The organism is Streptomyces sp. P6-2-1, from assembly GCF_050613165.1.
Taxonomy (GTDB): domain Bacteria; phylum Actinomycetota; class Actinomycetes; order Streptomycetales; family Streptomycetaceae; genus Streptomyces.
The window spans coordinates 6,531,565-6,588,934 of the sequence record NZ_CP192513.1 but is presented as its reverse complement, the minus strand read 5'-3'; the positions used below and the strand labels follow the sequence as shown (position 1 = coordinate 6,588,934).

Genomic DNA, 57,370 nt, shown 5'->3' with positions numbered 1-57,370 from the left:
TGAGCCTGGACGAGGGCGCGCGTGTGGTGGCGGCCCGCAGCCGGGCCCTGGCCTCGCTGCCCACAGGCGGGATGGTGTCGGTCGCGCAGTCGGCCGAGCGGACCGCCGAGCGCCTCGAACGCTGGGCCGGGCTGCTGGACATCGCGGTGGTCAACGCCCCGTCGTCCGTGGTGGTCTCCGGGGACGCGCGGGCCTGCGCCGAGCTGCTCGACGAGTGCGCGCGCGAAGGAATTCGTGCCAAGCGGCTGCCGGCCGCGCAGGCGGGCCACTCGCCCCACGTGGAGGCGGTGGGGCCGCGACTGGCGGCGGACCTGGCGGGCCTCGCGCCGAAGCCGTCGGCGATCCCGTTCTACTCCTCCGTGGAGGGCGCGGTGGTGGCCACCGAACACCTCGACGGCGCCTACTGGTTCCGCAACCTCCGGCACACCGTGCGCTTCGACCGGGCCGTGACGGCTCTCGCCGACGACGGGCTCAGGACCTTCTGCGAGGTGAGCCCGCACCCCGTGCTGACCTTCGCCGTCGCCGAGGTCCTGGAGACCACGGGCACCGCCCTCACCCTGCCCAGCCTGCGCCGCGGCGAGGGCGGACCGGCGCGGTTCGGGGCCGCGCTCGCCCGGGCGCACGTGCACGGAGTGGCCGTGGACTGGTCCCCGCTGCTGCCCGCGGCGGGCCCCTTGGCCGAGCTGCCGACCTACGCCTTCCAGCGGCGGCGCTACTGGGCCGAGCCGCGAGCCGCCGCGCCCGCCACGGAGGAGTCCGCGTTCTGGGCAGCCGTGGAGAGTCCGGACCCCGGGGCTCTGGCCCGGCTCACCGGGCTCGGTGAGGACGACGTCCCCGAGGCGCTGCGCAGGGCGCTGGCCCGGTGGCGGCGCGAGGGGAAGCAGGCCGTGCCCGGTGGGCCGCGGGTCCACCGGGTGCGGTGGCAGCCCGTCGAGCCGCCCGAGAGCGTCGCGCCCGGCGGCACCTGGCTGCTCCTGGTCCCGGCCGCGGAGGAGCCGGCGAGCGACACGCACGACGCCATGACGCTCGGCTCCCTCGCCTCCGCGCTGACGCGCGCGCTTGAGGACGAGGGGAGCCACGTCGTACGGATCACGACCGGTCTGACGCACGACCCGGACGACTGGCGCGGGCACCTGTCCGGCCTGCTGCGGCACGAGGCGGGGCACGCCAGGGACACGCCCGTGGGAGTGCTCTCGCTGCTGCCGCTCGCCGGCCGCCGCGGCGACGGCGCGTCCCCTTCCCGTGGCGCCGCCGCCACCGCGGCGCTCCTCGGCGCCATGACCGACGTCGGCGCGCAGGTCCCGCTCTGGTCCCTCACGTGCGGCGCGGTCACCGTGGCGGACACCGACGCACCGGCGGACCCCTGGCAGGCGGCGGTGTGGGGGCTCGGGGCGGCAGCGGCCGCGGAGAGCCCGAAGACATGGGGCGGTCTGGTTGACCTGCCCTCCCGGCCCGACGCCCGCGCGGTCACCAGGGCCGTGCGCGCGTGCACGGCGCGCGGGCCCGAGGACCGGTTCGCCGTACGGGCCTCCGGGCTCCATGTGCCGCGCCTCGTGACCGGCACGCAGGAACCGGCGGGAACACCGGCCTGGGTGACGAAGCCGGGGACCGTGCTCGTCACCGGAGGGGTGTCGGGGCAGGGTGCCGCCACCGCCCGGTGGCTCGCCTCCGCCGGGGCCAGGAGCCTCCTGCTCACCCGCGACGCCGGGGAACGGGGCGGGCACCACGGCGGGCAGGGCGCACAGCGCGAACAGGAGGGCCGGGCGGCCTCGGTCAAGCGACTGTCCTCATTGGTCAAGGAGTTGGAGGCATCGGGAGCCACGGTCACCGTGGCCGACTGCGACCCAGGCGACGCCGGTGCCCTGGCCGCGCTCCTGGAGCGCCTGCCCGACGGTCTCCGCGCCGTCTTCCACGCGAGCGCCTTCCTCGCCGACGTGTCCCCCGGCCCCGGCTCCGCGCGGCCGGGCCCTCCGCGGGCGGCCCGGCTTCAGGGCGCCCTGACGGAAGCGGTACGCGCGGCCGAGAACCTGCACCGGCTGACGCGTCCCTTCGCGCCCGACGCCTTCGTGCTGTACTCCTCGCTCGCCGGCACGCTGGGCACCGGCCCCGCCTCCGCGCCCCACGGCGCCGTCGGCGCCGCCTTCGACGCGCTCGCCGGGCAGTGGCGCCGGTCGGGGCTGCGCGCCACCTCCGTGGCCTGGGGCCCCTGGACGGGCGACGACCCCGCCCGGCACGCACTGCTCGCCGCGCGCGGTCTGCCGCCGATGACCCCGGACACGGCGCTGCGGGCCCTGCCCGCCGCCCTGGCACGCGAGGAGGACGTCGCGCTGCTCGCCACCGTCGACTGGGAGCGCTACGCGCGCCACGTCGACGGGGTGCGCCGCGATCCGCTGCTCGGGGCCCTGCCCCAGGTCGCGCGCGTACGGGACCGGGCGGAGCCCTCCGGCGCCCCGGCCTCCCCCGAGCGCCTCGCCGCCCTCTCGCCCGAGGAGCGGCTCGCCGCCCTGCACGACCTCGTCCGCGCGGAGGTCGCCGCCGTCCTGGGACACCCCGACGGCAGCTCCGTCGACCCCCTGCGCCCGTTCATGGAGGCGGGCCTCGACTCGCTCACCACGGTCGAACTGCGCGGTCGGCTCGCCGAGGCGACAGGACTGCCCTTGCGGGCCCGCGCGGTGCTCGACTGCCGCACGCCGCGTGCCCTGGCCGACCACCTCGACCGGCAGTTCGCGAGGGACACGCCCGAGCGCGCGCCCGAGCCCTCCTTCGCCCTGCGCGAGGAACTGCGCGCGGCGTTGGAGGTCCCGCGCGACACCGACGCGTTCACCGAGCGGCTCGCCGCGCTCGCGAAGGACCGGGACGCCTTCACCCTGCCCCTCCCCGACGAGCTGCCGGAACCGGTACGGCTCGCGAACGGTGACGGCGCGCGCACGGCGCTGTTCTGCCTGCCGACCGTGCTCGCCTCCACGGGCCCGCACCAGTACGCCCGCTTCGCCGCGCCCTTCCGCGGCGAACGGCCCGTCCACGCCGTGCCGTTGCGCGGGTACGACGACGGCGAGCGGCTTCCCGCGACGCTGGACGCCCTCGTGGCGGCGCTCGCCGAGACCGTACGGCGCGCGGCCGCGGGGGCGCCGTACGCCCTCGTGGGCTATTCGTCGGGCGGGCTGCTCGCCCACCTCGTGGCGCACCACCTGGAGAGCCAGGGGGAGCGGGTGGGCGGTGTCGTCCTGCTGGACACCTCCGCCCCGAGGACGGGGCAGGCCGTACGGGTGACCCCGGCCGTCCTCGCGGGCATGGCGCAGCGGGCGGGCGAACTCACGCCGCTCGACGACACGCGGCTGACCGCGATGGGCCAGCATCTCGCCCTGCTGCGCGACTGGGCCTACGTACCTGTCCAGGCGCCCACGCTGCTCGTCCGCGCCGGGACACCGGTGCCGGGAGCGGCGGGGGACGACGACGGCTGGCGGGCGGTCTGGGAGCGGCCCCACGAGGCGGCCGAGATCCGTGCGGACCACTTCACCCTGATCGAGCAGCATGCGGAGGCTGCCGCCCGCGCTGTGCGGGACTGGCTCGGCCACCGTGGTGCGGACCCGGCGAAGGAGCATGAGGAATGAGTGCCAGAAGTGCGGTGCTGATTGTCGGAGCGGGACCCTGCGGTCTCGCCGCGGCCGTCGCGCTGCGGAAGCGCGGGGTCGGCGTCAGGATCATCGACGCCGCGGACACCCCGGTGACCGGCTCGCGGGCTTTGCAGTTGTGGCCGGGAGCCCTGGACGTGCTGCGCGAACTCGACGTACTCGACGAGGCGGAACGCCGGGGTACCCGGGTCACGGAGATGGTGTACCACTTGGCGGGCAGCACCGCCTTGCGGGTCCGCCTCGGTGGCGTCAACGAACCCCTGCTGCTGCCCCAGGAGCAGACCAACGAGATCCTGGAGGCCCGCCTCGAAAGTCTGGGCGTCCGCGTGGAACGGGCCCTGAAGGTCACCGATGTCGCCCGGACCGACGGCGGCGTCAGCGTCAAGGCCGAGCGGCCCGACGGCACGTCCGAACTACTCGACGCCGAGTGGCTGATCGGCGCGGACGGGGTGCGCAGCACGGTGCGGGAGGCGCTCGGCATCGGCTTTCCCGGGGAAGCCGTGCCCAGCCCGTTCCTCATCGCCGAGGGACGCTTCGACGACAGCCACGCGCCCGGTGGTGTCCACTACTACTTCGGCCGCACCGGCTCCCTGGTGTTCGCGCCGATGCACCACGGTGTCGCCCGTGCGGGCTTCCCCGTTCCCGAGGACTTCGAGCCGAGCGCCGAAGCGGTGCGGCGCCTCCTGGCCGAACGAGGGGCGACCGGCATGCGGCTGACCGAGCTGACGGCGCTCTCGAAGTTCGCGAGCCACGAGCGGATCGCCGAACACTTCGTCAAGGGCCGCTGTCTCCTGGTCGGCGACGCCGCCCACACCCACGCGGCGGTCGGCGGCCAGGGCCTCAACCTCGGGCTCCAGGACGTGCGCAACCTCGCCTGGCGCCTCGCGGGCGTGCTGGCCGGGCGGCTCGATCCCGCCGTCTTCAGCGCGTACGACACCGAGCGGCGCCACGCGGCGGCGCAGACCGTGCGCAACACGCGGCAATTCGTGCGGCTGTTCACCGTGCCGTCCTGGGCGACGGGCGTCCGCGACGGGCTGTGGCGGGCCCTGGAGTCGGCAGGGGTACTGCGCCGGTGGTTCGCCCCGTTGATCGCGGGCCGACGCATCCACTACCCGCGGCAGGCAGGCGCGCGGGGGCCGCTGCGCGGCACGACCCGGGCGCTGGCGCTGCGCGCCGCCCGCCTGGCCCGCGCGGGGGAACGCACCCCGCCCGGCCTGGAGGCGGGGGCAGCCGAGGCGGGTGACGCGCTGCGGCTGTGCGTCGCGGGGAGCGGACACGGACGGCTCGCGGAGCGCGCCCGGGAGTTCGCCGGGGAATACCCGGACCTGGTCACGTACCGCCCACTGCCGGGTCCCGCCCGGGGCTTCGTGCTGCTGCGCCCGGACGGGTACGTCGCGGCCAGCGGTACGACGCCGGGCGAACTCGCCGCCGCGCGAGGCGTCCTGGCCGCACTGGCGAAGCCCCGTACGCCGACCGGCTGACCACGGGGACGGGCGGGGCGTACCGGCTGCCACCGGTGCGCCCCGCCCGTCGCTGTCCTGACCCGTACGGCCGAGGGCCCGCACGGCCGAGAGCCCGCACCGCCGAGAACCCGCACCGCCGAGGCGCTTCGCGTGCGCCGGGCGCACGAAGCCGGCCCCGGCCCGCTGTGGCGGTGCCGGGGCCGTTCGGCCGCGGGGAGGTCCGGGGCGGCGTGGGTCACACCTCCGAGGTCGCTGCGTCCCGCTCCCCCGCGGGAACCTCGTCCCCGCCCTCGGCGGCCTCGGGCTTCTTGAGCGCCAGGGCGATCACGGCGGCGACGACGAGCGCCGCGCCACCCACGAGACCCGCGATCCGCAGGCCGTCGCTGAGGGATTCCGCCGTGGCCGTGCCGTTGTTCAGCTCCAGGCCCGCGTTGGCGATGGCGACGATCGCCGCCAGACCGACGGCGCCACCGACCTGCTGGGCCGTCGTGGCCAGACCGGAGGCGACACCCTGCTCCTCGGGGGCGATACCGGCGCCCACGGCGGCGAACATCGCAGGGAAGCCGTACCCCGCGAGCCCCCAGATGATCGTGCCCGGCATCAGGGCCCAGAAGTTGCCGTCGGCCGAGTAGGCGAGGGCGAGCAGCATCTGGCCGACACCGATGAAGAACATGCCGCTGGCCAGCGTGGCGCGCAGTCCCCACTTGGCGAGGGCCATCGGAGCCAGCTTGCCCGCCGCCACCATCGAGATCAGCGTGAGCGGCAGGAACGCCAGTCCGGCCTGGAGCGCGTCGTACCCGAGCACCGTCTGGAGGTAGGTGGTGAAGAGGTAGTAGGCGCCGCTGAGCGAGCCGAGGAAGATGAACATCACGGCCATCGCCGTGGCCAGGCTGCGGTGACGCAGCAGCCGCAGCGGGACGAGCGGGCTGCCGGAGCGGGACTCCACCAGCAGGAACACGGCGAGCAGCACCAGGCCGCCGGCGATCGCCCCCGCGCCGCGCAGCGAACCCCAGCCCGCTTCGGGACCGCTGACGAGGCCGAAGACGAGGACGGAGGAGCCCGCGGTGGCGAGGAGTCCGCCCGGCAGGTCGAAGGCACCCCGGTCGGAGGCCGTGCGGTCGGGGGCGAGCAGCCGCGGCGCCGCGAGCACCGCGAGCGCGGCGAGCGGCACGTTGACGAAGAACACCGCTTCCCAGCCGAGGTAGTTGGTGAGCAGACCGCCGAGAAGCGCGCCGGCGGCGAGGCCGGAGCTGCCGGCCGCTCCCCAGACGCCGAGCGCCTTGTTGCGCTCGGGGCCCTCGGCGAACGAGGTCATGATCAGGGCGAGGATCGCCGGGGTCAGGAGAGCGCCGCCGATGCCTTGAACGGCGCGGGACGCCACCAGCATCCACGGCTCGGAGGCGAAGCCGCCCACCAGGGAGGAGATCCCGTACAGGGAGAGCCCTGCCATGAAGATGCGCCGCTGACCGAAGCGGTCCACCACCCGGCCGCCCAGCAGCAGGAAGCCGCCGAAGCCGAGGAGGTAGGCACTCACGACCCACTGGAGGGACTGGGCGGAGAAGTCCAGGTCCTTGCCGATGTCGGGCAGCGCTACGTAAACGATGTTGTAGTCGATCGTGATGATGAACTGGGCGAAAGCCAGGAGCACGAGCGCAAGCCCGGTCCGCGGCTTGGCACCGGAATCAGTGGAGGCCACTACCTGAGTCCTTCTCAGTGGGGAGAGGGCAGATTCGTACCCTTGGGGCACAACTTGTTACCCGCAATAGGATCTGTGAGGATGACGTTCAGCGGAAGGAGGCACTTTTATGTCCCGAGGGAACACCGGTGTTACCGACCCGGAAATCCACGCTCTCGCCTGCCCGGTTCGAGAGGTGATTGACCGTGTGGGCGGCAAGTGGAGCGTGCAGATCATCCTGGCGGTGACCAACGGCCCCGTCCGGTTCACCGAACTGGAGCGCCGGATCGACGGGATCAGCCGACGCATGCTGTCCCTCACCCTGCGCAACCTGGAGCGCGACGGCCTGGTCCAGCGAACGGTGTACCCCACCGTGCCGGCACGCGTCGAGTACACGGCAACCGATCTGGCCCGCGAACTGCACGCGCCACTCGAAGGATTGGCCGAATGGGCACTGCGGAATCTGGACAACATCGCGGCGGCGCAAGCGGCCTACGACAGCGACCGGAGCAGCCTCCCCACCTGATCGCCCGGCGCTGAGGGGATCATCCTCCACCGCCCTCCCCCTACTCCGCCGCGCGGTCGTGGTGCGGCTCAGTAGGGGTGGGGGCGGGTGGGACAGGGGTTGCTCTTTAGGGGTTCCACCGCTTTAGCGTGGTGCCGGAATTCACCAACATTCCGGCGACGTGAGGGGTGGAAAGCCGTGACCTCCCGGCCTTCTGGACCAGAGCAGCGAGCAGTGGCGCCGAGTATCCTGACCGCCTTCGCCTCGGGGAATTTCGATCCCGGCATCTTCGATCCCTTCCCGGAGCAGGAAGAATCGGACAGAAAAGCAGGCGCGGTCCACATCGATGAACTCGGACAACTGCTCGAAGAGCAGCTCGACGCCGAGGAGGTCGACCAGGGCCGGGCATTCCCCGGCGGTTTTCTGGACGAATTGCGGGCGCGCGGCCTCCTGCGCCTCCAGAACGACACCGGCGTCGGCGGGCTCGCGCTCTCCACGTTCAACGTCTTCCGGCTCGTCGAGCACGCCTGTCGTACGAGCGTCCCTGTCGGCCAGTTCCTCTCCGTCCAGGCCGGCGTCGGCGTGGCGGCGCTGCTGCCCGGCCTGCCCCCGGGGCCGCTCCGCGACCACGTGCGTGAGCGGGTCGCGGCCGGGGTGACCTCGGCGTTCGCCGTCACGGAGCCCGGAGGCCGCAACAACATCTGGCCGACCACGACGCTTTCCCCGTCCGCGGACGGCAGTCACTACGTACTGAACGGTCAGAAGCTCTTCACCGGTGGTGGTCCGGTGGCCGAGTTCCTCGCCGTGTCCGCCGTCCTCGGCGAGGGGGCCGCCCGCAGGCTCTGCGTCTGCTTCGTGGCAGCCGACTGCGAGGGCTACGAGGTCACCTCGGAATCCGAGTTCACCGGCAGCAAGGGATTGCCCAACGGAGCGCTGCGCCTGACGAACGTACGGGTCCTTCCGGAACACGTATTGATCGGCGAGCCGGGCGCTGCCGGGTTCCCCGCCGCGACGCCTCTCATGGGGCCCACGGTTCTGCTCGGCCAGCTCTTCTTCAATTCCGGCCCCGCTCTGGCCCTCGCCAAGAACTCCGTCGAATGGATGCGCCACTTCGTCGCCCGGCGCTCCGTCAATGGCAGGCCCCTGGAGTCCTACGAACAGATCCAGCGCCTCCTGGCCCAGTCCCTGAGCGAGGTGTACGCGCTGGAGAGCGTCGTGCGCTGGTGCCTGCTCGACTCCGGGCCCACCGACCGCTGGCTCGAACGGACCCTCGTCAAGAACGTCTCGGTGCGCACCGCCTGGCGTCTGGTCGACAGGGCCGTGTCGGTACTCGGGGGCGAAGGCATCGAGACCGTACGCAGCAAGACCCTCCGCGGTGCGCCCGGGCTGCCCGTGGAACGGGCCTTCCGGGACGCTCGCGGGCTGCGGGTCGCGGGGAACGTCGACTTCCAGCTGGACTGGACCGGGATGTGCCAGCTGCTCTCCTGGTACTACGACACGGACGAGGCCGACGCGACGGCCGCGCCCGGTTCCCCGTCCCCCGCCGCCTGGCCCCGGGCCCTGAGCGCGGCGAACGCCGCTCATCTCCGCTCCGCGGAGCAGCACATGGCACGGTTCCACGCGATCTGCCGCGGCCTCGTCGCCACCCACGACGATCGCGCCCAGCTCTTCGAGCGGCAACGCCTGGTGGCACTCCTGGGCAGGCTGGCCGGAGAGCTGTTCACCGTGTTCACCGTCCTCGCGCGCAGCGCGGCCGCACCGGCCGACGGCGCTTCGGGGACAGCGGACGCCCAGGCACTCGCCGGGCTGTACTGCGCGGACGCCGAGCACAGGATCGCGGACCTGTGGCGCCGGTTCTCCGCCGTGTCCGACGAAGAACAGGGCGCGACGGACCACGCGGCGCTGAGCGCCCGTTGGCAAGGCGGCGCGGACCTCGACGACCTCATCGGCGCCTGAGCCGCCCCGGCCGCCCCGGCCCTTGTCCTCCCCTTTCTCCCGCCTCTAAGCCCCTCCGCTCCTCCCCCACCTCCTCCCCCACCCGCTCCTCCCCCTCCACTCCCGCACGACGTCAGAGGAGAACACTCGTCATGACCACGGACATGCCCGCATTCGATGTCGATGTCGTCAAGCAACTCCTCCCCTTCGATCCCTTCGACCCGGGTTTCCAGCTCGACCCCTACCCGGTCTACCGCCGCATCAGGGAGGAGTCGGGGCAGATATTCCGGATGCCCGCGGGAACGACCGTGGTGCTCAGCCACCAGCTGACCTCGGAGATATTCAAGAGCCCGGTCTTCGGCTGGGGCGACAACCCCATGATCGCCGACCAGTTCTACCCGAACCCCGACGGGCCGCCCGCCCGTCCGCTGATGTTCATGGACCCGCCGGACCACACCCGCATCCGCTCCCTCGTCACCAAGGCGTTCACGCCCCGCACCGTGGAACGGCTGCGGGACAAGGCCGCGGCGTACGTGAAGCAGCTCCTGGTCACCGCGGTCGAGGAAAGCTCCGACGGCACCGTCGACCTCATGCGTACCGTCCTGCGGCCCCTGTCCGGCCTGGTCATCGGTGACCTCCTGGACGTACCGCAGCGCTACCACCAGGACTTCTTCGACTTCTCCAAGGAGAGCGGCCGGGGGCTCGACCCCGCCTTCACGCTCACGCCCGAACAGCGCACGGCCCGCGACGCGGCCAGGGACGGCTTCGTCGCGGCGGGCGCCGAGATGGTGGCCGAGCGGCGGCGCAAGCCCGGCGACGACCTCGTCAGCGACCTCGTCGCCGTGGAGGCGGAGGGAGGCGACAGGCTCACCGAGCTGGAACTGTCGATGACCATCATGAACCTCCTCGCCGCCGGGTTCAGCGCGACAGCGGCCCTGATGGGCAACTGCACCCTCGGCCTGCTGCGCGAGCCCGCGCAGCGCGACTGGTTCCGGGACCACACGGACAAGGCGGCGAGCGTCGTCGAGGAACTCCTGCGCATGGACCCGCCGTTGCAGCTGCTCACCCGCACCGCCCTCGCGGACACCGAGGTGGGCGGCATCACGCTCGCCAAGGGCGAGTACGCCATCCTCCTGCTGGGCGCGGCCAACCACGACCCCGAGGCGTACGAGAATCCGGACGCGCTCGACCTGACCCGCCCCGCCAACCGCAACCTCGGGTTCGGGCACGGCATCCACTTCTGCGTCGCCGCCCCCATCGCCAGGATGACCGCGCAGGTCGCCCTCGCCGAGCTGGCCGGGCACGACATCGAGCTGGTCACCGAGCACCCCGCGCACTACCCGGGCATGAGCCTGCGCACCCTCGGGGAGCTTCCCGTCCGCGTGCGCCTGACTTCCTGAACACACCGACAGCGAACCGTACTTGTGGAGGACACATGCGCTGGAACGAGGTCTACGTAGGCGCCTCGGCAGCACACCTGGGAGTGACCACCGACCTGAGGCAGGTGGTGGCCGAGGGCCGGTACGACGCCGACGAATTCCGCGACGACGACTACGAGAGTGTGCGGGTGGCCTCCTCGGGGCCCGCCGTCGGCCTGGCCGTGGAAGCGGCCCGGCTGGCGCTGGAACGGGCGGGCGAGGAGCTGCCGGACGTCGCCCTGCTCGCGCACGCGAGCTGCGCCTACCAGGGGCTCGACCACTTCGCGCCCGCCTCGTACATCCAGCACCACACGGTGGGCGGCACCGGCACGGCCCTGGAGATCAAGCAGTTCTCCAACGGCGGCCTCGCGGCCCTCGGGCTCGCCGCCGGGTACCTCACCCATACGCCGGGCCCGTCGGCGGCGCTGCTGACCACGTCGGACGTCTTCGCCGAGCCGGACTACGACCGCTACCGCTCGGACAAGTCCATCGTGCTCGCCGACGGAGGCACCGCCCTCGTCCTCACGCACGGCGGCCGCCCCGGCGTGGCCCGGCTGCTGTCCACCTCGCTCCTGGCCGACGCCGCGGCGGAGGGCTTCTACCACGGCGCCCACGAGTGGAACGCGGCGAGCGGCGAGGGCGGCAGGCCGCTCGACCTGCGGGCCCGTCGTACGGGGTACCTGGCGCAGGGCGACAGCGACATCGCGGCGATCGTGCAGGCGGCCACGGTGCGCCAGCAGCAGGTCGTCGACGAGGCTCTGGCGGACGCCGACACCGACGGCAAGGATGTCGCCTGCTTCGTGTTCCCCAACGTCGGCCGCACGGTCGTCGACTGGGAGTTCCGCAAGCGGGCCGGCATCGAGGAGGCCAGGACCGCGTGGCAGTGGGGACGCACCGTCGGCCACCTGGGCGCGGGCGACCAGTTCGCCGGCCTGACGCACCTCCTGGAGAGCGGCCAGGTGCACCCGGGTGACAAGGTCGCGCTCGCCGGAATCGGCATGGGCTTCACCTTCGGGTGCGCCGTGTTCGAGATCCTGGAGCAGCCCGAGTGGTCGACGAGCGCGCGATGAGCGGACCCGGCACCGAACCGCTGGAGCGCCTGCGCGCACTGGCCGCACGCGACGAACCTGGACGGGCCTTCGGCGAGGCCCCTGCGCTGCTCGGCCCCCTCGCGTCCGGCGCGGCATGGACGGGCGACCTGACCAGGGCGGGGCAGATCCTGCTCCGTCTCGACCCCGGCCGCGCGCTCAAGGAGGCGGCCGCCGAAGGCACCCGTCTGGAGGGCATCACGGTCGCCGTGACCGGGCACTCCACACTCGGCGCCGTGGTCCCCCCGCTCACCGCCGAGCTGGCCAGGCACGGCCTCGTCCTCACACCGGCCGTGAGCGACTTCGACTCCTACGTCCGCGATCTCCAGGAGCCGGACAGCGACCTGTACCAGGCCGACGCGGAGCTGGCCCTGTGCGTGCTCGACCCGCAGGTCGTCTTCGACGAAGTCCCCCAGCCCTGGCGCGTGGAGGACGTGGAACGCGTCACCACCGCCAAACTCGCCCAGCTCGACGGCCTCGCCGCCTCCTACGCCCGGCACGGGGGCGGGACGCTCGTACTGAACACGGTGCCCTTGTGGCCCGTCCACGCGCGCCAGCTCATCGACCTGTCCTCGCGCGCGCGGCTCGGAATCGTCTGGCGCGAGTTCAATGCCGGACTGCTGCGGCTCGCCGAGCGGCACGCCCGGCTCGCCGTCATCGACATGGAGCCGCTCGCGGCCGCCGGAGGGGCCGCGTACGAGCCGCGTATGTCGGCCTACGCCAAGGCCCACCTGGGTCCTGAGCTTTTGAGCCGCTACGCGCGGGAGGCCGCGCACCTGGCCAGGGCCCTGCGCGGGCGGGCCAAGAAGGTGCTCGTACTCGACCTCGACAACACGCTCTGGGACGGCGTGCTGGGCGACGACGGGGCCGAGGGCATCGCCGCGGCGGCGACCTTCAGGGGCGAGGCGTTCGGCAGGTTCCAGCAGGTCGTCAGACAGCTCGCCGCGCAGGGCGTCGTGCTCGCCGTGTCCAGCAAGAACGACGACGCGCCGGTGCGCGAGGTGCTCAGGGGCCACCCCGACATGGTGCTGCGCGAGGGCGACTTCGCGCAGATCAATGCCAACTGGCTGCCCAAGGACGGCAATATCCGGCAGATCGCCGAGCGGCTGAACCTGGCGACCGACAGCTTCGTCTTCGCCGACGACTCCGCGTTCGAGACCGGCCTGGTCGCCGATTCGCTCCCGGAGGTCGCCGTCGTCCGTCTCGACGACGAGCCCGCGCTGCATCCCGAGAAGCTGCTGGCCGACGGCTGGTTCGACGTGCCGCGGCTGACGGAGGAGGACCGGGCGCGCGGTGGTCGCTACCGTACCGAGTCCGCACGGCAGGACCTCCTCGACACCTCCGCGTCCTACGGCGACTACCTGGACCGGCTCGGGCTCACGGTCACGGTGCGCAGGGCGGCCGGTCGCGATCTCCCGCGTGTCTCCCAACTGACGCTGCGGACCAATCAGTTCAACCTCACCACCGTGCGTATGCGGCAGGAGGACGTGGAGCGGTGGGCCGGGGACCCCGACCGGCTGGTCCTCGCGGTGGAGTCCGCCGACCGCTTCGGTGACAACGGGCTCGTGGGGGCCGTGTTCGCGCACCGGACCGCCGGCGGTCTCCACATCGACAACATGGTGCTGAGCTGCCGGGTCTTCGCGCGCGGCATCGAGCAGGCGGTGCTCGGTGATGTGCTCGCCCACGCCGCCGCCACCGGAGCAGGCGAGGTGACGGCGGTCTTCCGTCCGAGCCGCAAGAACGGCAAGTTCCGGGACTTCTACCCCTCCGTGGGCTTCACGCCCGCGCAGGACGACGGGCCGGAGTCGCGCTTCCGGCACGACCTCGCCGAACTCCCCGCCGTTCCCGGCCACCTACGACTTGACTCCGAACTCTCCGAAGGACGCGCCCATGCTCAGCCAGAGTGACTTCATCCGGATCGTCCGGGACGAGCTGGCCCTCCCGCTGGTGGACACGGACCTCGAATCGGACCTCGATCAGGTGGTCGACTGGGACTCCCTCCACGTGCTCCAGCTCGTGGTCGCCCTGGAGAACGAGACCGGGCGCCGCGTCCCCGTCGCGCAACTGCTCCAGGCGCGCACCCTGAGCGGGATCTACGAGCAGGCCGCGGCCGCCTGACCATGCCCCGGAGGAGTCCGCCCCCGTACCGGCCGGTGCGGGGGCGGACTCCTCCGGTCGTGGCGCGGGGCGTGGCGGGGCGGGGCGCGGGGCATGGCGCGCGGACGCCTCACAGGCGGATCAGCCGGTCAGTGGTGCGGCCGCGCGGCCACGGGGGCGCTGTCGCGCGGCCGCACCGTCGTTCACCGGGAAGCGGCGGTGAACGCGAGCGGTACGTCGAGCAGCACCGTGTGCTTGTTGTTGGCGCCCCATACGACCTCGCCGGCAGGCTCGATGTGCGCGGCCCGCTCCAGAAGCTCCTCCAGCACGAGCCGGATCTGGAGCCGCGCCGTCTCGTCGCCGAGGCAGTAGTGCGTGCCGTGGCCGAAGGAGACGTGGGGGTTGGGGTCGCGGCGGATGTCGAAGCGGTCGGGGTCGGGGAACACCGACGGGTCGCGGTTGGCCGCCGGCCACCAGAAGGTGACCTTGTCACCGGCCTTGATGGTGCGCCCGTGCAGCTCCATGTCCCGCGTCGCGGTGCGGCGGTTGTAGGGGTTCGGCGGGTTCCAGCGCAGTACCTCCTCGATGGCGGTGGGCATCAGCGAACGGTCGGCCCGCAGCGCCTGCCACTGTTCGGGATGCTCGGCGAACGCCAGCACCGCACCAGCGATCGTGTTGCGCGGCTGTTCGAGTCCGGTGACCATCAGCACCGTGAGATTCACGGCTCGCTCGGCCGCCGACAAGGGCGGCTCGGCACCGCCCTCGTGGGCGATGTCACCGGTCGCGAGCACCGTCGCGATGTCGTGGCCCGGGCGGGCGCGCTTGGCCTCCAGGAGCCCCGTGAAGTACCCCTGCATGGCCTCGAAGGTGGCGACGGACCGCTCGTCCGGCAGGCCGGTGCGGCGGTTGAGGAACCCCAGGCAGGATCGTCCCCAGTCCAGGAGCTGGGCCCAGTCCTCCTTGGGCACGCCGAGGAGCAGCGCCATCGACAGGATGGCGAACTCCTCCGCCACCTCGGCCATGAAGTCGGCCCTTTTCCTCGCCACCGCCGTCGCTGTCAGCTCCGCGGCCAGCTCCCGCAGGCCCTTCTCCCGGCCGAGCGCCTCCTGTCCCGTCACCCAGGGCAGGAGCAGGGCCCTCACGAGCGCGTGGCGCGGATCGTCCATCATGCCGAAGAGCACACCGGGCAGACCGCCCGCCTCCAGGTCGTCGAGGTGCGAGCCGCCGCCCTGACGGCCGCCACCGCCCTGTGCGGAGTACGCGGGATCGGCGGCGGCCGCCGTGATGTCGGCGTGACGGGTCAGCACCCAGAAGGGCTCACCGTCCACGCTCTGCCCCGGCGGGTGCAGGAACAGCGGGGCCTCGCTGCGGAGGCGCGCGAAGAGTGCGTAGGGAATCCCCCGGGTGAACGCCTGCTGATCGGTCAGGTCGAACCCCCGCAGGATGGCGGGGAGTCGTGTCTCTGTTCCGCCCTGCTCGCTGTCCATGTCTCTCCTCCTGGTCCAGTGATGCGCCCGGTGATGCGTCCGGTGATGCGTCGGTGGTGCATGGGGTGATGCGTCGGTGGTACGCCCGAGGGTCAAGCGGCTTCGGGGGTCGCGAGCGTGAGGGCATGACAGCCGCTCGCGTCGGTCCAGGTGCGGGTCGGTGCCAGCCAGGCCCCCGCCAGCACGTCGCTCAGCTGGGGAGGGCGCAGCCTCGCCGCGATATCGGTGAGGACGTCCTCGCCGGGGGCGAACCGCACCGTCAGACCTGCCTTCGGGATACGCACCGCCACCGGGTGCCGCGCCCGAAGGCGCAGTTCGGTCCTGAGCAGTCGCGGGTTCCAGGACACGGCATGCGTGAAGGCGTCCGGGGCGAAATCGGCGTCGAGCTTCCGGTTCAGGAGTGCCAGCAGTTCCCCGTGGAGCGCCGCGGCGGCGCGCGGCTCGTCTCCTGGCGGCTCCGCCCGCCCCGCTCCCTCCCGTACCAGTTCCGTGCCCAGCAGCACCGCGTCCTGGGGGCCCAGCAGCGTGCGCAGGGCGATCAGGAACGCCGCGCGCTCGGCCGGCCACAGGCTCCCGACGGTGCTGCCCGGCACCACGAAGAGCCGTGGCGCCGGTGCCGGCAGCGGTCCCAGGCCGTGCAGGGGGTCCCTCAGGACCGCCCGCACCCGCAGCCAGGGGCGTTCCCCCGCCAGGGCGCGGGCGGTGCTTGTCAGCGCCGCTTCGGCAGCGGCGACCGGCACGTACGTCGACGCCGTGCCCAGGGCGTCGAGCAGCCTCCGGGTGCGCGCCGGGCGGCCCGGCGCGAGGTCGATCACGGTCCTGGGCGCGAGCCGACCGGCGACCTCGTCGAGGTGCGCGGCGAGCAGCGCATCCGCGGCGTGGGGCTCCCTGCGCCCGGAGAGACGGGCCAGACGCCCTGGTAACCGTCGGGGTGTCAGGGAGAGCCCCCGCAGTACTTCGGCGACGAGGCAGTCCACGCCGTCGCCCTCCTCGGCCCGGGTAAGGGTGAACCCGGCGGACGGCGGGGCGCTCACGCGTGGCTCTCCTTCCACTGGTCGAGCACGTCGTCCGCCGGGCAGCGCCCCCGGGCCACGTACCGCTCGGCGAACGCGGCGACCGCACCCTGGACGGTTTCCCCCACGCCGCGCCGGGGCAGGGCCTCCAGAGCCGCGGCGAAGCAGAGCACGGCGGCCTCACGCAGCTCCGGGTGGCTCAGTCCGTCACGTATCGCCGTACGCCACAGCGGATTGCGCGGTGCGCGCAGCACACCCGCGCGGTCGGCGAGGGGTTTCACGGCGCGGTAGGCGGTCTCCGCCGCGACCGGGTCGTCGAACAGCGTGGAGGCGACAGCGAGCGGGACGAGCCAGCCGGTGGGGCCGGGCTGGGCGTCGATCATGCGAAGCTCCAGGCCGCGGCGCGGCCGTACCGGCGGGAAGAGCGTGCCGATGTGCCCGTCGAGGTCGTCGAGTGTGGGACGCAGACCACGCACCTTGCCCCGGACCCAGTCCCTGAAGGTCAGCCCGCGCGGGGTGAACCACGGTGCCCGGTGCGTCCTCACGAACATCACGGGCGCGTCCAGGACGTGTGCCGACCAGGCGGCGGCGGGTGCCTCCTCGGTCCGGGCGGGTGCCAGTCCCGCCTCCAGCGATGTCCACAGCGCCAGCCGCGTCGAGCGGAGGCCGGTGGGCGCCCCCAGGCGCAGCGGTGAGTTGGCGAAGGCGGCCGCGAGCACCGCGCCGAGCAGGTGCGCCATGCGCCAGCGTCGTCCCTGCCCGAGCGGGCCCGGCCCGCGTTCGCCGCTGTCCACGAGAATCCGGGTGGCCGCGCTCCTGGTCATCAGGAACCGCCCGGCGGGGCCGAACCTGTCGAAGTGCGCCTCCAGGGCCGCGTAGCGCGGGGAGTCCACCACCCGGCGCGGCGGCAGCCAGGGGTGCAGACCGAGACCGACAGGCTCCAGGCCCAGATCGCGCAGGCGCTCGCGGATCAGGCCCAGATCCGCGTCGATCGCGCGCAGGCAGCGCGTCAGCGAGGCCGCGGGACGCGCGTTGAGCTTCAGCTGCCCGCCCGCCTCCACGGTGGCCAGGGAGTGCAGCGGCAGCCGTCGCACGGCGTCAGCGGCCCCGCTCAGCACCTGCGGCGGCACCTGACGGGCCGGGTCGGCCCGGTGGACGAGCAGCCACTCCAGGCCCACGCCCGTCCGGTGCGGCGGACCGGGGGCGAAGGCCGCCTTCCGTATGTGCAGTTCGGCAGCCGACTCCGTCAGCTGCTTCTGATCCGGTGGACGCGGGCCGAGGGACACAGCAGGACCTCCGGTACGGGGCGTGTCGTCAGGCGGGGTCCACCTAAGTCGGCCCGTCCGGGCGGAACAAGAACAACTGGGGCGCGCGGAAGGAGAATAGGGGTGCGATCGGGGGTCGTAGGGGTACGGGGGCCGCCGCTGAGGGGCCGCGGCCGGGACCGGCCGTCGGGTGCCCCTCAGTCGCGGGCGCCCCTACGAGGAGCCGGCCGTGTCGACCGGCAGCAATTGAGCCAGCTCCGTGCGGCGCTTCACCTGGAGTTTGCGGTACACCCGCGTGAGGTGCTGCTCCACGGTGCTGATCGTCACGAAGAGCCGCCCCGCGATCTGCCGGTTGCTGTAGCCGCGGGCGGCCAGTTCGGCGACGCGCAGCTCCGCCTGGCTGAGCGTGGTGCCGTCCTGCTGCTCCTCGTCCGCCGCGATCGTCCGCTGGCCGCCGCTCGCCTCGGGAGGTGCGGGTCGCTTGTGGACGGGGCGGGCGGCCCCTGCGGCGCGGGCGCGGGACGGATCGCTCCGTAGAGGGGGTGGGGAAGCTGCCGGGGATCTCCGGCGCTCCGGAGGGCGGTCAGCGCTTGTTCGAGAAGCCGCGGCCGCTCCAGGGGCGGCGACGCCATCGCGAGGACGCGCAATGTCTGTGCGCGTACGCGGGGCTGTCCCGGTGCGCAGCGGGCGAGCTGGGCAGCTGCCAGCTCGCGTGCCTCGGCGACCTGGCCCAGGCTGAGCAGGGCGCGTGCGGCGTCGCCCCGCCAGGGCAGGAGTGCCGGGATGTCGATGCCCGCCTGCACGGCCATCTGGCCCACGGTCCTGAAGCCGTCGAGCGCGACGTTCTGGTGCCCCGCCATGAGGTGGGCGCGTGCCCGTGCGTACAGGACGAGCAGCCCGGCGGGGGTCTGGCAGATCGTGTCCGGCCACGGGCCCTTGAGGCATTCCGCGAGGATCTCCTCGTGATCGGTGCCCAGGGCGGCGTGTGCCTGGATAAGGGTGCTCAGCGGCAGCCCCACGACCACGCCCCAGCTGTCGTAGGGGATGATGGTCAGGGCCCGCCGTGCCTGCTGGACGGCACTCGGCAGCTGGTTCCTGCGCAGCGAGATCTCCGCCCGCAGGGCCGTCAACTGCGCCAGCCATGTCGGGGAGTTGGCGGCCTCGATCTCGGGCCCCAGCTCGGCGGTCCAGCGCTCGGCGTCGAGCAGGCGGTCGCACAGGACCAAGGTGGTCAGACCCGCCAGGACGATCCCGAAGTTGCCCTCCGAGAACCGGTACCTGAGAAGGAGGCTCTCGGCCAGTTCGACGAGCCGGGGGCCGGGGCCCTCGCGCAGCGCGCTGGTCAGCAGGGCGGCAGCGTGCAGGTGTCCGCTGGCCGACGTGCCGTACCCCGGGCAGTCCTCGCCGCCCGCCGGGCGGGCGGTGGCTTCGCGGGTCTCCGGGTAGCAGATCTCCAGCCACATCCGGCTCGCGGCGATCTGGGCGGCCGTGTTGGGGGCGTGCGGGGTCCCCGCGGCCTCCAGGGCTTCGAGCGCTTCCGTGGCGGCGGAGGCTTTGCCGAACCAGAGCAGCGTCCGCATCGTGTACGCGTTCTGGTGCGCCGCCGTTCCTCCGCGCGCGTCCGGGCTGGTCGTGGGCACCCGGCGCAGCGCCACCGCCGGGTCCGTACGCCACTCGGCCCGCGCGAGCAGGGAGGAGGTCAGGGCGTCCTGCCGCCTGCCGGTCTCCGTGCGCAGCGCGAGCCGCAGGCAGTCCAGGGCGAGGGAGACCCGGTGCTCGGCCAGTGCCATTTCGGCCGCCTGCTGCAACACGGGCACGCCGAACCGGGGGGCGGGTCGCTCGGCCGCCAGCAGGTGGTGCGCCACCGACATGATCGGCGCGCCCATGCGGAAGAGGAGATCCGCGGCCCGGCTGTGCAGATGGGCGCAGTTGACGCTGCTCAGCCCGAGGAGGGCGGCGGCGCGGGCCTGGGGATGGCGGAAGTCGCCGTCCACGAGGATGCCGGACGACTCCAGCAACGTGACGGCACGGCGGGCGGCGCGCGAGCCCACTCCCGTCAGCGCGCCGGGCCGCAGGTGGTCGGCGCTGCTGCCGAGGAGGGCGACTTCCCGTGCGATCGCGAGGGTTTCCTCACCGCCGTGGTGCAGGCAGCTGAGCACCGCCTGCCGGTACCCGGTCCCGACGGCCGGCCGCGCGGGCCCGTTCTCGTCCGCGCCCCGGTTGTCCTCGGCGAGGCCGTTCAGGAGGCAGGGGTTGCCGCCGCTCAGTTCGTGGCACTCCGGTGCCAGCCGCCGTGCCGCCTCCGGGCCGAGCTGCTGCGCCAGGAAGGATTCCGTGTCCTGGAGGGCCAGCGGCGGGAGATGAACGCGGTGCTGGAACGAGCCGCTGGGCATCTTCTCGGCCAGGAGCGATTCGGCGGCCGCGTGGTCGCCGGACGCGGAGAGCACGATGAACAGGCGTCCTCCGTGCATCCGCCGCGCCAGCAGGGACAGGCAGCGGATGGATTCGGCGTCGGCGAAGTCGGCGTCGTCGACCGACACGATCAGGCCGTTCTCCGCGCCCTCCACCAGTTCGCCCAGGGCCAGACAGGTGCGGTGCAGCACACGGGCGACGTCGGAATGGACGGGGTCGCCGGACAGCAGGTGCGTGTTCCGCAACAGGTCGTCGAACGGCTCCGGGTCCACGCCGGAGCGGATTCCGCTGCGTATGAGCTGTTCCAGTATGCCGAGGGGCAGTCGGCGCTCGGAGTGGGAGCCGGTGGCCTCGACGTGCAGGGCACCGGTCGCCGCGGCCTGGGCGGCGAAGGCGCGCAGCAGTTCGGTCTTGCCGCTGCCGAGCGGCCCGCTGACGAAGCAGATCCGGCTGTGCCCGGCCATTGAGTCGGCGAACAGATCATGCAGGGTGTTGAGTTGGGTACGTCGTTCATGAGAAAGGTAGGGCGGCCCGGCCGATGGCACGCTCGAACGCAAAGGCGCTACCTTCGTCGTCGTCATTGAACATCCCCCTGAGACAATGCCGCGAGTGGAAAGCGTGAGAGTTGCGGGTGAAACCTGCGCAGACGTCGAATACGAGGTCAGACGCTTCGGTCGATGCGCCTTGGCCTCCCAGGATTAAAGTGTCGCGCTGACCACAGCGTCAATCGTTCATGATCTTGTTTAAACCCGGACACCCGGCTCACGAGGCGCCCCCTCAGGCGGTGCGTGACCTGCGCCTTCCTCAGCCGAAATCAAGGACTCCGAGCCCGAACACCTCTCATATTTGTGACGTGAATCACACGCACAGCCCATTGTGGCCTGATGCTTTTGGTGAGAATGGCGTCATGTGGCCGTTTGAAAGCGGAACTTGTGGGCCGACCGAGCCTGCGCAGGGAACCGGCACGTGTGGGGTGCACACGATAGGGGTCGGTTAGGGGTTCCCCGTGCGCGCCGTGTGCAGCATCCTCACCCCCGGGCCGGAGCAATGCAAAAGCCCCGGCCGCCGTTCGGTGAACGGCGGCCGGGGCCCGGGGGGAGGGAAATATGGATCAGAAAGGGACGGTCACACTTTCACCCCGTCGACGATGTATTCCGCGACAGTCGTGTAGAAGCAGAGATATCCTTTGATGGCCGCGCTCTCCCCGGTCGGGTCCTCGTAGCTCCAGGCGACATCGGTCCTGGGCTCCCCGCCCCCTTCCGGGTTGAACGTCCAGTAGGAGGCGAAGCCCTTGTAGGGGCACCCTGTTCGGGAGTCCGTGGGCGTGAACAGCTCCATTCGGACGTCCTCGGGGGGCAGGTAGAAGCACGTCGCGTGCCCGGTCTCGAAGAGCACCACGGGGCGGTTCGACTCGGCCACGACGGTTCCGTCGATCCGCACCACCACATCGCGGGAACTGCGCAGCGCGTCGACCCGGTGCTGCGGGTCGCGAGGGGTGACGAAGATTTCCTCGTCCTCCTCGTACCAGTGGTCCAGCACCCCGTCGCGCAGGAACCAGTCGAAGGCGATGTGCTCCTCCAGCTCGCTCTCGGGATAGGACCAGGCCGCGTGCGGAACGACGACACCGTCGATGTGCAGGTCGTAGAACTGCTTGCCGGGGTCGGTGGCTCCGTCCGGGGGCGCGGCACCCGGCTTGAGCAGATCCGTCCGCACGTCCTCCTTCGGGAAGGCGTACAGCGGGGCGTACTTGTCGGGGTCCCGCACGAGCACCGGGTGCTTGCTGTCCACAACCGTGACGGACCCCCTGACCCCGCGCACCCAGCGCTCGCTGGGTTCCCAGCTGAGTGACGTGAACTTCGGCATGGTGCCTGGCCTCTCATGGTGGTGACGGGTGGGCTGTCGCTCGTCGCTCGTCGCTCGTCGGGACCGTGCGGCTGCTTCCGCGCTGCCCGTGTCGCCGTGACCGTACGACAGCCGTACAGCTCCGCCGCGGAAGTTCCGCTTCCCGCCCGACGGCGGCCGATCGCGGCCCGTGCGGCGGATTCACATGCTTCCAGTTCCTCCCGCACCGACGCTAGAGGGCACTTTTCTGTGCCTGAGGGAGGAAAAGGTAACCGGGGACCACATCCAGGACGACGTGACCGGCAGGCCGCGGGTCGCGGAGTTCATGCCCGTCCGCTCCTCGCCCCCGCCCCGCCCTCGTCCTTCGGCGCTACGGAGCGGCACGCCGGCGGCGGCGCGAACACCTGCCCCCACCGGACCCCGGTACGGGACGGAGGAAGCTTTCGGCGGGTACGGGCAACGGCCGCGCTCCTTGGCCGCCCGGCAGGCCGTCAGGGCCGCCGCGCGGCCGGGCGGGCGGGCGCGCGGGCGCGGGTCCCGAGGGCTCACAGCTCCCGGAGGATGCCGTCGACCCCTTCCTTCGCGTCCCCGAAGAGCATGGCCGTGTTCTCACGGAAGAAGAGCGGATTCTGCACGCCCGCGTAGCCGGAGGCCATCGACCGTTTGAAGACGATGACCTGCCCGGCCTCCCACACGCGCAGGACGGGCATGCCGGCGAGCGGGCTGTCGGGTTCGTCGGCGGCCGGGTTGACCGTGTCGTTCGCGCCGATGACGAGGACGACGGAGGTCTCGGCGAAGTCGGGGTTGATCTCGTCGAGGTCGAGGACGACGTCATAGGGCACCTTGGCCTCGGCGAGGAGCACGTTCATGTGCCCCGGCAGGCGGCCCGCCACGGGGTGCACCCCGTACCGGACGCGGACACCGCGCTCGCGCAGCCGCTCGGTCAGCGCGGCCACGCCGTACTGCGCCTGCGCGACGGCCATGCCGTAGCCGGGCGTGATGATCACGGACTCCGCGGCGCGCAGGAGCGCGGCCGCGTCGGCTGCCCGGATCTCGCGGTGCTCGCCGTGCTCCGCCGGCGCGCCGCCCACCGCGGGTGCCCCGAAGCCGCCCGCGATGACGGAGAGGAAGGAGCGGTTCATGGCCTTGCACATGACGTACGAGAGGTAGGCGCCCGAGGAGCCGACGAGGGCGCCCGTGATGATGAGGAGGTCGTTCTCCAGGAGGAAGCCGGAGGCGGCCGCTGCCCAGCCCGAGTAGCTGTTGAGCATGGAGACGACGACGGGCATGTCCCCGCCGCCGATCGAGGCGACGAGGTGCCAGCCGAGCAGCAGGGCGAGCGCGGTCGCCGCGATCAGGACGGCGAGGCGGGGATCGGCCACGTACCAGGCGATGAGACCGAGCAGGACGAGCAGGGAACCGAGGTTGTACGCGTTCTTGCCGGGCAGCGCGAGGGGCGCCGAGGCGATACGGGCCGAGAGCTTCAGGAAGGCGACGAGGGACCCCGTGACGGTCACGGCCCCGACACTCACGCCGATGAGCACCTCGGCGTGGTGGATGCCGAGCGTCCCGAGCGCGCTCAGGGCCCGCGCCTCGGCCCCGCCCGGGTGCGCCTCGACCTGGAGGTGCCCGTTCCAGCCCACGAGGACGGCGGCGAGACCGACGAAACTGTGCAGCAGCGCGATGAGTTCGGGCATGGCCGTCATCCCGACCGCGCGCGCCTTGCGCAGCCCGAAAAGCGCACCGAGCGCGGCGGCGGCCACGAGGAGCCCCGTACCACTCGCCTCGATGTCGCGGTCCACGGCCAGCGCCACGGTGGCGAGGAGGGCCAGCGCCATGCCCGCCATGCCGAACCCGTTCCCGGCACGGGCCGTCTCGTGCTTCGAGAGCCCGGCGAGGGCGAGGACGAAGAGGAGCGCGGCGACGATGTAGGCGCCCTGCGCGGCGGTCGCGACGGTCATGACCCGCTCCCGAAGAACATGGCCAGCATCCGGCGGGTGACGGCGAAGCCACCGAAGATGTTGACGCAGGCGAGCAGGATCGCGAGGGCCGAGAGCACCGTGACGGCGGTGTCTCCGTGCCCGATCTGGAGCACCGCGCCCACGACGACGATCCCCGATATCGCGTTGGTGACCGACATGAGCGGGGTGTGCAGCGCGTGGTGGACATTGCCGATGACGTAGAAGCCGACGACGACGGCGAGCGCGAAGACGGTCAGGTGGCCGAGGAACGCGGGCGGCGCGGCGGCCCCGGCGAGCACGAGCAGCGCGGCGGCGAGACCCGCCAGGCCGTAACGGCGCGCGCGCCGGGGCGGTGGCGCGGGAGCGGGGACGGCTGCTTCCGCCGGCCCGGCCGCCACGGGTTTCGCCGATACGGGGACGGGGGGCGGCGGCCAGTGCACCTCGCCCGCGCGGACCACGGCGACGGAGCGCTGCACGATGTCGTCCGTGTCGAGGACGAGCGTGCCGTCCCTGTCCGGTGTGAGGAGGGTGAGGAGGGCGACGAGGTTGTTGGCGTAGAGCCGCGACGCCTGCGCGGGGAGGCGGCCCGCGAGGTCGGTGTACCCGAGGATCACGACGCCCCCGGGGGTCACCACGCGCTCGCCCGGCACGGTGCCTGCCACGTTGCCGCCGCTCGCCGCCGCCATGTCCACGATGACGCTGCCCGGCTTCATGGCGGCCACCGTCTCCGCGGTGACGAGCCGGGGCGCGGGCCGTCCGGGGACGAGCGCGGTCGTGATGACGACATCGGCCCGGGCGCACTCGCGCGCGTACAACTCGGCTTCCCTCGCCCGGTAGTCCGCGCCCATCTCGCGCGCGTACCCGGTCGCCGTCCCCTCCTCGCCCGGCGGGGCGACGGGCAGGTACTCGGCCCCGAGCGAGCGGACCTGCTCGGCGACCTCGGGGCGCGGGTCGGTGGCCCGTACGACGGCGCCCAGGGCGCCCGCCGTGCCGATCGCCGCGAGACCAGCGACCCCCGCTCCCGCCACGAGCACGGTCGCGGGCGGCGTCTTGCCCGCCGCGGTGACCTGCCCGCCGAAGAGCCGCCCGAGCGCGTGCGCCGCCTCGACGACGGCCCGGTACCCGGCGATGTTCGCCATCGAGGAGAGCACGTCGAGCGACTGCGCGCGGGAGATACGGGGCACCGCCTCCATCGCGAGCGCGGTGATCCCGCGTCGGGCGAGTTCCGTGAGGCGCTCGGGCGCGTGCGCGGGGTCGAGGAGGCCGACGAGTGTCGCCCCGGGGCGCAGCCTGTCCAACGGCGGTGTCCGCACGGCGAGTACGACATCGGCCGCGTGCGCCGCCCCGGTGCGGGCGCCCGCCTCCGCGTAGGCCTCGTCGGCGAACCCCGCCCGCTCCCCCGCCCCGGGCTCGACCACCACCTCGTAGCCCAACTCCCGCAGCCGGGTGACGGATTCGGGTGTGGCCGCGACCCGGTCCTCCCCCGCCCCCGCCTCCCGCACGACACCGATCAGCACGACGACTCCCCCTTCCGCTGCGCGTCGCACCGCCGCCCGGGCCTGCCGGACGCGGCGTCCTCACGGTGCCCCATCCGCGGCCCGCGCGCCATACCCCCGCCGTCACGGAGGCCCCAACTCCCTTGTTCCGCACCGCCGTCGGTGCCCGTCGGGCGGGCCGGAGCGGTGATCGGCGAGCGGGGCGGTGTCACGGGCGCCGTGCCGGGGCCGGCGTGGCGCGGCGGTGTCAGGGTGCCGCGCCGGGGCCGGCGTGGCGCGGCGTGAGGCGCGGGTGCCCCCGGCGCACGTGCGCCCGGCGGCGCGAGGAGCACGCGCCGCGGTCCGGGGCACACGTGTGCTCGTACGGGTCCGCGTCCCGGAGCCAAGGCGCCCCGTCCCCGGGGCACGTCCGTCCTCAGCTCTCCCAGGGCGACCCGTAGCGGCGGGCCAGTTCCCCGGCCTCCCCCGCGGTCAGCGCGCGTGCGGCGCGCGTGCCCAGCGAGAGGAGGAGCCCGGCGGTCTCCTCCAGTTCCACGACCGTCTCGACGGCTGCCCGCACACTCGTGCCCGCCACGACGGGACCGTGGTTCTGGAGCAGCGCCGCACGGAAGGGGAAGGGCAGTCGCCGCATCCGCTCGGCCTGCTCACGGTCCCCGGGAGGGGCGTAGGGCAGCAGCGGTGTCTGGCCCACGCGCATCACGAAGTAGGGGGTCAGGGGCGGCAGGGCGCTCTTGTCCGACCAGGGTTCGAGGCAGGAGACCCCGGTCGCCTGCCGGGAGTGGAGGTGCACCACGGCCCGGGCCCGCGCGTCGCGCCGGTAGAAGGCCGTGTGGAGCGGGAACTCCTTCGAGGGGCGGGGGCCCGAGATCAGAGCGCCGTCCAGATCGAGGACGGCGAGGGCCTCGGGGTCGATCAGCGACAGGTCGGTGCCCGTGGGGGTGATGTAGACGCGGTCCCCTTCCCGGACGCTGAGGTTGCCGGAGGAACCCGGGCTCAGCCCGAGTGCCGCGAGGTGGGCGCCTGCCGCCGCGAGCGCGGCCCGCTGGGACGTCATACGAGGGTGCTCCATGCTTCTGTGAAGATCTCGGCGCTGCCGAAGTTGCCCGACTTCAGGGCCAGGTCCACGTCGTGCTCCCGGCCGTCCACGCGGCTGCGCGCGCTGGCCCAGGTGACACCGGGGGCGATCGGCGCCCCGATCGACAGGGCGCGCACCGACAGGGCGGTCACCACCGCGCCCGAGGTCTCGCCGCCGGCCACCAGGACTCTGCGCGCGCCCGCGCCGACGAGGCGCTCCGCGCAGGCGGCGAGCGTCTTCTCCACCAGCGCGGAGGCGGGGATGCCTTCGGGTCCCGTGTCACCGGCGCCCGTCTCCAGGTCCGCCAGGTCGTCCACCGCGTAGATCAGGGGCGGCCGTTCGGTGGACTCCTCCCAGCAGGACCGGGCGAAGGCGACGAGGTCCGCCACGGCCGCGTCGAAGTCGCCGCGCAGCGCGTCCAGGTCGAGCTTGCGGTACGGCAGCCTGGCGCGTGCGTGGGCCACCTGCGCCCGGGTCGCCGAGCTGGCGCTCCCGGAGAGGATCACCGCCGGGTCGCCCGGCCGGGAGGCGGCCGGGGCTCTCGCCGTGTCCGGTTCGGGTCCCGCCGTCCCGGCGGTGGCCCGCGGGCCCCGGAGCCCGACGGCGAGACCTGCGGCGCCGGTGACCAGCGGGGCATCAGCGGTCGCCGCGGCGATCGTGCCCAGATCCTCCTCGGTGACGGCGTCGACCACGACGAGCGCGCCGGACAGCTCAGGCGCGGCCAGGGCGGCCCGCAGGGCCGCCGGGCCCTCCCGGACCGTGTCCAGTGCGGCCAGGGCGACGGGACGGCGGGTCTGCGGCCGCAGGAGGCGGGCCACGTCGGAGTCCCGCATGGGGGTGAGCGGGTGGTGCCTCATCGGGCTGTGCTCAAGGAGTTCGTCGTGGACGTACAGGAGCCCGGCCGCCACGGTGCGTCCCGTGGCAGGGAAGGACGGGACGACGACGGTGGGCCCCTCCGCCCCGAGGGCGTCGAGGAGGGCGTCCGTCACAGGACCGATGTTTCCCCGGGGTGTCGAGTCGAAGGTGGAGCAGTATTTGAAGTAGAAGCGTGCGCACCCGGCGGCCCGCAGGCCCTTCCAGGCGGCCAGCGAGTCCGCCACGGCCTCGGCGACGGGGGCCGAACGCGATTTGAGGGCCACCACCACGGCGTCCGCTTCCCGCACCGCGCGGGCGACCGCGTCCTCCCCACCGCCCGCGGGGGACGGGACGAGGGGCGCGGGACCGACCGCCACCACCGTCCGGAAGCCGCGCGCCACCAGCGTGGTGGCGAGGTCCGTCGCTCCGGTGAAGTCGTCGGCGATGGCTCCGAGGGTCGGCATCGGGGCTCCTTGCGTGGGCGGGCACGGGCTGTTCCGGGGCGCCTCTTCATCAGGAGAGACACCCAGAAGGCGTGATGTGAAAATATGTTACCAGTCTTTACGTTCATGGGATCTCTTGATACATGTTGTTCATCAGCTCGTCTGTGACGCCCGCGAACGCCCGTCCTTGCCTGACGTGGTCGTGCCCAGGGGCCACAGGGGGCAGAGCCATCGCGCTCCGCGCCGACTACGCCGTGTACGAGCGCGAACATCGAGGAGAATCCCTATGAACCTGCGCCATCTGTTCGCCGACGGCAGCGACCGGACCGTGCGCTACGCACTGTCCGGTGCCGGTGGCGGCTTCGCGAGGACACTGCTGTCCCAGACCCTTCGTGTCGACCGGCTGGTCCCCGCCGTGTTGTGCGACCGGGAGGTGGCGCGGCTGCGGGACATGCTGACCGGGCTGGGCTACGCGCGGGACACGCTGCGGGTGTGCGCGGACGAGGCCGAGGTCGCAGCGGCGGGTCGCGAGGGTGCCATCGCCCTCGTCGCGGACGGAGCGCTCCTCGGTGCCGGTGAGTGGGACATCCTGGTGGAGGCGACCGGGAGTCCGGCGCACGGCTTCGGCATGGCGCGCGCGGCACTGGCGTCGAAGCGCCACGTCGCGATGGTCAGCAAGGAGGTCGACTCGGTCGCGGGGCTCAGGCTCGCGGACCTGGCCGAGGAGAACGGCGTCATCTACACGACGGCGGACGGGGATCAGCCGGCCAACCTGATCGGCCTGATCACCTGGGCCGAGCTGCTCGGCCTGGACATCGTGGCCGTGGGCAAGTCGAGCGAGTACGACCTCGTACTGGACCCCTCGGCCGGGACCGTCACCCAGCTCGACACCACCGTGGCGGCCCCCGGGCTGAACGGCCTGCTGGAGCTGGGCGAGGACGTGCCCGCCACGCTGGCGGCGCGCGCGGAGGCCGTGTCCGCGCTGCCGGTCGGCGCGACCGCCGACTACTGCGAGATGGCGGTCGTCGCCACCAGCACCGGCTTCCGTCCCGACACGGAGCTGCTGCACTACCCCGTGGCGCGCATCGCGGAACTGGCCGACATCTACGCGCCGCGCGAGGACGGCGGAGTCCTGGCCCGCCCCGGTGCCGTCGACGTCTTCCGGGCGCTGCGGCTGCCGGGCGAGGCGTCCTTCGCCGGTGGCGTGTTCGTGGTGGTGCGCACCACCGACCCCGAGACCTGGGAGACGCTGCGGGGCAAGGGCCACGTGCTCAGCCGTGACGGCCGGTACGCGGCGATCTACCTGCCGTACCACCTCATGGGCGTCGAGACCCCCGTATCGCTCCTCTCGGCCGTCCTGCACCACCGCCCCTCCGGCGGCACCGACCCGCGGGCCCACGCCGTCCTCGCGGGGCGTGCCCGGCGCGACCTGCCCGCCGGCACCGTCCTGGACATGGGCGGGCACCACCACGACGTCGCAGGGGTGCGGGCGGTCCTGCTGCGGGACGAGGACGCTCCCGCCGGTGTCGCCCCCCTCTACCTCGCCGCCCACACCACTCTCGCGAGGGACGTGCGGGCCGGTGAGCTGATCGCCATCGCGGACCTCGCGGACCCCGAGACGGAACTTCTCACCGCCTGGACCGAGGGACTGGCCGCCCGGTCCACGCGCACCGGCACGACGACCACGGTGGCACTGCCATGAGCACGGATCTGCAACACCTCCTTCTCGGGGCGGCGGCCGTCGTCGTCCTCATCCTGCTGATCACCAAGGCCAAGCTGCACCCCTTCCTCGCGCTGATGCTCTCCGCGCTGGGGCTCGGGCTCGCGGCCGGTATCGGCCCCGCCGACACCGTCGGGCACTTCCAGGACGGGTTCGGGGACGCGCTCAAGAGCACGGGCCCCACCATCGGGCTCGGCACCATCCTGGGCGGCATCCTGCTCGGTTCCGGCGGTGCCGACCGCATCGCCACCGCCTTCATCGGCTCCCGCCCCGTGAAGTGGGTGCCCACGGCGATCACCGCCGCTGCCCTGCTGATCGGGATGCCGCACCTGTTCGACGTCAGCTTCGTCATGCTCGTACCGCTGGTGTACGCGGTCGCCAAGCGGACCAGGAGCCACCTGCTGTACGTCGGGCTGCCGATGGCGGCCGGGCTCTACATCTCGCACGGGCTGCTGCCCCCGCACCCCTCCCCCACGCTCGCCGTCTCCGCGTACCACGCGAGCACCGGGCTGACGATCATGTACGGCCTGATCATCGGCATCCCGATCGCCGTCGTCAGCGGTCCGTTGCTCACCAAGGTCGCCGGTCGCTGGTTCGGCCCGGCCCCGGACCTGGACAGGGGCCCGGTGCCGGAGCCGGACCCGGCGCCGGAGAACCGTCGTCGGCCGGCCTCGTTCCCGCTCGCACTGGTCACCGTGCTGCTGCCCCCCGTACTCATGCTGATAGGCACCGTCGGGACCTCCAACACCCGCGAGGGCACCGCTCCGTACGCGTTCTTCGAGGCGTGCGACTCCTCGGTGATCTCGCTGCTGGTCGCGGTGATCTTCGCCTTCTTCGCGCTGGGCCTGCGCTCCGGCTTCGGCCTGGGCCAGCTCCAGAAGATGGCGGGCAAGGGGCTGGGACCGGTCGGCGGAATCGTGCTCATCCTGGGCGCGGGCGGCGGCCTCAAGGCCATGCTCACCGCCACCGGCATCGACAAGCTCATCTCCGACTACGCGGTCCACTGGTCGATCCCGCCGCTCGTCCTGGCCTGGCTCGTCGCCGCGCTGTTGCGCGTCTGCCTCGGCTCCGCCACGGTCGCCGTCGCGGCGGCCACCGGTATCGTCGCTCCGCTCATCGGCGCCTACCCGGGGCTCTCCCCGGAACTCCTGGTACTCGCCACCGCCTCCGGCGCGGTGATGCTGTCCCACGTCAACGACTCCGGTTTCTGGCTCTTCAAGGAGTACTTCCAGCTGACCGTGGCGCAGACCTTCCGCACCTGGACGCTCATGCTCTCCCTCCAGTCGCTCCTGAGCCTGGGCGGCGTCCTGCTCCTGAGCACCTTCGTGGGCGGCTGAGGGACCCGGGGACGGGCTCCTCCCCTCACCGCGAGAACCCCGTGCCGCCTCGTCCGGGCCCGGCAGCCCGGACGAGGCGGCACAATCGATCAGGACCGGCACAGGCCGGGTCCGGACGACAGGAGGAAAGAACAGCATGGCCGAAGAGGCAGCCCCGTCCCTGATCCCGGATCAACGACGCGAACTGCTGGTGCGGCACCTGCGCCGGGAGGGTGTCCTCAGCGTCCAGCAGATCACCCAGCTCTTCGGTGTCTCCCACATGACGGTCCGCCGCGACATCGCGGAACTGGAGCGTCAGGGGCTCGTGTTCTCGGTCCCCGGCGGGGTCCGGATCGCCAGCCCGGTGCAGACCGAGCCCAGCTACCGGGCCAAGACCACCGTCGAGCGACCGCAGAAGCAGGCCATGTCGGCCCGTGCCGCCGAACTCGTCCAGGACGGGATGACCGTCTACCTGGACGCCGGCACCACCCTGTCGGCGATGGTGCCGCTTCTCGCGCGTCGCGCTTCGCTCACGGTGGTGACCAACGACTTCACCACCGCCGGTCTCCTCATGGACTCCCCGCACATCGACGTCATCCATGTCGGAGGCAGGGTCGAGCCCGCGAACCGCTCCAGCGTCGGCCGCCTCGCCGCCCGGACCCTGCGTCAGCTCGCCCTCGATCTGGCCTTCATCAGCACCAGCTCCTGGGACCTGCTGCGGGGCGTGACCACTCCTTCCGAACTCAAGGTGGAGGTCAAGCTGGCCGCGATGGAGTGCGCGGGCGGCTCCGTGCTCGTGGCGGGTTCCTCGAAGTACGGCACCTTCGGCAAGTACCGTGTCGCCCCCCTCACCTCGTTCGACGTCGTCATCACCGACGAGGACCTGGCGGAGGCCGCCGCCGAGGGCATCCGGGCCGGTGGCACCGAGCTTCTGCTGGTCCGTCCGGAGGAGCCGCAGCCGTCGGCCGGCCTCGTGGGCGGAGCCGCCGAACGGCCGTCCGCCGAGCAGAGCGCCTGACCGGGCTCCGTGCCCTTCCTTCCGCTCTCCGCGACGCCTGGCTTCGGGGGGGGCGGGACGTACGGGGAAGAGCGGGCTGTTGCGGTACGGACCGTTCGCGGACCAGGGTGCTCACCTGTCCCCGTCGCATCGCTGCGCCGACGCGGCGGAGCCCGGGATCGCCTGCTCGTCGAGCGCTCGTATTCGTACGCCACGGGGCCCCTCGGCGGACGGCTCCCGGGCGCCGAGGGAACCCGACCCGATCGGGCGGTTGTCGCGCCTGCGCTCCGTCTCCCAAGCCGCCTCTTCGGCCGAAGGCAGCGTGACGGGCCTCCCGCCGCTGCCGGGGACGGCCGTGCGAGCGGCTGATACCCGCCTGGCCCGGCGCTGATCGTCGCGGCCCTCCCGGCGCACGGTACGGGCGCCCCGGCGGGACGCCACCGGGTCCGGCGCGGCGACGCCGACTCCCCTCCACCCCACCACTCGCGGTCGCTGGGCGCAGACGTCGCCGAGGTTCCCGCAGGAGGCGTCTCGACCGCTTGCCCGCGACCGCCGAAGTCCCCTCGCGCCTGACGAGACCTCCGGGCCACGTCGAGTATGTCGGCGTCGCGCGACAGAACGCTCGCTTCGTGGAGTGCGGCGACCTCTCCGGGGGAAACCAGCCTCCCCAGGCCCGGTCGCGGCACCATGACGGACGAGATCTCGCCGTCGTCGTCGCCCGTGCGACCACGGCTGGACACATCTCCCCCTCCGCCGCCGGGCGAGCTGACCGTGAGCGCGACCATCAGGGGCGCGGGTAGTGAGAGCCACGTGCTCGGGGGACTTCGCGTCGCCTCGCTCGGGGGGCGACACGTCGCTGTGCCCTCGGACATCCCTCACGAGGCCGACGACCGGGTGGGGCTCCCCCGTGCGGGATTCCCCGATCAACGTCGACCGAGCGCTCCTCACGATGACTTCTCTCTCGCCCGGAAAGATCGTTTCCCGCCGCCACGGCTGCCGCCGGGACCACCCATGTCAATCACCCTGAGTGACCATTCCACGGAGAAGCGCACGCTCCGTCGACCGGACGCCCTCGCTTGACTTTATAGATGATGGTCATCATCATTAATCGCGGAGGCGGTCGCCAGTCGCCAGTCGCCGGTCGCCGGTCGCCAGTAGCCCCAGGGACACGCTCGGCCACCGAAGCCGATCGGGAGCCGTCCCGCCAAGATCCACATCCGAGAGGAAACGTCATGTCTTTGTCGCATGTCACCGCGCCGACCCAGTACGTGGAGGTCGACGGCGTCAGCTACGCCTACCGGCGCTGGGGCAACAAGGGCGGGACGCCACTGTTCTTCGTCCAGCACTTCCGCGGCGGCCTGGACCACTGGGACCCGCTGATGACGGACGGCCTCGCCGAAGGGCGCGAGGTGATCCTCTTCAACGGCCGCGGCGTAGGCGGTTCTTCGGGCACCCCGCGGCGCCGCTTCGAGGACATGGCGGACGACATCGCCGCCGTCATCAAGGCGCTCGACCTCCCCGTGGTGGACCTGCTGGGCTTCTCGATCGGGGGCTTCCAGGCACAGGAAGTGGTGCTGCGCCACCCTCAGCTCGTCCGCAAGCTGCTCCTGCTGGGCACGGGCCCGCGCAGCGGCGACACGACGATCGACCCCGAGATGGTGCCGGTGGCCACGAAGCCGGTGCACGACGAGGACGACTTCGTGTTCCTCTTCTTCGGCCGGTCCGAAGCGGCGAAGAAGGCCGGGCGCGACTTCTGGAAGCGCCGCCACCAGCGCACCGTCGACGTCGACCCGCTCAGCTCGCCCGAGGTGGCGGAGGCCCAGTGGGAGGCGTACCTGGCCTACATGGAGCCTCCGGCGGAGGGTGGGCCCTTCGAGCACCTGAAGGCCATCACGATCCCGACCCTCGTCGTCAACGGGAACAGGGACATCATGATCGCCACGGTCAACTCGTTCCACCTGGGCCAGAACATCCCGGACTCGCAGGTGATCCTCTACCCGGACTCCGGCCACGGCGCGCACTTCCAGTACCCGGAGCGGTTCCTGAAGCACGCCATCCAGTTCCTGAACGAGTGAACAGGCCGCAAGCCGCGCTTCGAGGTGAAGGGCGACGCTGAACAGGTCCGGGCGACAACGGGCGGGGCGGCAGCGTCCCGCCGCCCGGACCGGGTGCTCCGGGGCGCGTGAGACACGCGCCCCGGAGCACCCGCTGCGCGTTCCACCACCTCACCTCACCCGCACCCGCACCCGCACCCGCTCAGCCATATAGATGATTGCTGTAATCTAGGGCCGGTCCGGCGGATCGGTCACACCGCACCCAGCCGGTACGTCTGAACGGAGGTGATCGGTAATGCCGCGGGTTTCCAAAGCACAGACCGAACTGAACTACCGGCGCATCCTTGAGGTCACGGCTGCCAGAATCCGCGAGGTCGGCGTCGACAAGGTCAGCGTTCCCGAGGTGATGGCGGCGGCCGGGCTGACCCACGGTGGTTTCTACCGGCACTTCGCTTCGAAGGACGACCTGGTCGCCCGTGCCACCGCCCTCGCGTTCGCCCAGCGCGAGGAGGAATACCAGGCGATCATGGACAGCCACGGCTCCGGGTCGGGCGCCGACGGCGAGTCCCGGCGCGAAGAGACCTACCGGGCGTATCTGGAAGGCTACGTCTCGGAGTTCCACCGCGACAATCCCGGCACCGGCTGCGCGGTGGCGGCTCTCGCCTTCGACGCCGCACACGTGGAGCAGGGCACGTCCGACCTCAAGGAGGCGTACCTCGGCGGTGTCCGCCGCATGGTGGAGAGCCTGGAGGACCGCGCCACGGACGGCGGGGAAGCCGGCAAGGGCCGACAGCGCGCGCTTGCCGATCTGGCCGGCATGGTCGGGGCCATCGTCCTGGCGCGCGCGACCGCTCACGACGACCTCTCCGACGAGATCCTGACAGCCGTCCGCGACAGTCTCCTCGACGCGCATCCCACTTCCTGAGGGACCGTCCCTCCTCGACGCGCGTCCCACCTCCCGACGGGCCGTCGAAGTCACCCCCGTCGCACCGAAGACACCGGGCACACCCCAGGCGCCGGACGTACCGCGGGCGCCGGCCGTACCGCGGGCGCCGGGTCCACGGTCTCGGCCGTCCCGCTCGGCACCACCGCGGCCGGCAGCGGCACGGCGGTGCGGTCGATGGCTGTCGGGATGTCCGGCGACCCTCACTGGAACCGGGACCGCCCCCCCCTTCCGGGGGGGGCGCCGTCGTCCCGGGAGGCCGCTGCCCCGCACGCCGGGCACCGCGCCCTCACGGTCCTGCTGAATTGCCGGCCTTGCGTCAAGGCCACCGGCGCGCCCGCACCCGAGAGCTTCAGCCAGGGCAACACCCCGGCTCCAGGTGACGTGCCGTGTCCGTGAGCGGCACGACGGGTCGGACGCACGCCGGGCGAGCCCGCGGGTGGTCCGAGCGCGACGGCGTCGAGGCCGGCGGAGGTGACGGTGTCGGCGGGGTGAGCGTGAGGGGGCGCCTCGGTGAGAGGTGGGGGATGCCCCCGGGAATGCCGCCCGGCCGGTCCGCATCTGCGGGATGCCGCCGGTCGGCCGGCTCAGGGGGCGGCGATGTGGTCTTCGCCCGGCGCGGGGATCTCGCGGGTGCGGGGGCCGAGGATGCTCCCGGGCAGACGCGTGGTGAGGGCGGAGGCGAGCGTCTCCGCGATGGTGCGCGCAGGGCAGCCTCCGAGGTCGAGCAGCGGGGGCTGCGTGGTTTCGCTGGAGGGCCGCCCGCACAGGGTCCCCTGCGGGGAAGGCACCCCGCGTGCGGGGCGGCGTCCGGTCCCAACAGGACGCCATCGTCAGGTCGTTGACCCTCTCCCCACCGATCGGTTCCAGGGGCCCCGGCAGTTCGCCGCCGGCGCGGTCCTCTCCTCCCGGGACGCCTCGCCCGCCAGGGCGCAAGGCCGTGCACGGCCTTCCGGAAGCCCTCCGTGCCCTGAAGACATCTTGCCTCCCCTGGTCACGGTGGAGGTGGTCACCGCCGGACCGGAGCGTCCGGTGCCGGGCGCTCCGGTGTTCGGCAGGTGGGGCGCCCGGAGGCGCGGTGGAGGTGTACGGCCCCGGGCTGCTGCCGGGGACGCGGTGGTCCTATTCGGGCCAGGCGTTGCGCTGGATGATGTCAACGAAGTTCTCGCGCCTGAAGGACGGGTCGAAGTAGGCCAGGACGTCGTCGTTCATGGTGCCGAAGGTGGTGTGGGGGCGATCGGCCATTCCCTCGTGGAAGGCGTGGAGTATCCGGCGCTTGAAGTCGGGGCGCGGGTGGGCCAGCAGTACGGCCCGCTTGTCGGCGTCGCTGATCTGGTCCAGGTCGAGGCCGAGTACATCCGTCTCGACCCCGAGGGTCACCACACCGGTCTCCGGCGCCAGGCGCCCCGGTATCTCGGGGGTGGTGTGGAGGGCGATGGCGAGCCACACGTCGCGGACCTCGGCCTCCGTGCGACCGTGCGCGCGCAGGAAGGCCGCGGCGGCGTCCGCGCCGTCGATCTCGAAGCGCTGCGTGGTGGTGCGGTACGTCCGGGTCAGGCCCAGGTCGTGGAACATGCCCCCGACGTAGGCGAGTTCGGGGTCGACATTGATTCCCCGCGCCCTGGACTTCAGCATCCCCCACAGGAACACGCGCCGGGAGTGGTGGAACAGCGTGTCCCCGGCCACGGGATCGTCGGCCGCCTGCCGAGTCACCTCGGTCGCGGCGCGGATCAGGTCGCTGTCGGGGATCTCGATCCCCGCGATGCTCTCGGACATGAAAACTCTCCTGCTTGTTGGTGTCATCCGTTCCGTCCGGGCTTCCGGACGTCTCGAAACTTGCTCAGGGGGCTCTTCACCGCGCCGGATCGGGGACCGAGGTCCCTCGGCGCGGGACGCCCCTGCCACCCGGGGCCGTGTGCGGTCCGGTTTTCGGGCGGATGGCATCCGGGGGGAACGGCCTCGCGACCGGTGCGGTCGGTCGTGGCGTCGGCGGCGGAGGCCCGGCGGCGGCAGCAAAGGGTTGCCCCGACCGGCAGGAGGGCGCCGACCGACAGAAGGGACACCGACCGCTACGAGGACTTCCTGCGCGAGCAGGGCCGCGGCGGTGGGCGTCCCGGTGATGTTCACGGGACGGCGTTCGATGTGCGGACGTCGCCGCACCCGAGTCGGACAGCGCCTTGAGGCCGTGAAGGTGAATGCCCTCGATACCGACGGCGCCCGATCGCTGCTGCGGCGGGAGGCTCGCCGGGTGATCCGGTCTCGGCAGAGGCGACCGGCCGACGGGAGCCCCTGCCAAGACCTCCTGCAAGCTCCACGTCGGCGGCGGCACGTGGGGGTGCCGCGATCACCTCTCCGGGAAGCGCGCTCACTTGTCCAGGAAGGCGGCGACGTCGGCGGCGAACTCCTCGTAGTACTGGAAGAGGAAACCGTGCGCCGACTCGGGGTAGATCTTGATCTCGACGTCGGGCAGCAGGCCGGCGAGCAGGTGCGAGTAGCGGGGCAGGATCATCGGATCGCTGTCTCCGTTGGCGACGAACACCGGCTGAGTGATGCCCTCCAGACGTTGCAGCTGAGCGTGGTGGGGGATGCCCCACTGGGTGACGGCGTCGTACTGCGCCAGTCGGGTCGCCCACGTCGTCGGGGCGTCGTGGCCCTCGGTACGGCTCGTGAAGACCCGCCCGGCGACCGGCGCTCCGGCTTCGGCCGAAGTGAAGAAGACACTCAGGTAGTCCTCGGCGGAGGGGATCTCACCACCGACGGCCTTGATGACGTCAGGCGCCCAGCCGTGCATCCCTGCCGCGCCCTGCGGGGCCGAGGCGGCCAGGACGACCCGGTTGACCAGCTCGGGGCGGATCAGGGCGATCTCCTGGGCGACGAAGCTGCCGAGGGAGAAGCCCAGCAGATCGACCTGCGTCAGCCCGAGCGCCGTGATGAACTCGACGGCGTCCTCGGCCATCGCGGCAACGGTGTGCGGAGTGCTGCCGCTGGTCGCGCCGACACCCCGGTTGTCGAAGGTGATGACCCGCCGGCCTCGCGCCAGCTCGTCCACCAGTGCGGGGTCCCAGTTGTCCAGGTTGCCGCGGAAGTGCTGCAACAGCACCAAAGGCCGGCCGTCCGCCTCGTTCCCGATACTGCGGTAGGCGTAGGTGACACCGTTCGCGGCCTCGACGGCCTGCGTCTTGACGGTGGTGTACGTGGTCATTGCCGTTCTCCTTACAGGGCGCCGCGAGGATCGGGCCGCCCAGGGACACGGGGCGCCACCTGGTACTCGACGGAGAGACGGTGACGCGCCTATTTAGATTATGACTGTAATCCAATAGACTGGCGACGGCAAGCAGGCGACTGTTCACAGGTCCACGAAGGAGGCCACCGTGCGGCACACCAGGGAGCACAAGGACGCGACCAGGCAGCGGATTCTCGAGTCGGCCGGCCGGCTGTTCAAGGAGAGCGGCATCGACGGCACCGGCATCGCCGCGATCATGACGGACGCGGGCCTGACCAACGGCGCGTTCTACAAGCACTTCTCCTCGAAGGACGACCTGGTGGCCCACACCGTCACCGCCCAGCTCGACAGCCAGCAGCAGGCGGTCGGCACCCTCCCGCCCGGGCGGAGCGGGATCGAGGAGTTCGTGCGCTACTACCTGTCCACGAAGCAGCGGGACGACCGCGCGCACGGCTGCCCCTCGGCAGCGCTGCTCGACGAGATCGGCCGCTGCTCCACGGACACCAAGCAGTCGTACACCGACGGCCTCACCGCGCTCATGGACGCGCTCGGAGCGCGGCTGTCCCCCACGGACCCCACGACCGCCAGACCCACCGTGCTCACCGCGTTCGCCATGATGACCGGCGCCGTCCAGATATCCCGGGCGCTGGCCGACCCCGTCCTCGCGGATGATGTCCTGCGACGCGCGGCCACGGAGGCGCTCAACCTGCTCGACCCGGCGCGGGACGACCGTCCGTAGGCGCGCCCGCCACCCACGCGCGACGGCCGCGTACGGCACGAAACCCGTGGGTCTCCCGCGAGGAACGCGGAACCCGCCGTCGGCAGGCCCCTTCGGACGCGGCGAGCCCCTGGCCACTCGGGCATGAAGCGGCGACTCCGGCGGCCGTCCCTTCCTTCCGGTCGCACCGGTTGGTGGCGAGCGCGTCGGTCGTGGAGCGCGGGCCACCGGCCGAGGTCGTACAGGCCCAGCAGGGCAGGTCGACGCCGTCCTCCTCGCGGGCCACCGCGCGGACGGGTGAGTCGCCCTGTCCACGGACTGGCGATTGTCACGAATGCGACGGAGGCCTGACGGCTTGACTCGCGACGCGGTCTTCCTGCGTCACCACACCTGGGACCGCGTTCGAGATCTGCCGTATCCCGCGGGTGGAGCGGCCGTTGAGCCGTGGGTGAGTGGGGCTCCGAGGGCGGGTGTCCGCCCGATCCGACGGGTGCGCAGTGGGTGTTGAGCGCCGCTACTGCCAGCGGCGAGGGCGGGGCCGAAGGGCGGGCGGCGAGAGAAGCGTCTGCGGCGGCGGATCGTGGACGCGATCTTCTGCGTGATGCGGACTGGGTGCGCCTGGCGGCGGCTGCCGAAGGACTTTCCACCTGGCCGACGGTGCACCGGTATTCACCTCGTGGCAGGGCGACGGACCCGTCGAGCGCGTCCACGACGCCTGCGAGACAGAGTGCGCGATGGCGTCGGGCGCGAGCGGGCGCGACACCGAGCCGAGCGCGGGCCTGATCGACGCACAGCCGATTCGGTCGGCCGGCAAAGTACCGGTGACAGCCAGCGGATTCGACGACGGGAAGAGAGTGAAGGGCCGCAAGCGGTTCATCGGCACGGACACCCTCGGCTCGCCTCCGGCGGCCCAAGTGGTCGCAGCGAATATCCAAGACCGCGACGGAGCGAGGCGTTCGTCGCCGTGGACCCGCCCGGACCACCCGGGCGTGCAGAAGATCCGGGCCGACCAAGGCTTCGCCGGACGCCTTGTCGAGTGGACCAGCTGTCCTCGGCCACGAGCCAGCGGGTGTGCGCAAGGCCCCGTGTCAGCGCGGCTTCCAGGTACAGCGGAAGCGGTGGGCGGTGAGCGGTGGAGCGCACGCTCTCATGGATCACCTCCCACCGGCGCGCGGCCCGTGACCGGGAAACCAGTCCGGCCCGGTCCGGGACCATGATCCGCTGGGCGATGGTCGGCGTCAGGGTCCGTCGACCCACGCGCACCGGCCGGCCTCACGTCAGGACCCCGCCCCCTCTCGCCCAAGCCTGGCCTGTGAGTGCTTGCGTCCACATGTCTGGTTGGATTCGGACATGGGCGACGGTAGACACGAGGAGTCAGGTCTCTCCAAGAGCACCTGGAGCGACCCAGATTTCGAAGACATGGGGTGGCATGACGCCACCATCCACGGCTTGTCCGTCCAGCCGGCCCACGACATCCTGCCGCGTCTTCTTCTTGATCTCGACTACATCGTCCGCTGGGTCCACCCGGTCCCGCCCGCCACACACTTCTCGTTCTGGGTCTCTCCGGCGACACTCGTCTTCGATGACGTCTTCGACCTTGAGGGCGACCTCGACTTCACGGGTCTTGCCGTGGACCTGGAGGTTGACGGAGTGCACCGGCTGGTGCCGGACGATGCCCGCCCGGACTTTGCGCACTGCCCGCTCTGGCACATCGAAGGCCACGCGTTCGACTTGAAGTTCCGGTCCTCGGGCTTTCATCAGTACTTCCGGCAGGCCCCGAGGCTCGTATCCCGGCAGGCATTGCCCTATGCCGAACGCGGGGGTTGCGCCTTCACCGAACTTGGCTTCAGCTGACCGGTGACCGGTGGCCTGCCGAGGCATCTGCCGAAAGCGAATACAGCGAAACACGTCGGCACAATCCGGGGTGGTCGGATCTCAAACGCGTTCTGAGACACGGTGGCGGATACAAGCGCCATAGCGTTGAACGCGGTCAGGCCACAAAGCGTCTTACTGGTTTTCGCTTCGAACTGCCGCCGGAAGAAAAGAAGCACAGACGGGGGCCGTGGCCGCCCTCAGCGCTCCTCCCTTCGCCGTGGAACGCAGAACCGACCACGAAGAAAACAGCCAAGAACCCGCCGAGCGGACATTGCCCGGTGCTACGCAGAAGCCGCGATCTTGGCCCGGATCGAGGCGACGAATCCCTTCACCGTGAAGTCCTCGGGCAGCTGGTCGACGATGACGGTGTCCGCGATCGAGCTGCCGGTGCGCAGCGGCAGGATGCGCTGATAGGCCTCGGATGCGTACCACCCCTCGGCGGCCTCGCGGTCGGGGAACTCGATCAGGACGACGGACCCCTCCCAGGCGCCCTCCTTGATCGCGGCCGGGGCGCCCTGGGCCAGGTAGGCCCCACCGAACGGGGCGAGCGTGTCCTCCACCTGTTCGAGGTAGGACAACCCCTGCTCATTGGGGATTCCGCCCGGAATACGGAGGTGGGTGATGAGGTATGTCGACATGGCGTCGTCCTTACTTAGATGATGTCAATAATATAAGCGGGCTCCGAGGCATTCGCAAGTTGGATGACGATTACAATCCAAGTGGAAGGACGGAAGCGAGGAACGCATGGCCAAATCATCGCGAGCCGAGTCCGACAGGCACCGGCGGCAAATCATCGACGCCGCGTCGCGCTTGTTGCGTGAGCACGGGCAGGCAGCTATCAGCGTGCAGAAGATCATGAGTGAAGTGGGACTCACGCATGGCGGCTTCTACAAGCACTTCTCGTCCAAGGACGAACTCATGGATCTCGCCGCCGAGCGGTCGTTCTCGGAGCTGCTTGAGGTGATGAAATCGGCCTCAGAGGCGTCATCGGCTCCGTCGGACGCGTGGACCGGCTTCATCGAGAGCTACCTGTCGGCAGAGCAGCGCGAGGACCTGGGCGGAGGGTGCGCGAGCACCGCTCTTGCCACTGATTCCACTCGTGCCGGTGCCGGTAGCGGGATGCGGGACGCCTACGTCCACGGTGTGTCCGAGACCCTGGACGCCCTCAAGCAGTATCAGGACCACCCCGACGATCCCGCGGCGTACCGAGCGCGTCTGCAAGCACTCATCACGATGGTCGGAGCGCTGACTCTCGCCCGCGGAACGGCCGGGACGCCCCTTGCCGAGGACTTCGCCGACGCCGCGATGACACTGCTCCTGGAGGGCGACAGAAGACCGGCTCCCTGAGTACGTCCTTTGCGCCGCCGACCTGGCTCGTCCCCGCCTCCACCAAGCGACGGAGCGACGACGGGTATCCGGAGGACGTCTGCGGCGCGCTTGCGCTCGTGGCCACCGCCCGCCCTTCGCCCACCGCCCGCCCTTCACCCGCCCCTGCGTCGCGGCCCCCGGCGAAGAGGCGCATGTCGGGGTGACCGAAGAGGGTGAACACCCGGCACACGTCTGCGGCCCGCCAGTCGCTCTTCTCGCCGTCGATGGCGACCGTGCGGTCGCGACGGACGCCGCACGCGTCCCTGACCTCCGCGAAGCCTTCGGCGTCCACGCGGTCCCGCTCGCCCTGCCGGTCGAGGTCGAGGCGCCGATCGGCCTCGACCGCGCCGGGGAGGTGGCCCACCCCGTAAAGGACCGTGCCCGCATCGGGCACCTCCTCGGCGAGCCGCGAGCCCGGGCCGGTCTCGTCACCCGGGCGCACGGTTTCGCTTTCCTTCCTGAGTCGGCGAGGTCTCGGCGCGACGTCGCGAGCGTGACGCCCGCAGGTTGATCGCGTTGCCGCACACGTGGACGTCGTGCCACACGCCGCTCCTGTTCCGGGAACGGTCGAAGAAGCTGAGGTCACAGTCCGGGTTGGCGCAGATCTTCAACCGACGCCAGTCGCCGGAGCGCTGAGCGAGAAGGGCTTCCACCATGACGGTCGAGACGATCCACGTGACAGGCCGCTCGGGGTGGACCACGCCCACCCGACCCTCCGCGCTCATGGACAGCTTGACGTCGGCCCGGATGCCCGAAGCCGGGGAACCCGTGACGGACGCGACGACGGCTTCCCGGAGAGCGAGCAGCCGCCGAAGATCGGACTCGGTCAGGGGGGCGGACGACGACGGGGAAGGCTCTTCGCCCGTCGCCGCCTCCCTGACCTCCCGCAGCCACTCGGAGGCGAGGGCTCCCTCGCTCAACAGGTCGGGCAGACGTGGCTTGCCCTTGGAGGTCGTGTTCAGGAGCTCTTGCACCACCGAGAGGGCTCCCGGCGCCTGATCGACCCCGTACCGTGCCGCACCCAACAAAGACATATACAAAGCATACTCACTTCTGTCGGACCGTGCCAGAGTCGGTCCAGTGCGGCAGCCGGCCCCTGGAGCGGCCCCGTCGACGGACCGCGATCAGCGGACCCGTGTGCGATACGCGGTCGGCGTCAGGCCCCAGCGACTCCGGACGCGCCGTGCGGCACGGCGGGGCTCGTTCATCCGGCCGCCTGTCCGGCAGCACCCACGGCGGTACCCATCGTTCTCGGCCGCGCAGGAGGTCCGACCCAGCGCGCCCGACGCGCAGCGGCAGACCGCGCCCGGGTCCAGCTCGCGTCGGCGCCAGGGCCCGGGCCCGCCCGTTCCGCCACCCCCGTTCGCCGGACCCCGAAGCGAAGCAGGACGTGGCGACGTAAGCGTTTCCCGAACGCATATGTCATGCTGAGCGGCAGGACCGATCGTCAAGACGGCGATTCGAGCCCGTTCGGAGAAGAAGGGAACGCACCATGTCCGAGAACCGCGCCGGCGCCGGCCTCGACGACGCTTACAAGGAGTTCATGAGCTGGTTCAGCGATGAGTACATGCCGGCCTTCATCGAGGCGGTGGGAGGCGGGAGCGACCCGTCCTTCATCTCCGACTTCTGGGGGTCGCCCCTCTGGGTCGGCAACGACCTCGGTCCGGTCACCCTGGCGGAGACGGACGAGGACGTCGTCCGCGCCTTCACCGCCATGACGACGCGGCTGCACGCCGCCGGGTACGCCGACAGCGTCGTGCTGGACCGTCGCACCGTGATCTTCAACAAGGACGGCGCGGCCGTCGACTCGCTCTGGTCCCGGCGTCGGGGCGACGGCTCGGAGATCGAGCGGACTGCCGTCCATTTCGCCTTGGCGCGCCGCGCGGACGGCATCCGCATCGTCACGTTCGAGACCCACGCGACGGACGCACAGAGCCTCGCCGAGGTCTGGCCCGTCATCAACGGCTGACCTTCGCCGGGTGTCCGGCGCCGTCCGCCGATTCGGGGGCCCGGGCGGACGGGGCCGGACCGACCTCTTCGACCGGGAGACCGCACAGTCCATCACCGAGCGTTTCGTCCGCGTGCTGACCGCCCTGGCCCAGAACCCGGATCTCCGGGTTTCCGAGGTGGAGGTGCTGGAGGAGGCCGAGCGGGACCGGGTGCTGTCGGGCTGGCAGGGATCAACGCGCAGTCTGCGGGGGGGGGCGTCCTTGCCCCAGCTCGTCGCCGAGCAGGCGGAACGGACACCGGACGCGGTGGCCGTGGAATGCGGTGACCGGACACTGACCTACCGGGAGCTGGACGCCTGGTCGGGACGGGTCGCCGGTTGGCTGCACGGACAAGGCGTGGACCGGGGCTCGTTCGTCGCGGTGAAACTGCCGCGCTCGGTCGAACTCGTCGTCGCCCTCCTCGCCGTCACCAAGACCGGCGCCGCCTACGTTCCCGTCGATCCCGAATACCCCGCCGAACGCGTCACGTACATCCTCTCCGACGCCTCCCCCGCCCTCGTCATCGACGACACGGCCATGCTGCACCAGGACACCGAAACACCCTTCGAGAGTGTCAACGTCCACCCCCACGACCCGGTCTACGTCATCTACACCTCCGGCTCCACCGGCCGCCCCAAAGGCGTCATCGTCGAACACGCCTCGGTAGGCGCCTACCTCGAACGAGCCCGCGAGGTCTACCCCGACGCCTCCGGCACCGCCCTGCTGCACTCGTCGGTGGCCTTCGACCTCACCGTCACCGCGCTCTACACCCCCCTGGTCAGCGGCGGACGCGTCGTCCTCACCGAACTCGACGAACACGCCGCCACCACCGGCCAACCCACCTTCATGAAAGTCACCCCCTCCCACCTGGGCATACTCGAAGCCCTCCCCGACAACGTCTCCCCCACCGGAACCCTCATCACCGGCGGCGAAGCACTACTCGGAGAAGCACTCACCACCTGGCGCACCACACACCCCCACACAACAGTGATCAACGCCTACGGACCCACCGAGGCAACCGTCAACTGCACCGACTACCACATCCCACCCGGCCAGCCCCTGCCCTCCGGACCGGTGCCCATCGGCACGCCGCTGGACAACACGCGGCTGCTCGTCCTCGACACAGCTCTGCGCCCCGTCGCCCGGGGCGTCGCTGGTGAGTTGTACCTCGCGGGGGCGGGACTCGCCCGCGGCTACTGGCGACGACCGGGCCTCACCGCGGAGCGTTTCGTCGCCGACCCGCACGGTCCGGCGGGCACCCGCATGTACCGCACCGGCGACCTCGTACGGTGGACGCCGGACGGCACCCTCGAGTACCTCGGGCGCGCCGACGAGCAGGTCAAGATCCGCGGATTCCGCATCGAACTGGGCGAGATCGAGGCCGTGCTGGGCCGTCACCCCGAGGTCGCCCAGGCCGTCGTCACGGTGCGCGAGCCGCGCCCCGGCGACAAGCGGCTGGTGGCGCACCTCGTGGCGGAGGAGGGCGGCCACCCGACGCCCGCTTCCCTGCGGGCCCACCTCGCCGCCGAACTGCCCGATTACATGGTCCCGTCGGTCTATGTCACCCTCGACGCGCTGCCCCTGACCGGCAACGGCAAGATCGACCGCCGGGCGCTGCCGGTGCCCGATATCGGCACCGCCGACGCCACCGCGGAGAGCCGTGCTCCGCGCAACCCGCGGGAGGAGATCCTGTGCGGGCTCTTCGCCGAGCTCCTCGGCAGTCTCTGTGCGCAGCCTTGGCTGCGGGCTCGCGGGGATCGTCCTGCTCGCGTGCTGGATCCTCGTGGAGCGGCGCGCGACGCACCCGCTCGTGCAGGTGCGTCTGCTCAGCGACCCGCGTCTCGCCGTCGTCAACGCGCACACCTTCTGTCTCGCCTTCGGTGCGATCGGCTTCCTCGGCGCCAACGCCGTCTTCCTCGGCACCGACGCGCACGAGGCGGGGTACGGGCCGGGGCTCGGCTCCCAGGCGATCTCGCTCGTCTCGCTCGGCATGGTTGCTGCGGGCTGTGCCGCCTCGACGGCGACGCCGTACCTGGCGCGCCTCGTCGGTGACCGCGCGATGCTCCTGAGCGGGGGCGTCGGCGCGGCGCTCGGCTTCCTGCTGATGGTCCTCTTCCACGACTCGCTCGGGCAGTATCTCGTCGGCGCGCTCGTGGTGGGCTGCGCGACGGGTGTCTTCGAGGCGGTCACCCGCTCGCTGGCCGCCGAGGCGGTCCCGGGCGAGGAGACGGCGGTGTCGGTGGGGGTCAACGAACTGTCACTGTCCCTGGGGGCGGCGATCGGCGCGGCCGTGGTCGGGGCGCTCTTCGCGGCCCATCCGGGCCGGGGCGGCCACCCGGCGCTTGCCGGATTCACCTGGGCGTGGGGGGTGTGCGCCGTGGTGGCGCTCCTCGGGGCGCTCGCGGCGCTGCTGCCCGCCGCCTTCCGGGAGCGAGCCGCGACGGCGGTGCCCGCCCGGGTCTGAACGACAGCGGGGCGCGAGGCTTACCTGCCCTCGCACCCCTGCCGAACGGGGGTGCCGCGAGCGGCAGTACGAGATACGGAGCGATGACGATGAATCACGACGAAGCGACGCGGACGCGTGAGGACGAGGGCTGGCGGGGCGCGGCGCTCGCGGGGGTGGATGCCTGGGGCCTGCGCCTGCGCGAGCTGAGCCACAGCCTGTACGCGGAGCCGGAGACGGCGCTCGCCGAGCATCGCTCGGCCGCGAAGATCACGGCGCTGCTCGCGGAGGCCGGTTTCGCCGTGGAGCGGGGCGTGGGGGGCATGGAGACGGCGTTCGTCGCGCGGTACGGCACGGGGGAGCTGCACCTCGCGCTGTGCGCCGAGTACGACGCGCTCCCCGGGCTTGGCCACGCGTGCGGGCACAACGTGAACGGCGCGGCCTCGGTCGGCGCGGCGCTCGGGCTCGCCGCCGTCGCGGACGCGCTGGACCTGACGGTGGAGGTGATCGGCACCCCGGCCGAGGAGGACACCGGCGGCAAGGTGCTCCTGCTCGACGCGGGCGTCTTCGACGCGACGGCCGCCGCGATGATGGTGCACGCGAGCCCGCGCGACACCGTGCGGGCTACCTCGCTCGCGGTCGGCTCCTGGGATGTCGTCTTCCGCGGCAGCCCCTCGCACGCGGCGCTCGCGCCCTGGCAGGGCGTCAACGCGCTTGACGCGTTCACCGTCGCGCACACCGCGCTCGGCCTGCTGCGCCAGCAACTCCCGCCTGGCTCGCTCGTGCACACCGTGCTCCACGAGGCGGGGACGGCCGTCAACATCATCCCGGCGCTCGCGCGCGGCCGCTGCGAGATGCGCGCCCCGGACGCCGAGCAGCTCGCGGTGGTGCGTGAGCGGGTGCGTGCGTGCTTCGAGGCGGGGGCGCTCGCGACCGGCGCGACGCTCGAACTCGTCCCGCACGGGCAAGAGTTCGCGGACATGCGTCAGGACGACGCGCTCAGCTCCGCGTACGAGCGGGCCGCGCGTGCGCTCGGGCGCGTCCCCCAGGACCTGAGTGGCAGCACGATGGCCTCCACGGACATGGGCAACGTCTCGCAGGCACTGCCCTCGATCCACCCGACCATCGGATACGCCACCGACGGGGCCGAGCCGCACACGGCCGCCTTCGCCGCATACGGCACGAGCCCGCAGGCAGACGCAGCGGTGCTCGACGGGGCGAAGGCCCTCGCGCTGACCGGCGCACAGGTCGCCGCCGACCCGGGGGAGCGGCGACGGCTGCTGGACGCCCTGGCGCTGCGCCGGGCGGGCCGCACCCGGACGCGCGTGGATCCCGCACCGGCCTGACGGGCTGGCACGTACGGGGATGGGGTGGGACGCCGTGCGCGTCCCACCCCATCCCCGTACGCCCTAGCGGGGCGGTCCGCCGCGCTCTCAGCGCTCGGCTTCGCCGTGGGCGGCCTGGAGGAGGGGGGAAGAGGGTGTCGACGCTCTCTTTGAGCGTGGAGTCGGCCGCGGGGTGTTGATGGTGAGGAGCTCGTGGCGCAGGAGGTCGAAGGGAAGGGACTTCATGCGGTCGGTGACGTGTTCAGGGTTGATCTCGCCGGGCGCGCCTTCGTGTCCGTCTCGTGCAGTTCGGGGAAGCGGGCGGCGGTGCGGACGCGACGGGCCTGTTCCGCCTGGCCCGCCTTCACGGTCTGCTGGCTCTTCGCTGCGGTCTCGGAGTACTGGGTGGCCTCGCCGTGCAGGCGGGTCAGCTGCTGGGCGCCACGCCGGTCGAGTTGCATCTCGGCGTCGGGGAGGCGGTCGCGCATCGCGGCCAGGCGCTCGGCGACGTGGTGAGGTCGGCGGGGGCAAACCCTTCGGCGCCCAGGTCGCGGAATCGCCCGGCAAACGTGCTGGTGCGGATCAGCCGTCACGACCACCTCTTGGTCCGCCTGGCCGCCGGTCTTGTGACCCTGGCGGAGCTGGGCTTCTGCGGGGATGGAGTACGACGTGCCCAGTCGGTGTCAATTCGGCCGTGCGCCTACAACTGTTGTTCCGGCCCCCGGGCTGGCGAGGAGTACGTCTTCTCGCCACCGGCCGGGGGCGTGGAGTGGATACGGATACTGAGGGACAGCAGGGCAGCGGCAGCGCAGGCGGCGCCGAGGGTGAGCCAAACGGGGGTATAGCTGCCGAACGTGTCACGAGCCACGCCGCCGAGGAAGGAGGCCGACGCGGCGCCAATTTGGTGTGCCGCGTTGGTCCAACCGAACACGATGGCGCTGTCTTCGCCATAGAAGGTCCTGCACAGGGCGATGACCGGCGGCACGGTCGCCAGGTCGAGCAGGCCGAAGAGGACAACGAAGAGCATCATGGGTGGGCTGACGGTGGCCGTCATGATGAGCGGCAGACTGATCATGAGGAGGCCGCGCAGCAGGAAGTAGGCTGCGAGAAGCCGACGGGCGTCCTGACGATCGGTAAGCCAGCCGGAGAGGACGGTACCGGCCACGTTGAAGATACCGATGAAGGCCAGCAGCGTTGAGGCCGTGGTGACGGGCATGCCGTGGTCGTGGGCGGCGGGGGCGAAATGGGTCCACATGATGCCGTTGGTGGATGCTCCGCAGATGGCGAATGCAGCGGCGAGCAGCCAGAAGGGAACGGTTCGTGCGGCGCTGCACAGCACGGTCACTGTGCGACGGGCGGCGCCGGGAACGGGGGCGGGGCGGGGAGTGAAGGTGTCGCTGCCGTAGGGGCATCGCCCGATGTCGGCAGGGTGATCGCGCAGGACGAGATAGACCAGTGGGGTGACCGCTATTGCGGCGAGGGCGAGGGTGACGAGGGCGGGCCGCCAGTCGTAGTGATCGATGATCCAGGACAGTCCGGGCAGGAAGACCATCTGTCCCAGGACGCTGCCGGAGGACAGGATGCCGGTTACCAGGCCGCGGCGGGCGGTGAACCAGCGGTTGGTGACGGTAGTGCCGAGGGTCATCGAGAGCGATCCGGTGCCCAGACCGACGAGGAAACCCCAGAAGAGCGTGAATTGCCATGCGGCGCTCATCGTCGTGGTGAGGACGGCCCCGGCGGCGACGGTCGCAAGTGCCGTGACGACGACCCGGCGGATGCCGAACCGGTCCATCAGGGCAGCTGCGTAGGGGGCTGTGAGACCGTAGAGCACCATATTGACTGAGGCCGCCAGGCTGATGGAGCTGCGGGACCAGTGGAACTCTTCGCGTAGGGGGTCCTGCAGAATGCCCGGCATGGTGGAGAAGGCGCCCGCGACGACGATCGCTACTCCGGCGACGGCGGCCACCCACCAGGCGCGATGCCCGGGCCCCTTCGTCTGCTGGCCAGTCGTGTCATCCATATCTTCATCCTTCAGCGATAGGGCGTATGAAACCACTGGCCATCTGGTCAGGCAGTGAAAGAATCGGGCCATGACGGTGCGTAATGAATCTGTGCACAGGGTTGCGGTTCTGGTGCGTTCGGGTCTTCTGCCGATGGAGCTGGGGATCGTGCACCGCTTGTTCGGAACCGCAAAGGACGCCACCGGCCAGCCGCTCTACTCGGTCGTAACGTGTGCCGTGGAACCAGGCGAGGTCCGCACGGACGCCGACTTCACCATCAACGTGCCGTTGGGACCGCGGGCGCTGCGTGATGCGGACACGGTGGTCGTTCCCGCCGCGATGGAGGACTACCGTCCGCAGCAGCGTGACCGGTTGAGCCCGGTTGTGCGGGCGGCGCTGTCGGAGATTTCCCCGACAGCACGTCTGGCTTCCATTTGCACGGGGTCATTCGTGCTGGCGGCAGCGGGCCTGCTCGCGGGCCGACGGGCGACAACGCATTGGAAATCCTGTTCCGAACTGGCCGCTCTCTACCCGGAGATTGATGTGGACCCCGATGTGCTGTACACCGATGACAATGGTGTACTCACGTCGGCGGGCGTGGCAGCGGGAATCGATCTGTGCCTGCACATGATCCGCAGTGACTACGGTGCGGATGTCGCCAACAGCGTCGCCCGCGGCACAGTGGTTCCTCCACACCGCGAAGGCGGTCAGGCCCAGTACATCGACCACCCCGTCCCCGAATCCTGCGACACCTCTACCACTGCCACCCGCTTCTGGGCCCTGGAACACCTCGGCGAGGGCCTCACTCTGGAAGATTTGGCGTGCCGCGCGGCGACGAGTGTGCGGACACTGACACGAAAATTCCGACAGGAGACGGGGATGTCGCCGATGCAGTGGCTTGCTCAGCAGCGCCTCCAGTACGCCCGCCGGCTGCTGGAACGTACGGACGAGCCTGTGGACCGGATTGCGGCTGAAGTCGGCTTCGGTACCGGCACAGCGATGCGTCAGCACTTCCGGGAGGCACTGGGCGTGTCACCGCGCGCGTACCGCAACACCTTCCGTGGGGAAGCATGAGGGCACGCACGCGGTGACACCACCTCGGCCGGAGCGTTTACTCACTCAGCCAGGGGGCCGTTCGATGGGGCCGATCCGGTAGAGCACTTCATCATGGTGCGCCATGGGGAAGAGTGAGGCCGGGAACAGCACTTCGGTGTGCACGGGGGCCTGGTACCGCTTGGCGCACTTCTTCAGCACCATGATGATGGCCTTGTTGCCGGCGGACACGGTCGCCTCGATGTAGCGCGCGCCGTGAGTGACCGCGCGCTCGGCCGCCTGCTCGAAGAGATGTACTCCGAGCATCGGGATGCCGTGCCGGGGCTTGGCGGCCTCCTGCCAGACCAGATAGGTGTCGGGTTGCTCGGGGCGGAAGTAGCCGGTCAGGAAGCCGATGACCTCGTCACCGAGGGATGCCACCAGAGAGGTCTCGGCGAAGTCGCGGCACCATATGGAGTAGTAGTACGGGCTGTTGTCGTCGAGTTCCTTGGACTCGTGCACCATCCGCCACATGGCCTGGGCGTCCTCGAGGCGCGGAGTGCGGTACTCGGGGCGGACTCGGGGCGGGGCGGAGAGGGACATCGGCGCGCTCATGCAGTGGCCTCCTCCGTGAGTAGCGGGTAGACACCGTTTTCGTCGTGGTCCTCGCGGCCAGTGACCGGCGGGTTGAACACGCAGACGAAGCGGGAGTCCACCTTCGGGCGGAGCGTGTGCTTCTCATGCCCGTTCAGCAGGTACATGGTGCCGGGGGTGATGAGGTGCTTCTCGCCGGTTTCCTCGTTGGTGAGTTCGGTCTCGCCCTCGACGCACAACACCGCTTCGATGTGGTTGGCGTACCACATGGTCGTCTCGGTGCCGGCATAGACGATCGTCTCGTGCAGGGAGAAGCCGACTCCTTCGCGGGCGAGGACGATCCGCTTGCTCTCCCATGTACCGGAGCGCGACTTGATATGCCTGTCGGTGCCTTCGATGTCCTGGAACGAGCGGACGATCATGTGCGATTCCCTTTCTCGTGTTGGCTCCGGACCCTGGTGTCCGTGCCCTTCGTCAGATGCGCGGGCATGAGCCGAGAGGTGTTGGGGGTGTTCAGGCCGCGCTGCGCGTCCCGAGCTGGGCGAGGGCGAAGTCAGTGAAGGTATCGACCGTCTCGAAGTCGTCGGCTTCGAGTTCCTCGGGGTCGACTTCAAGGCCGAGGGAGTCCTCCAGCTCCATCAGCATCTCCAGCATCGTGGTCGAGTCCAGGTGGAGATCGTCGAAGAGCCTTGTCTGTCCGGAGAGGCCAGTGATCGGCTTCTCCAGCACGCTGCTCAGCGCGGTCTCCATGGCAGCGGTCACGTCGGTGCGCTTGATGCCCATCGTGTGCTCCTCCTAGAGCTGTGCGTGGTCCTGAACGAGATCGGTCAGGGCCTGTCGGTCGACTTTGCCGTTGGTGTTGGTGGGCAGTCCGGGGACCGGGACACAGTGGCGCGGGATCTTGTAGTCCTCGATCAGGCCGTGCATTCGGGTCAGCACGTCGGGTCCACCCAATTCGGTCACCGCAGCCAGGATTGCGGTCTTCCCGGTCCTGGGACCGGGAGGCAGCACGGCTGCGGAGGCAACGCCTTCGACGCGGCGGGCGGCAGCCTCCACCTCGGTGGCGCTGACGCGGAAACCTCGTTCCTTGTAGAGGTCGTCGCGGCGGCCGGAGAAGTAGAGGTAGCCGTCTTCGTCCATCCGGCCGTAGTCGCCGGTCCTCAGTTCCGGGAAGAGTCCGTCCCGCTGGTGGAAGCGCTCGGCGGTCAGTTCTGGGCGGCGCCAGTAGCCGGCCATGACGTGTGGGCCGCGGACAACGAATTGGCCGACTTCTCCGGCTGACAGCCGGTTTCCTTCGTCGTCGACAGTGAAGACCTCGGTGCCGGGAAGCGCCCTGCCGGATGCGCCGGGCCGCAGGAGGTCCCCGTCCGGGGGCATGATCGTGGCCCGTTTGCATTCAGTGAGTCCGTACATCAGCTGCACGGACAGGCCCGGTATCGCCTCGCGCAGGCTGGCGATGGTTTGGTCGGACAGGGCCGCACCCGTGTTGGTCACGAGACGCAGCTTGAGCTTGTTCTTTGCCCTTCTCACCAGCCAGGCCAGGCGGTCGGAGACGGAGGGAACTGCGGCGAGCACGGTCGCTTCGCTCTTCTGAAGAGCGCGCAGCAGTGGCGGCCCGGCCTCCGCAACGTCGCCCACGCGCAACTGCGCACCCGCCAGGAAGGTCAGGAACAGCTGATAAAGGCCGTAGTCGAAGGACAGCGGCAGAGGGCTGAAAACAACGTCGTCCAGGCGGTAGTCCAGGCAGTCCTGAATGGCGCGTGCGGCGAAGAGCATCTGCTGGTGGGTGCAGACCACGGCCTTGGGCAGCGATGTGGTGCCCGAGGTGTAGATCAGGCACGCCCCGTCGACGCCGAGCGGCGCGGATGGCAGTTGCCTGTTGGCCCCCGGCCCCGGATCCGGGGCGTGGCGCACGTGCCTGGAGGGGATGACGCGTACACCGTGTGCCTGCGCGGTGGTGGACACTTCCGGGTCGTCGGTCACCATGGCGATCGGCTCGCAGTCGCCCAGGACATGTTCGAGCGGACGGTCCCGAACGTCTTCGTGTAGGACGCTGAACATCGCGCCTATCCGGGAGGCGGCATGCACCGCGATCGCGACGGCGACAGCGTCGGGCGTAGAAATGACGACCCGGTCACCGCGGCGGACTCCGTAGGTCTGCAGCAGGTGCGCGGCTCGGCGGGAGGCGAACTCCAGCTCCCTATAGGAGGCGGTGTCCGACCCGGTGCTCAGGGCACACCGGTCACCGTGTACGGCAGCGGCGTTGTCGAGCAGGGAATGGAGGGTGAGGGGTTGGGTCATTGGCGTCCTCCGATCGATACGGCGTGCTTCTCGTCGGGGCCCCGGCTGCTGTCGGGTGATCCGGGCCGCTGCGGTTTTGGGACGACGGTCACTGCGTTCGCCGTGCAGACGACGATCGGCTCGTCGAGCACCTGCGCCGCACTCGTGCTCGTGTCGCGCGAGGTGATAACTTTCCGGGCCTCCAAGGCGACGAAGCGGCGCAGTTTGGTGCTGCGGGTCAGCCTGGCCGTGGCCTCGATGTAGTCGCCGGGACGGACGGGTGCCGTAAAGCGGACCTCGGAGTATGCCGAGAGCAGCCCTTCATCTCGGTCGGTGCGAATAGTGATTTCGGTGACGAGGTCGCCAAACAGACGCAGCAGCCGCGCGCCGTCGACGAGTTCGCCTCCGTAGTGAGCCTCTTCCTGGCCGATTCTCACGCGTAGCCGCGCTATGACCGTCTGCAAATCACTTTCAGCAGGGGCTCCAGTAAAAGTCATGACCATGTCACCCTTTCGCGTGGATGGGGCGTGGTTCCGGGCGCTTGTGCGGGTTGGCGTGCGCTGTCGGCTATCCCTCACTCGGCCCGTACAAGTAAGGCTGCAGCGGCGACCACGCTGTTCTTGTGCGTGATCGAGACACGCACGGCCTGCCGTGATGCGGCCCGGGCAGCTTCAGCACGCAGATCGACATGCGGCGCCCCGTCCGCAGCACGCCCTATACAGATGTTCCGCGGTGCAATTCCCTGCAACAGGCCCTTGCCCAGTGCCTTGAGGACGGCCTCCTTGGCGGCGAAGCGGCCAGCAAGGTACTCCAGGCGCCGGGCTCCTTTGAGAGCACGCGCCTGCTCGATCTCCTCCGGCGCGTAGCAGTAGCGCAGAAACCAGTCGCGCGTCACGAGAGCCCTGAGTTCGTTGCGGTCGAGAACGTCCAGACCGACGCCCACAGGCACACCGGCCGTCACGAGGCTTCCTCGAAAGACGCCAGCCGCTGCCGCGACAGCAGCACCTCCGGTGTGTCCCGCTCACGCACCAGGGTTACCTGCCCGTCGTGCACAAGGACTTCTGCCGGATAGCCGTGACTGAGGAACAGCCCGGGCGAGGCGGTCGGGCCGTAGGCGCCGGAGCGCTTGATGCCGAGGAGGTCGCCGGGTCGGACGTCGGGGAGGGCGGCCTTTTTCACGAGCGTGTCGTTCGGTGTGCACAGTGGTCCGGTGACGGTGTATGTGCGGGTGGGCTCTGCCGAGGGGCTTCCCAAGTGGACGATGGGGAAATTCCGCTTTACGAAACTTCCGATACCCACTGCGGCCATATGATGATTGGTCCCGCCGTCCGCCACGACGAACGACTCCCCCATAGACTCCTTCACGTAGAGGGCCCGCGTCACATAGATTCCGGCGTCCGCCGTGAGGAACCGGCCCAGCTCCATTACGATCCGACAGAAGGGGTGCCGCGCACGGAATTCTTCCACCGGAGCCCGCATGTGTTTGCCGAGCTCCATCACGTTGAGGTCTGACTCGTTCTCAAAGTAAGCCACCCCCAGACCGCCTCCGAAGTCGACGAAGGAAAGATCTATTCCCAGCTCCGCAGCCAGGCTTTCCGTCATCTGAAGAATACTCTCCGTGTTCGCGACGATATCCCGGTAATCGAGGAATCGCGTTCCCATGTAGGCATGGAAGCCCTTCACCTCAACGTGCTCCAGCGCATCAAGGAAAGGCCGCGCCTCACGGACATCCTTCTCGTCCACACCGAACTGCCGCGACTTGCCCCCCATCGACAGCCCGGACCCTTTGCTGTGGAAACTCGGGTTGACCCGCAACACCGCAGGGAACGTAGGAGCCTGCAGTGCGGCCGCAACCTCGTCCAGGAGCCGGATTTCGGCGAGTGACTCGCAGACCACGGCTGAGATCCCAGACGTGACACACGCCTCGAGGTCAGCCCGGCTCTTCCCCGGCCCGAGGAAGATGATGTCCGCCGGATCCACTCCGGCCCGTAACGCGGTCATCAATTCCGTCAGCGACGACACTTCCGCACCCGCGCCCTGTTTTCCCAGAAATCCGCAGACGCTGATGTTCGGATTCGCCTTCAAAGAATAAAGGACATCGACCCCGTCGGGTAAAGCTGCCGAAAGCCCATGAAATATTTCACCGAGGACTTGTGCGTCGTAGATAAACAAGGGTGTTCCGAATTCGTCCGCCATCTCCTGGACGGGAAGTCCCTGAATGTGCGCTGTTGATTTCCCGGGCAAGGCGCCCCTCCCACGGTCTCGGTGTGTTGTTTTCCAGAACCTTAGGCGAGGACTTGAAAAGCGTCACGTCGAGCACCCGGGCAATCGGCCAAATTGGTGCCACTGCATGGCAGGTGAAAATGCCCCGTATCCCCGACATTTTCAGCTCAACACCTCCCCAGCGAGCGACTGTGACCCGCATCACAAAAAAATAGCCGCTTTACCGGCAAAAGGGATTTATTTAGCAACACGGGCATGCGGCGACATGTGTGAGACAGACCCCACTGAAGCGTGGCCAGAAGCTGTCGGGGGCCTCCCGCCCGTAACCCCATGTAGGCATACAGGCTTATGCCATGGGCAATGAAGGGGACGCGAAGCGGAACACCATCACTGTCGCAGCGCGGTGCTGTCAGGCGGCTTACGTGAACGGGGCGCTCGCTGACTCGTGGGTCTTCAGACACCAGCTCCCGTCGGCACGGCCCTCACCTCTCTGCCTCACGCAGCCGCCGGCATGACCATCGGTCCGCTGGCAACGTCCCTTGGCCTCATTGCCGTTAAGGAGTAGGCATGACCATCACGCAGCCCGATCTGAGCGTCTTTGACACCCTGGAGTCCGAGGTACGCAGCTACTGCCGCAGCTGGCCCGCCGTCTTCGATCGGGCGCACGGCAGCCGCATGTACGACGAGGACGGCCATGAGTACCTCGACTTCTTCGCCGGCGCAGGCGCCCTCAATTACGGCCACAACAACCCGGTGCTGAAACGGGCGTTGATCGACTACCTGGCGCGAGACGGCATCACGCATGGGCTGGACATGTCGACCACTGCGAAGCGCCGCTTCCTGGAGACCTTCCAGAGGCTGGTGCTGCGCCCGCGCGACTTGCCGTACAAGGTGATGTTCCCCGGCCCAACGGGCACCAACGCCGTGGAATCCGCGCTTAAGCTGGCGCGGAAGGTGAAGAGCCGCGAGGCTATAGTGTCATTCACCAACGCCTTCCACGGAATGTCACTGGGGTCGCTGGCCGTGACCGGCAACGCCTTCAAACGGGCTGGCGCCGGAATCCCGTTGGTCCATGGCACGCCTATGCCGTTCGACAACTATTTCGAAGGCACGGTCCCCGATTTCCTGTGGTTTCAGCAGCTTCTTGAGGACCAGGGGTCGGGCTTGAACAAGCCCGCCGCCGTGATCGTGGAGACCGTGCAGGGCGAGGGCGGCATCAACGTCGCCAAGCCCGAGTGGCTCCGCGCGCTCTCGGAACTGTGCAAGCGGCACGACATGCTACTCATCGTCGACGACATACAGATGGGCTGCGGACGCACGGGCGCCTTCTTCTCTTTCGAGGAGTCCGGAATCATCCCCGACATCGTCACCGTCTCCAAGTCCATCAGCGGCTACGGCCTTCCGATGTCACTGTGTCTGTTCCGTCCAGAACTGGACGTATGGGAACCGGGCGAGCACAACGGCACCTTCCGCGGCAACAACCCGGCCTTCGTCACAGCCACCGCCGCCCTGGAGGCCTTTTGGGCGGATCCTCAAATGACGCAACAAACTGCCGTACGCGGCGAACAGGTGGAGCAGTCGCTCCTGGCGATCTGCGACGAACATCCAT

General features: G+C 70.9%; 47 protein-coding genes and 2 pseudogenes (2 of these 49 running past the window's edge). 24 read left to right on the top strand and 25 right to left on the bottom strand.

Annotated elements, in window-relative coordinates:
- On the top strand, positions 1-3,611 hold the 3' portion of the coding sequence (locus ACQYWQ_RS27785) for a type I polyketide synthase (protein WP_431038433.1). Its footprint begins 2,041 nt before the window's first position; 3,611 of the gene's 5,652 nt are visible here — the last part of the coding sequence; its start codon lies off the left edge, out of view; the stop codon is at positions 3,609-3,611.
- Positions 3,608-5,113 (top strand): FAD-dependent oxidoreductase, encoded by a 1,506-nt coding sequence (locus ACQYWQ_RS27780; protein WP_431038432.1) that lies wholly within the window; start codon positions 3,608-3,610, stop codon positions 5,111-5,113. The genes ACQYWQ_RS27785 and ACQYWQ_RS27780 overlap by 4 nt, the downstream gene beginning before the upstream one ends.
- A 217-nt stretch (positions 5,114-5,330) precedes the next feature.
- Here the strand turns inward: ACQYWQ_RS27780 and ACQYWQ_RS27775 are convergent, their stop codons facing one another.
- The gene (locus ACQYWQ_RS27775) at positions 5,331-6,791 is read right to left on the bottom strand and encodes an MFS transporter (protein ID WP_431038431.1); all 1,461 of its coding nucleotides are present in this window, start codon (positions 6,789-6,791) and stop codon (positions 5,331-5,333) included.
- Positions 6,792-6,900: 109 nt separating this feature from the next.
- Here ACQYWQ_RS27775 and ACQYWQ_RS27770 point away from each other — a divergent pair, with 109 nt between their 5' ends.
- From ACQYWQ_RS27770 to ACQYWQ_RS27745, 6 genes are all read left to right on the top strand, one after another.
- Positions 6,901-7,296: a winged helix-turn-helix transcriptional regulator gene (locus ACQYWQ_RS27770; protein ID WP_431038430.1), complete on the top strand. Its 396-nt coding sequence runs from the start codon at positions 6,901-6,903 to the stop codon at positions 7,294-7,296.
- 213 nt (positions 7,297-7,509) lie between these two features.
- Positions 7,510-9,231, top strand: coding sequence for an acyl-CoA dehydrogenase family protein (locus ACQYWQ_RS27765; protein ID WP_431038428.1), 1,722 nt, complete (start codon positions 7,510-7,512; stop codon positions 9,229-9,231).
- 131 nt (positions 9,232-9,362) lie between these two features.
- A complete protein-coding gene (locus ACQYWQ_RS27760) occupies positions 9,363-10,610 on the top strand; it encodes a cytochrome P450 (RefSeq protein ID WP_431038426.1) in 1,248 nt (415 codons plus the stop codon).
- A 35-nt stretch (positions 10,611-10,645) separates the two neighbouring features.
- Positions 10,646-11,698, top strand: a complete 1,053-nt coding sequence (locus tag ACQYWQ_RS27755; RefSeq protein ID WP_431038424.1) for a ketoacyl-ACP synthase III family protein — start codon at positions 10,646-10,648, stop codon at positions 11,696-11,698.
- On the top strand, positions 11,695-13,623 hold the full coding sequence (locus tag ACQYWQ_RS27750; protein ID WP_431038422.1) for an HAD-IIIC family phosphatase: 1,929 nt from the start codon (positions 11,695-11,697) through the stop codon (positions 13,621-13,623). The genes ACQYWQ_RS27755 and ACQYWQ_RS27750 overlap by 4 nt, the downstream gene beginning before the upstream one ends.
- Entirely contained in the window at positions 13,607-13,834 is a 228-nt protein-coding gene (locus ACQYWQ_RS27745; protein ID WP_431038420.1) for an acyl carrier protein, read from the top strand. Before ACQYWQ_RS27750 ends, ACQYWQ_RS27745 begins: the two co-directional genes overlap by 17 nt.
- A gap of 182 nt (positions 13,835-14,016) precedes the next feature.
- On the opposite strand, the gene ACQYWQ_RS27740 is transcribed toward ACQYWQ_RS27745, so the two are convergent.
- From ACQYWQ_RS27740 to otnK, 10 genes are all read right to left on the bottom strand, one after another.
- Positions 14,017-15,300, bottom strand: a complete 1,284-nt coding sequence (locus ACQYWQ_RS27740; RefSeq protein ID WP_431038418.1) for a cytochrome P450 — start codon at positions 15,298-15,300, stop codon at positions 14,017-14,019.
- A gap of 92 nt (positions 15,301-15,392) precedes the next feature.
- Positions 15,393-16,334, bottom strand: coding sequence for an L-histidine N(alpha)-methyltransferase (locus ACQYWQ_RS27735; protein ID WP_431038417.1), 942 nt, complete (start codon positions 16,332-16,334; stop codon positions 15,393-15,395).
- Complete coding sequence (locus tag ACQYWQ_RS27730; protein ID WP_431038415.1) at positions 16,331-17,599, bottom strand: glutamate-cysteine ligase family protein; 1,269 nt, start codon at positions 17,597-17,599, stop codon at positions 16,331-16,333. Before ACQYWQ_RS27730 ends, ACQYWQ_RS27735 begins: the two co-directional genes overlap by 4 nt.
- 192 nt (positions 17,600-17,791) lie before the next feature.
- A complete protein-coding gene (locus tag ACQYWQ_RS27725) occupies positions 17,792-17,953 on the bottom strand; it encodes a helix-turn-helix domain-containing protein (protein ID WP_431039379.1) in 162 nt (53 codons plus the stop codon).
- Positions 17,902-20,571, bottom strand: a complete 2,670-nt coding sequence (locus tag ACQYWQ_RS27720) for an AAA family ATPase (RefSeq protein ID WP_431038414.1) — start codon at positions 20,569-20,571, stop codon at positions 17,902-17,904. Before ACQYWQ_RS27720 ends, ACQYWQ_RS27725 begins: the two co-directional genes overlap by 52 nt.
- A 544-nt stretch (positions 20,572-21,115) precedes the next feature.
- On the bottom strand, positions 21,116-21,853 hold the full coding sequence (locus ACQYWQ_RS27715) for a DUF427 domain-containing protein (RefSeq protein ID WP_431038413.1): 738 nt from the start codon (positions 21,851-21,853) through the stop codon (positions 21,116-21,118).
- A gap of 524 nt (positions 21,854-22,377) precedes the next feature.
- Entirely contained in the window at positions 22,378-23,793 is a 1,416-nt protein-coding gene (locus ACQYWQ_RS27710) for an NAD(P)(+) transhydrogenase (Re/Si-specific) subunit beta (protein WP_431038411.1), read from the bottom strand.
- Complete coding sequence (locus ACQYWQ_RS27705) at positions 23,790-25,310, bottom strand: Re/Si-specific NAD(P)(+) transhydrogenase subunit alpha (RefSeq protein ID WP_431038410.1); 1,521 nt, start codon at positions 25,308-25,310, stop codon at positions 23,790-23,792. The genes ACQYWQ_RS27710 and ACQYWQ_RS27705 overlap by 4 nt, the downstream gene beginning before the upstream one ends.
- A gap of 394 nt (positions 25,311-25,704) precedes the next feature.
- Positions 25,705-26,343 carry a class II aldolase/adducin family protein gene (locus tag ACQYWQ_RS27700; RefSeq protein ID WP_431038408.1) on the bottom strand — a complete coding sequence of 213 codons (639 nt, stop codon included), beginning with the start codon at positions 26,341-26,343 and terminating at the stop codon, positions 25,705-25,707.
- On the bottom strand, positions 26,340-27,683 hold the full coding sequence (gene otnK / locus ACQYWQ_RS27695; RefSeq protein WP_431038406.1) for a 3-oxo-tetronate kinase: 1,344 nt from the start codon (positions 27,681-27,683) through the stop codon (positions 26,340-26,342). Before otnK ends, ACQYWQ_RS27700 begins: the two co-directional genes overlap by 4 nt.
- A gap of 265 nt (positions 27,684-27,948) precedes the next feature.
- On the opposite strand from otnK, the gene ACQYWQ_RS27690 reads away from it, so the two are divergent.
- The 5 genes from ACQYWQ_RS27690 (at position 27,949) to ACQYWQ_RS27670 (ending at position 34,674) form a co-directional block, all read left to right on the top strand.
- Entirely contained in the window at positions 27,949-29,364 is a 1,416-nt protein-coding gene (locus ACQYWQ_RS27690; RefSeq protein WP_431038404.1) for a homoserine dehydrogenase, read from the top strand.
- Positions 29,361-30,719 (top strand): gluconate:H+ symporter, encoded by a 1,359-nt coding sequence (locus tag ACQYWQ_RS27685; RefSeq protein WP_431038403.1) that lies wholly within the window; start codon positions 29,361-29,363, stop codon positions 30,717-30,719. The genes ACQYWQ_RS27690 and ACQYWQ_RS27685 overlap by 4 nt, the downstream gene beginning before the upstream one ends.
- A gap of 136 nt (positions 30,720-30,855) precedes the next feature.
- Positions 30,856-31,716, top strand: coding sequence for a DeoR/GlpR family DNA-binding transcription regulator (locus tag ACQYWQ_RS27680; RefSeq protein WP_431038401.1), 861 nt, complete (start codon positions 30,856-30,858; stop codon positions 31,714-31,716).
- 1,211 nt (positions 31,717-32,927) lie between these two features.
- Positions 32,928-33,770 (top strand): alpha/beta fold hydrolase, encoded by an 843-nt coding sequence (locus ACQYWQ_RS27675; protein ID WP_431038400.1) that lies wholly within the window; start codon positions 32,928-32,930, stop codon positions 33,768-33,770.
- Between the two features lie 274 nt (positions 33,771-34,044).
- Complete coding sequence (locus ACQYWQ_RS27670) at positions 34,045-34,674, top strand: TetR/AcrR family transcriptional regulator (RefSeq protein WP_431038398.1); 630 nt, start codon at positions 34,045-34,047, stop codon at positions 34,672-34,674.
- A 605-nt stretch (positions 34,675-35,279) separates the two neighbouring features.
- On the opposite strand, the gene ACQYWQ_RS27665 is transcribed toward ACQYWQ_RS27670, so the two are convergent.
- The 3 genes from ACQYWQ_RS27665 to ACQYWQ_RS27655 all read right to left on the bottom strand — a co-directional run bounded on the left by ACQYWQ_RS27665 (position 35,280) and on the right by ACQYWQ_RS27655 (position 37,894).
- On the bottom strand, positions 35,280-35,483 hold the full coding sequence (locus ACQYWQ_RS27665) for a hypothetical protein (protein WP_431038396.1): 204 nt from the start codon (positions 35,481-35,483) through the stop codon (positions 35,280-35,282).
- 331 nt (positions 35,484-35,814) lie between these two features.
- Positions 35,815-36,468, bottom strand: a complete 654-nt coding sequence (locus ACQYWQ_RS27660; protein WP_431038394.1) for an HD domain-containing protein — start codon at positions 36,466-36,468, stop codon at positions 35,815-35,817.
- Positions 36,469-37,057: 589 nt separating this feature from the next.
- Complete coding sequence (locus ACQYWQ_RS27655) at positions 37,058-37,894, bottom strand: alpha/beta fold hydrolase (protein ID WP_431038392.1); 837 nt, start codon at positions 37,892-37,894, stop codon at positions 37,058-37,060.
- A 169-nt stretch (positions 37,895-38,063) separates the two neighbouring features.
- On the opposite strand from ACQYWQ_RS27655, the gene ACQYWQ_RS27650 reads away from it, so the two are divergent.
- From ACQYWQ_RS27650 to ACQYWQ_RS27635, 4 genes and pseudogenes are all read left to right on the top strand, one after another.
- A complete protein-coding gene (locus tag ACQYWQ_RS27650) occupies positions 38,064-38,654 on the top strand; it encodes a TetR/AcrR family transcriptional regulator (RefSeq protein WP_431038391.1) in 591 nt (196 codons plus the stop codon).
- 496 nt (positions 38,655-39,150) lie between these two features.
- Positions 39,151-39,285, top strand: a pseudogene (locus ACQYWQ_RS27645) (transposase); the annotation flags it as partial.
- 82 nt (positions 39,286-39,367) lie between these two features.
- Positions 39,368-39,850 (top strand): transposase, encoded by a 483-nt coding sequence (locus ACQYWQ_RS27640; RefSeq protein ID WP_431038389.1) that lies wholly within the window; start codon positions 39,368-39,370, stop codon positions 39,848-39,850.
- A gap of 133 nt (positions 39,851-39,983) precedes the next feature.
- A complete protein-coding gene (locus tag ACQYWQ_RS27635) occupies positions 39,984-40,487 on the top strand; it encodes a hypothetical protein (protein ID WP_431038388.1) in 504 nt (167 codons plus the stop codon).
- A 302-nt stretch (positions 40,488-40,789) separates the two neighbouring features.
- Here ACQYWQ_RS27635 and ACQYWQ_RS27630 read toward each other — a convergent pair whose 3' ends face one another.
- Positions 40,790-41,146 carry a DUF1330 domain-containing protein gene (locus ACQYWQ_RS27630; RefSeq protein WP_431038387.1) on the bottom strand — a complete coding sequence of 119 codons (357 nt, stop codon included), beginning with the start codon at positions 41,144-41,146 and terminating at the stop codon, positions 40,790-40,792.
- A gap of 106 nt (positions 41,147-41,252) precedes the next feature.
- On the opposite strand from ACQYWQ_RS27630, the gene ACQYWQ_RS27625 reads away from it, so the two are divergent.
- Entirely contained in the window at positions 41,253-41,855 is a 603-nt protein-coding gene (locus ACQYWQ_RS27625; protein WP_431038385.1) for a TetR/AcrR family transcriptional regulator, read from the top strand.
- Between the two features lie 449 nt (positions 41,856-42,304).
- On the opposite strand, the gene ACQYWQ_RS27620 is transcribed toward ACQYWQ_RS27625, so the two are convergent.
- Positions 42,305-42,853: a CGNR zinc finger domain-containing protein gene (locus ACQYWQ_RS27620; RefSeq protein ID WP_431038383.1), complete on the bottom strand. Its 549-nt coding sequence runs from the start codon at positions 42,851-42,853 to the stop codon at positions 42,305-42,307.
- 515 nt (positions 42,854-43,368) lie between these two features.
- Here ACQYWQ_RS27620 and ACQYWQ_RS27615 point away from each other — a divergent pair.
- The 4 genes and pseudogenes from ACQYWQ_RS27615 to ACQYWQ_RS27600 all read left to right on the top strand — a co-directional run bounded on the left by ACQYWQ_RS27615 (position 43,369) and on the right by ACQYWQ_RS27600 (position 47,653).
- A complete protein-coding gene (locus ACQYWQ_RS27615) occupies positions 43,369-43,845 on the top strand; it encodes a DUF6841 family protein (protein ID WP_431038382.1) in 477 nt (158 codons plus the stop codon).
- Between the two features lie 10 nt (positions 43,846-43,855).
- Positions 43,856-45,451: pseudogene (locus ACQYWQ_RS27610) on the top strand (non-ribosomal peptide synthetase); the annotation flags it as partial.
- A 73-nt stretch (positions 45,452-45,524) separates the two neighbouring features.
- Positions 45,525-46,328: an MFS transporter gene (locus tag ACQYWQ_RS27605; protein WP_431038381.1), complete on the top strand. Its 804-nt coding sequence runs from the start codon at positions 45,525-45,527 to the stop codon at positions 46,326-46,328.
- Positions 46,329-46,417: 89 nt separating this feature from the next.
- Complete coding sequence (locus tag ACQYWQ_RS27600; protein WP_431038380.1) at positions 46,418-47,653, top strand: M20 family metallopeptidase; 1,236 nt, start codon at positions 46,418-46,420, stop codon at positions 47,651-47,653.
- 221 nt (positions 47,654-47,874) lie between these two features.
- On the opposite strand, the gene ACQYWQ_RS27595 is transcribed toward ACQYWQ_RS27600, so the two are convergent.
- Positions 47,875-48,120: a hypothetical protein gene (locus tag ACQYWQ_RS27595; protein ID WP_431038378.1), complete on the bottom strand. Its 246-nt coding sequence runs from the start codon at positions 48,118-48,120 to the stop codon at positions 47,875-47,877.
- A gap of 212 nt (positions 48,121-48,332) precedes the next feature.
- A complete protein-coding gene (locus ACQYWQ_RS27590) occupies positions 48,333-49,652 on the bottom strand; it encodes an MFS transporter (protein WP_431038376.1) in 1,320 nt (439 codons plus the stop codon).
- 70 nt (positions 49,653-49,722) lie between these two features.
- On the opposite strand from ACQYWQ_RS27590, the gene ACQYWQ_RS27585 reads away from it, so the two are divergent.
- The gene (locus tag ACQYWQ_RS27585) at positions 49,723-50,706 is read left to right on the top strand and encodes a GlxA family transcriptional regulator (protein WP_431038374.1); all 984 of its coding nucleotides are present in this window, start codon (positions 49,723-49,725) and stop codon (positions 50,704-50,706) included.
- 45 nt (positions 50,707-50,751) lie between these two features.
- Here ACQYWQ_RS27585 and ectA read toward each other — a convergent pair whose 3' ends face one another.
- The 7 genes from ectA to ACQYWQ_RS27550 all read right to left on the bottom strand — a co-directional run bounded on the left by ectA (position 50,752) and on the right by ACQYWQ_RS27550 (position 55,734).
- Complete coding sequence (gene ectA, locus ACQYWQ_RS27580; RefSeq protein WP_431038372.1) at positions 50,752-51,279, bottom strand: diaminobutyrate acetyltransferase; 528 nt, start codon at positions 51,277-51,279, stop codon at positions 50,752-50,754.
- On the bottom strand, positions 51,276-51,680 hold the full coding sequence (locus ACQYWQ_RS27575; RefSeq protein WP_431038370.1) for an ectoine synthase: 405 nt from the start codon (positions 51,678-51,680) through the stop codon (positions 51,276-51,278). Before ACQYWQ_RS27575 ends, ectA begins: the two co-directional genes overlap by 4 nt.
- A 91-nt stretch (positions 51,681-51,771) precedes the next feature.
- Positions 51,772-52,035 carry an acyl carrier protein gene (locus tag ACQYWQ_RS27570; RefSeq protein WP_431039378.1) on the bottom strand — a complete coding sequence of 88 codons (264 nt, stop codon included), beginning with the start codon at positions 52,033-52,035 and terminating at the stop codon, positions 51,772-51,774.
- Positions 52,036-52,053: 18 nt separating this feature from the next.
- The gene (locus ACQYWQ_RS27565) at positions 52,054-53,559 is read right to left on the bottom strand and encodes a class I adenylate-forming enzyme family protein (protein ID WP_431038368.1); all 1,506 of its coding nucleotides are present in this window, start codon (positions 53,557-53,559) and stop codon (positions 52,054-52,056) included.
- A complete protein-coding gene (locus tag ACQYWQ_RS27560; protein WP_431038367.1) occupies positions 53,556-54,035 on the bottom strand; it encodes a hotdog fold domain-containing protein in 480 nt (159 codons plus the stop codon). Before ACQYWQ_RS27560 ends, ACQYWQ_RS27565 begins: the two co-directional genes overlap by 4 nt.
- Before the next feature lie 77 nt (positions 54,036-54,112).
- Positions 54,113-54,499: a holo-ACP synthase gene (acpS, locus tag ACQYWQ_RS27555; protein ID WP_431038365.1), complete on the bottom strand. Its 387-nt coding sequence runs from the start codon at positions 54,497-54,499 to the stop codon at positions 54,113-54,115.
- The gene (locus ACQYWQ_RS27550; RefSeq protein ID WP_431038364.1) at positions 54,496-55,734 is read right to left on the bottom strand and encodes a diaminopimelate decarboxylase; all 1,239 of its coding nucleotides are present in this window, start codon (positions 55,732-55,734) and stop codon (positions 54,496-54,498) included. Before ACQYWQ_RS27550 ends, acpS begins: the two co-directional genes overlap by 4 nt.
- A gap of 594 nt (positions 55,735-56,328) precedes the next feature.
- Between ACQYWQ_RS27550 and ectB the strand changes: the two genes are divergently transcribed.
- Positions 56,329-57,370, top strand: the 5' portion of a protein-coding gene (gene ectB, locus ACQYWQ_RS27545) for a diaminobutyrate--2-oxoglutarate transaminase (RefSeq protein WP_431038362.1). It continues 230 nt past the right edge of the window; only the first 1,042 of its 1,272 coding nucleotides appear in the window; its start codon is at positions 56,329-56,331; the stop codon falls past the right edge of the window.

What these genes read in the sequence shown, in the direction of transcription:
- ACQYWQ_RS27750 (WP_431038422.1), top strand. Translation starts at nt 11,695, where the DNA reads ATGAGCGGACCCGGCACCGAACCGCTGGAGCGCCTGCGCGCACTGGCC.
- ACQYWQ_RS27745 (WP_431038420.1), top strand. Translation starts at nt 13,607, where the DNA reads ATGCTCAGCCAGAGTGACTTCATCCGGATCGTCCGGGACGAGCTGGCC.
- ACQYWQ_RS27595 (WP_431038378.1), bottom strand. Translation starts at nt 48,120, where the DNA reads ATGCGCGACCGCCTCCCCGACGCCGAGATGCAACTCGACCGGCGTGGC.
- ACQYWQ_RS27640 (WP_431038389.1), top strand. Translation starts at nt 39,368, where the DNA reads ATGGCGTCGGGCGCGAGCGGGCGCGACACCGAGCCGAGCGCGGGCCTG.
- ACQYWQ_RS27575 (WP_431038370.1), bottom strand. Translation starts at nt 51,680, where the DNA reads ATGATCGTCCGCTCGTTCCAGGACATCGAAGGCACCGACAGGCATATC.
- ACQYWQ_RS27770 (WP_431038430.1), top strand. Translation starts at nt 6,901, where the DNA reads ATGTCCCGAGGGAACACCGGTGTTACCGACCCGGAAATCCACGCTCTC.
- ACQYWQ_RS27585 (WP_431038374.1), top strand. Translation starts at nt 49,723, where the DNA reads ATGACGGTGCGTAATGAATCTGTGCACAGGGTTGCGGTTCTGGTGCGT.
- ACQYWQ_RS27615 (WP_431038382.1), top strand. Translation starts at nt 43,369, where the DNA reads ATGTCCGAGAACCGCGCCGGCGCCGGCCTCGACGACGCTTACAAGGAG.
- ACQYWQ_RS27710 (WP_431038411.1), bottom strand. Translation starts at nt 23,793, where the DNA reads ATGACCGTCGCGACCGCCGCGCAGGGCGCCTACATCGTCGCCGCGCTC.
- ectA (WP_431038372.1), bottom strand. Translation starts at nt 51,279, where the DNA reads ATGAGCGCGCCGATGTCCCTCTCCGCCCCGCCCCGAGTCCGCCCCGAG.
- ACQYWQ_RS27700 (WP_431038408.1), bottom strand. Translation starts at nt 26,343, where the DNA reads ATGACGTCCCAGCGGGCCGCGCTCGCGGCGGCAGGCGCCCACCTCGCG.
- ACQYWQ_RS27630 (WP_431038387.1), bottom strand. Translation starts at nt 41,146, where the DNA reads ATGTCGACATACCTCATCACCCACCTCCGTATTCCGGGCGGAATCCCC.
- ACQYWQ_RS27740 (WP_431038418.1), bottom strand. Translation starts at nt 15,300, where the DNA reads ATGGACAGCGAGCAGGGCGGAACAGAGACACGACTCCCCGCCATCCTG.
- ACQYWQ_RS27550 (WP_431038364.1), bottom strand. Translation starts at nt 55,734, where the DNA reads ATGGCGGACGAATTCGGAACACCCTTGTTTATCTACGACGCACAAGTC.
- ACQYWQ_RS27715 (WP_431038413.1), bottom strand. Translation starts at nt 21,853, where the DNA reads ATGCCGAAGTTCACGTCACTCAGCTGGGAACCCAGCGAGCGCTGGGTG.
- ACQYWQ_RS27780 (WP_431038432.1), top strand. Translation starts at nt 3,608, where the DNA reads ATGAGTGCCAGAAGTGCGGTGCTGATTGTCGGAGCGGGACCCTGCGGT.
- ACQYWQ_RS27625 (WP_431038385.1), top strand. Translation starts at nt 41,253, where the DNA reads ATGGCCAAATCATCGCGAGCCGAGTCCGACAGGCACCGGCGGCAAATC.
- ACQYWQ_RS27680 (WP_431038401.1), top strand. Translation starts at nt 30,856, where the DNA reads ATGGCCGAAGAGGCAGCCCCGTCCCTGATCCCGGATCAACGACGCGAA.
- ACQYWQ_RS27590 (WP_431038376.1), bottom strand. Translation starts at nt 49,652, where the DNA reads ATGGATGACACGACTGGCCAGCAGACGAAGGGGCCCGGGCATCGCGCC.
- ACQYWQ_RS27760 (WP_431038426.1), top strand. Translation starts at nt 9,363, where the DNA reads ATGACCACGGACATGCCCGCATTCGATGTCGATGTCGTCAAGCAACTC.
- ACQYWQ_RS27685 (WP_431038403.1), top strand. Translation starts at nt 29,361, where the DNA reads ATGAGCACGGATCTGCAACACCTCCTTCTCGGGGCGGCGGCCGTCGTC.
- ACQYWQ_RS27670 (WP_431038398.1), top strand. Translation starts at nt 34,045, where the DNA reads ATGCCGCGGGTTTCCAAAGCACAGACCGAACTGAACTACCGGCGCATC.
- ACQYWQ_RS27600 (WP_431038380.1), top strand. Translation starts at nt 46,418, where the DNA reads ATGAATCACGACGAAGCGACGCGGACGCGTGAGGACGAGGGCTGGCGG.
- ACQYWQ_RS27755 (WP_431038424.1), top strand. Translation starts at nt 10,646, where the DNA reads ATGCGCTGGAACGAGGTCTACGTAGGCGCCTCGGCAGCACACCTGGGA.
- ACQYWQ_RS27690 (WP_431038404.1), top strand. Translation starts at nt 27,949, where the DNA reads ATGAACCTGCGCCATCTGTTCGCCGACGGCAGCGACCGGACCGTGCGC.
- ACQYWQ_RS27655 (WP_431038392.1), bottom strand. Translation starts at nt 37,894, where the DNA reads ATGACCACGTACACCACCGTCAAGACGCAGGCCGTCGAGGCCGCGAAC.
- ACQYWQ_RS27565 (WP_431038368.1), bottom strand. Translation starts at nt 53,559, where the DNA reads ATGACCCAACCCCTCACCCTCCATTCCCTGCTCGACAACGCCGCTGCC.
- ACQYWQ_RS27560 (WP_431038367.1), bottom strand. Translation starts at nt 54,035, where the DNA reads ATGACTTTTACTGGAGCCCCTGCTGAAAGTGATTTGCAGACGGTCATA.
- ACQYWQ_RS27675 (WP_431038400.1), top strand. Translation starts at nt 32,928, where the DNA reads ATGTCTTTGTCGCATGTCACCGCGCCGACCCAGTACGTGGAGGTCGAC.
- ACQYWQ_RS27720 (WP_431038414.1), bottom strand. Translation starts at nt 20,571, where the DNA reads ATGACGACGACGAAGGTAGCGCCTTTGCGTTCGAGCGTGCCATCGGCC.
- ACQYWQ_RS27660 (WP_431038394.1), bottom strand. Translation starts at nt 36,468, where the DNA reads ATGTCCGAGAGCATCGCGGGGATCGAGATCCCCGACAGCGACCTGATC.
- ACQYWQ_RS27635 (WP_431038388.1), top strand. Translation starts at nt 39,984, where the DNA reads ATGGGCGACGGTAGACACGAGGAGTCAGGTCTCTCCAAGAGCACCTGG.
- otnK (WP_431038406.1), bottom strand. Translation starts at nt 27,683, where the DNA reads ATGCCGACCCTCGGAGCCATCGCCGACGACTTCACCGGAGCGACGGAC.